Origin of the sequence: Dyadobacter sp. CY343 (genome assembly GCF_021390335.1) — a bacterium.
Lineage (GTDB): Bacteria > Bacteroidota > Bacteroidia > Cytophagales > Spirosomataceae > Dyadobacter.
In genome coordinates this window covers 229,186-286,649 of record NZ_JAJUXK010000006.1, presented here as the reverse complement: position 1 = coordinate 286,649, position 57,464 = coordinate 229,186, and the positions used below count along the sequence as shown (strand labels likewise).

The following is a 57,464-nucleotide window of genomic DNA, read 5'->3' as shown; positions in this document are numbered from 1 at the left end:
GCAGTTTCAGACAGAATTCGTCAGAAGCCATACTTTCTCCGCCCCCTATCAAACTCCCAGGCTCAGCGCCGGTAGTACCTGGTCTTGGGAAAATCACGACCAGGCGGTAGCTGTAAGAAACGCCCGGACGGAGACCGTCGCCGCCATTATTGTCCAGAAAAGTCGTCTGGGTAACCGGCACGCGCCCTACTTCTTCATACCCAGAACCAGCGGGGATACCGGTGATACAAACGTCTTCTGGAATATCGGTACAGCCTTCTTTTCTATAAATAACGACCCTTGCTCCATTCACCAGGCATTTATAAGCATCCCAGTTGAGCCGGTAAGCAGTGCCTGCCGGGTCGGTAGCGGCCACTGCCCGCAGGCCGGTGGGTTTGGGCCCGTACACTTTAATGCTTAAAGTGGTCATATCCACCAGCTTTCGGAACAGTCCCGGGTTGGGCGTTCCGGGGGCAGGTGAGTCTTCTACTTTAAAAAGCACATCATAAGGTTCAAGGCGGATGTGGTCGCAGGAAGTCTGCCAGGTAAACTGGCCGGTGACCGTGTTCTGGGCACCCTGCTGGGCTACATTGAATGCGGCCAATGCAGGTTTGATCAGGCCATTCTGGTACACCCCACCGGTGGAGGTCAATGTAAGCCGGTCGCCATTTTTGTCAGTGGCTTTGATCTGCTGGTTAATAAAAGTGCCAGCCTCGACGCACAGGTCAGGTAGCGGGTCCATTAAAGGCCGGTCGTTGCGGGCATCGTCGACGATGATCTGCATATCTCTTACAATCCGCCCGATCAGAACCCCGTCCCGCCATTCTTCTACGGTAAAAGCTACATTATAATACCCCTTCGTAACAGGCGCATCCCAAATCAGGTCACCGGTTACCTCATTGAGGCTGAATGTAGCAGGCGATGCACCGCCCTCGGTCTGGCCTGGAGCTCCGATCTGATTCGGATTTACATATTGTAAATTAACTCCCGCACCATTTACGCCGCTTTGCTGTGGAACAAAAAGGCGATAGGCGAGGCTGTCACCGTCGGCGTCGAATGCATTTGGATTATGGATATACCGCTGTCCCACAGCCGCCAGATCAATAGGCGCATTGAGAAGAACGGGCGTTTGATTTGCACCGAACTGCGGATTGATTTCAAGAATAGTACTTACATAAAAGTTGAGACTTTGCGTCGGCGGCGGGCCGATATTAAGAATTCCGTTGTTGCGGTTATCTTCTTCAAATGATATCCGGTAGGCCGCCGCAGTGGGGAAAGTGTAATTGAGAATGTAAGTATTTCGAGTGGTATTGTTGCCAATATCCGGTGGCACACGTTCAACACGCGGCGCTTCCAGGATCACAGGTGTGCCGGTAGACCGAACGTTTCCAATCGTAAAAAATATCGAATTCTGAGCATCTGCGGCACCTTCTCCGTTTTGCATATCAAAATATGCAGTGAGTTTGAGCTCGTAGGTCAGCCCGGAAAGCCTTCTAGCTGTAATTTCACCAGCCCGGATGTGCGTCGCCGCGGCATCAAAACTGGCCAATAGCAGACAAACCGAAAAGATATATGGTAGGATTCGTAGAAAAGAGCGCATAGATATCAGAATCAACTAATTGGATAGAGGTTGTTGGTACCGTTAAATAATCCTTCAACTGTTTTATTGAACGAAAATTTAAAACAAAAATGTGTACCCTCCGAAGCGAATATATGTGTTTATGTACACTTATAAAATAGCTTCATCAACCAAACCCGACCTCTTAAACCTGATATCTACGAATTCCTACCTGAGCAGCTGTACCCATCCTTTGATGGTAGTGGGGTCGCTTTGTTTTTTGGAAGATTCAAAATAGACGGTCACTTCGTAGTAGTACTGGCCTGCGGCGAGGTCCTTTCCTGCATTGGTTTTCCCGTTCCAGTTGATATTGACATCGTTTGTCGAGAACACTTTTGCTCCCCATCGGTTGAAAACCCTGAATTCGAGTGACTGCACAAATGCAGGGCATTCGTAAGGCTGGAAGATATCGTTTTTAGAATCGCCATTTGGTGTAAAAACATTGGGCAGCACATACATCGGGCAGTTATCCTTGCAGACAATATTGCTCGGCGCGCTTTCAGCACCAAACCTGTTGACAGCCGTCACATAATAACATCCCGCAAACGAAGTTAATCCCGCGTGGTTATAAGTGGTCGCCAGCGGCGCAGGCGGGATCGTCACCGTAGCGATCAAAGCTGGTGTTTCGTCTTCATACCTGGCATAGTATACTTTGTAAGCCGATACATTCGGGTCGCATTCTTTTCCATCTACCTGCTGTGGATAAGTCCAGGAAAGGTGGTTGGTAAAAGTAGGGGAGTCGCAGAATGCATCCGGGTGCGCATTGAGCGAATCACAGTTGAGCGGGTCCAGGGCCAGTACCGGCGGGCACGGCTTGGTGGTATCCGAAGAAGACACACAAAGTATCTGTGAAAAGTTGTAAAGTACAGCCGGCCTGATTTGGCTGTTGTTGTAAGAACCCACCGTTTCTACTTTGTAGCAATAGGTCGAATCGTTGACGATCGTCACATTGACCGTACCATCGGCAGCATACCTGTCTACGCCGTCATCTGTAAATGTAAAGTTCTGGCTTGGACCAACGGGCACGTCGGCAATGCGGTTGAATGTGCCCGGCCTGGTTTTGTCCTCACGATAAACCCTGTGCACGCGGTTAGCGTTGTCCCAGGGGACCAGCGCCGACCAGTTGATGCGCACGCGGGTAGGCTCGGCAGCGCCTTGTTCAAGCCGGACACTGCTGGCCGTTTCAGTTTCGTCAAATTTGACCAGCTGCCCGCCCTGGGTAGTCCAGTATTCAAGCTTGTAATTGTATGGGTTGACCTGGGTATTCAATCCCCTGTCGACAAAAATCGTATCGGGCACGCCTGCTACCAGGTTGGTATTGATCGTTGCGACCAATGTAAATGCAGTCCCGCTCTGGCCGGTAGCGCGGAAAATGCGGTACTGGGCAGGTAGGCCCGAAGCTGCGGCTGGCTTGGTCCATTTAACCGTAATAACCCCTCTTGTTTCGCTAGTCGTATCCACTGTTACATTGGTGATAACCGGCATTAAAATTGGCAGTTTCAGACAGAATTCGTCAGAAGCCATACTTTCTCCGCCCCCTACCAAACTCCCAGGCTCAGCGCCGGTAGTACCTGGTCTTGGGAAAATCACGACCAGGCGGTAGCTGTAAGAAACGCCCGGACGGAGACCGTCGCCGCCATTATTGTCCAGAAAAGTAGTCTGGGTAACCGGTACGCGCCCCACTTCTTCATAGCCAGAACCAGCAGGGATACCGGTGATACAAACGTCTTCTGGAATATCGGTACAGCCTTCTTTTCTGTAAATAACAACCCTTGCGCCATTCACCTGGCATTTATAAGCATCCCAGTTGAGCCGGTAAGCAGTGCCTGCCGGGTCGGTAGCGGCCACTGCCCGCAGGCCAGTGGGTTTGGGCCCGTACACTTTAATGCTCAAAGTGGTCATATCCACCAGCTTTCGGAACAGGCCGGGGTTGGGCGTTCCGGGGGCAGGTGAGTCTTCTACTTTAAAAAGCACATCATAAGGTTCAAGGCGGATGTGGTCGCAGGAAGTCTGCCAGGTAAACTGGCCGGTGACCGTATTCTGGGAACCTTGCTGGGGCACATTGAATGCGGCCAGTGCAGGTTTGATCAAACCATTTTGGTACACCCCACCCGTGGAGGTCAATGTAAGCCGGTCGCCATTTTTGTCAGTGGCCTTAATCTGCTGGTTAATAAAAGTGCCAGCCTCGACGCACAGGTCAGGTAGCGGGTCCACTAAAGGCCGGTCGTTGCGGGCGTCTTCCACCAAAATCTGCATGTCCCGGACGATCTGGCCGATCAATACACCGTCCCTCCATTCCTCCACGATAAATGCTATATTATATTGCCCCTTCATAGTCGGTGCGTCCCAGACAAGATCGCCGGTTCTTTCATCAAGTGTGAAAGTAGCGGGTGTGGCGCCGTTTTCTGTCTGTCCGGGACCACCAATCAAATTCGGATGTTTATAGTCAATATTTACACCACGTCCACCCCCGCTGCTTTGTTGGGGTGTGAAGAGCTTATAGGCAAGGCTGTCGCCGTCGGCATCGAATGCATTTGGATTATGAATATACCGTTGTCCAACCGCAGCCACATCAATAGGCGGATTCAGGAGGACGGGCGTTTGGTTGCTGCCGAACTGTGCATTGATCTCCAATGTGCTGTGAACGAAGAAGTTAAGTCGATCCGTGGCAACTCCATTATTGAGGTTCAAAGTGCTTGCATTCCGGTTCTCCATTCTTACGGAGATCTGGTAAGGATTGGCAGAAGGGAAAGTGTACGTGGTGACGTACTCGTTGTAAGTAGTATTGTTACCGATGTTACGAATCGTGCCCCGTTCAACCCTCTTGGGGCCGTCCGTACCAAAATAAAATTCCACAAAAGTGGCTGCGTCCGCCGCTGTCTTACCCGGAGGCGAGACGTCGAAATAGGCGGAAAGCGTGATCTGGTAAGTCAGGCCGGATATGCGTTTTGCAGTAATTTCTCCTGCCCGGAAGTGGGTGGCTTTGACCTGTGAAACTGAAAAAAGAAGTACCGTAAAACAGATGAAAGTTAGGAGGGATCGTAAAGTAAGTGACATAGAGATTGGGAATTTTGCCTGATCATAAGTCTCAACGAAATATTTGACTCAAAATGTGTGTAAATAAAGGAAACAAACGCGGTTTTTTATGTGTTTAAACCCATGGTAAATACACTGATCAGCACCGGATTTATACAACTCAAAATTTCTCAATAATGATTATAAATAATAGCCTGCTACGCAAAAATGAACCCGTTTTATTGCCTGGGTACGGTTTGTGATATACCTTTGAAAGGTTCTAAATATACCTCATTTTTTTGCACTAAAACCATTTGTGTTTCATATGTCGTGGTTTTCACAAACGTTAACGAGCTCTATCGGCAAAAAGCTTCTGATGGCTCTTACCGGACTTTTTTTAATTAGCTTTCTGGTCATTCATGCGACCATTAATGCGATGATCTTTTACAATGACGGGGGCGAGACTTTTACTCATTGGGGTCACTTTATGGGAACAAACCCGATCATCCGCACGCTCGAAATCGTGTTGGTAGCCGGCTTCCTGATTCACATTGCCGACGGTCTTATTCTTTGGAAAAATAACAGGGAGGCGCGACCGATCGGTTACGCAGTCAACAACCGTTCTGCGAACAGCACCTGGTATTCGAGAAGTATGGGGTTGCTGGGTACGTTGCTGCTGATCTTTTTGGTCATTCACACGGCACATTTCTGGATTCCTAACCGTTCCAATCAGTTTGCGACCGGGGAGGAGCTCAATTTGTATCAGATGATGCTGGACATTTTCCAGAATATCTGGGTGGTGCTGATCTATGTCGGCGGATGTATCTCATTGTTCTGGCATTTGCTGCACGGTTTCAAAAGCGCATTTCAGTCACTGGGCTGGAACCACGTGAAATACAACGGTATCATTTCGTTTGTAGGAACAGCATTTTCAATCGTTATTCCGCTACTTTTTGCGTTGATGCCAATTTCCATGTATCTCGGGTGGGTTAAATAAAACGAGTGCCGGCTGATGCCGGTGATTCTTTTTTCTTTTTCAAAATTTCGATTAAATAAAAATAATATGGCGACTTCTTCTCGTCTGGATGCCAAAGTACCTCAGGGACCACTGGAAACTAAATGGAGTAAATACCGTTCTTCCGTACCTCTGGTAAATCCTGCGAATAAACGTAATCTTGAAATTATAGTAATAGGAACCGGATTGGCCGGGGCATCTGCCGCTGCCACGCTGGCGGAGCTGGGATATGCGGTAAAAGCCTTTTGTTTTCAGGATTCCCCCCGCCGCGCGCACTCGATTGCTGCGCAAGGAGGGATCAATGCAGCAAAAAACTATCAGAATGACGGTGACTCGATTTACCGTCTTTTTTATGATACGATCAAAGGAGGTGACTATCGCTCCAGAGAAGGTAATGTGCACCGTTTGGCAGAAGTATCAGGTAGCATTATCGACCAATGCGTAGCTGCCGGGGTGCCCTTTGCACGCGAATATGGCGGCTTACTTTCCAACCGTTCTTTCGGTGGAACACAGGTACAGAGAACATTTTATGCCGCCGGTCAAACTGGCCAGCAGTTGCTTTTAGGCGCATATTCAGGTTTGCAGCGTCAGGTTGGTATGGGTACTGTTAAAATGTACAACCGCCACGAAATGCTGGATATCGTGAATATCGACGGTAAATGCCGTGGTATCATCGCCAGAAACCTGATCACCGGGGAGCTGGAAAGACATGCTGCACACGCGGTATTGCTTTGCTCGGGCGGTTATGGTAACGTTTTCTACCTGTCGACGAATGCAATGGGTAGCAATGTGACCGCAGCCTGGAAAGCACATAAACGTGGCGCATTCTTCGGAAATCCATGTTTTACACAAATTCACCCTACTTGTATTCCGGTATCAGGAGAGCATCAATCGAAGCTTACGCTGATGTCCGAATCACTTCGTAATGATGGTAGGATCTGGGTGCCTAAAGCCAAAAACGATACACGTCCCGGTAACGAGATTCCTGAGGAAGAACGTGATTACTACCTGGAAAGACGTTACCCTGCATTCGGTAACCTGGTACCGCGTGATATCGCTTCGCGTGCTGCTAAGGAACGTTGCGATGCAGGTTATGGAGTAGGTAGTTCAAAACTGGCTGTTTTCCTTGACTTTGCTGCTGCGGTAGAACGTTATGGCAGAGCGGAAGCTAATAAAAATAATATTCATAATGCCTCCGATTCGGATATTATTGCATGGGGAAAAGCGGTTGTGAAAGAGAAGTATGGTAACCTGTTCGATATGTACAAACAGATCACAGGTGAAGATCCATACCAGGTTCCAATGCGTATTTACCCGGCTGTTCACTACACAATGGGCGGACTTTGGGTAGATTATAACTTAATGACCACTGTACCCGGACTGTATGCATTGGGTGAAGCGAATTTCTCGGATCACGGTGCAAACCGTCTGGGAGCTTCGGCGCTGATGCAGGGTTTGGCCGACGGTTATTTCGTAATTCCTTATACTATCGGATCTTACCTTTCAAATGAGATCAGGACCGGGAAAATATCTACTGAGCACGAAGTTTTTGTTAAAACAGAACAGGAAGTTCGCGAGCGTATTGAAAAACTACTGAAAATTCAGGGTAAAACATCTCCTGAAATATTCCACCGCCGCCTGGGTAAAATCATGTGGGATAAGTGTGGAATGGCGCGTAATGAGCAGGGTTTGAAAGAGGCGATCATTGAAATACGCCAGCTGAGAGAGGAGTTCTGGAGTGATGTAAAGGTAATGGGAACAGCGACCTACTTCAATCCTGAGCTGGATAAGGCAAACCGCGTGGCCGACTTTATCGAGTTGGGAGAATTAATGTGTATTGATGCCCTGACGAGAAATGAATCGTGTGGCGGTCACTTCCGGGAAGAATACCAGACCGAGGAAGGGGAGGCAATGCGGGACGATGAAAACTTCATGTTTGTGTCGGCCTGGGAGCATAAAGGACCTGAGGAATGGGAATTGCATAAGGAGGAGCTGATCTACGAGAACATTAAGATTGCCCAGAGGAGTTATAAATAATTAATAAGGCCGGATCCTGTCCGGGTGTACAATTTTCACAGCGTAAAGAATACAGAAAGATATGGAAGGAAATATGAGCTTGTCTCTGAAAGTTTGGAGGCAAAGTAATAAAGAGACAGCGGGTGGTTTTGAAAACTACAAGCTGGATAGCGTTTCCCCTGATATGTCATTCCTTGAAATGTTTGATGTGTTGAATGAACAACTCATTGAAGAAGGAAAAGAACCGGTTGCATTTGACCATGACTGCAGGGAAGGGATTTGCGGATCTTGCTCTATGTACATTAACGGCAGGCCTCACGGTCCGCTGAGAGGGGTCACTGTTTGCCAGCTGCACATGCGTTCCTTTAATGATGGGGATACCATCGTTGTGGAGCCATGGAGAGCACAGGCTTTTCCGGTAATTAAGGATCTTGTTGTTGACCGTGACGCATTCGATCGCGTAATTTCCGCGGGAGGTTTTGTATCGGTAAATACGGGTAATGCGCAGGATGCCAATAGCTTGCCGGTTCCAAAAGAGGCAGCTGATGATGCATTTTCTGCGGCGGCCTGTATTGGATGCGGAGCTTGCGTAGCTGCTTGCAAGAATGCTTCTGCGATGTTGTTTGTTTCTGCTAAAATATCACAGCTTGCATTGCTACCGCAAGGCCAGGCTGAACGTAGCATTCGTGCTGAGAAAATGGTGGCACAGATGGATGCAGAAGGATTCGGAGCATGTACGAATACAGGAGCTTGCTCGGCTGAGTGTCCGAAAGAGATCAGTATGGAGAATATAGCGCGTATGAATAGAGAATATATCGGCGCGAAGTTCTCATCTTCCGCAGTCTAGTTTTAGAGTAAATACCAATAAAAAAGCTGGCGGTTCAATTGAACCGCCAGCTTTTTTATTGTCTTAAAAATTACCAGTTATTTCTTCTTGGTAGAGTCAGCTGCTGCTGGCTTACCGTCTGATTTGTATTCCTTATTCAATCCGTCAAGGATCTTTTGCGTTACGTCCAGAGAAGGATTAGCGAAAAGGATACCACCGCCCAAAGAATAGCCAAGCACGAATTCAAATCCATTTTCTTTGTTGTATTTGTCGATATATGCACGGATGTTTTTGTAAAGCTCCTCATTTTTCTTAGCCTCTTCCTGGCCAAGTGCCTGCGCCGACTGATCGCGGTATGCCATCAGATCCTGCTGCTTTTTCATCAACTGCGCTTCTGTGGATCTCGCTTGCTCAGGCGTCATAGTCTGCGCCTTTTGCTGAAAGAAAGCGACTTCATTTTGCAATGAACGTCCTTTGGTATTCAATTCGTTTTCCAGTTGAAAATTCTTGTTCTCAAGTTCTTTTCTGGTATCCTTGAAGAACTCGTAATTTTTCAGAAGTGAGTCTATCTGAACATAAACTGTTTTACGGCCTGCTACTACATTACCATCTGCAACTGAACCTGAATCGGCTGACGGCTTACCTGAGAAGTGAAGGAAAAAAAGTACTGCTACGGCCAACGAAAGCACTATGTTCCAGATTAACGAAGTATTATTGTTCACGTTTTTAAAGTTTATATTTTTTGAACGAGCCGCAAAGATAAGGATTTGTGTTTAAGTACAATGAATAAAACCTGACCTTAAAACCATCGTTTTTTCAGGATCAGCTACCCGGTTCCCGACTGAAAATATCTCTGACCAAAAATCCCGAAAGTCCTGCAAAACCTGCCACCAGCCCCCCGATCAGTGCACTTAACAATAGCAGCAGCAGTCCGTTGGGAAGAAAGAATATCTGCGCAATACGGTCCGAAATAGCGCCATTTGAAACCAGATGCAAATAGTAACCGTAGCCAAGCCAAAGTGCACCGACAGCGAGGAAGCTGATCCAGAAAGAATTGAATGCAGCAGTGGGCCGCCATAAATGGATTGCAAAAGGCACAATCGCGATCACCCACCAGGGAGAAAAAATTTGCAATAACGCAGTGACCAGCAAAATGATAATGAAGTTCATAATCGCCTTATTTCTTTTGTAATGTGATTCGGGAAGTCAAGCGTGGATTTTGCTGATCGGGCGAAGTCAGGAAAAGCAACTCATTCAGTTCTCCTTTTTCCCATTTGCTTAAAAGGTTCAGATAGTACGGACTGCCCGGGTTCCCAGATTGTCCGCCGGGATAGATACCATAAGCGCGCGGCGTAGGACCAAGTTCCACCACCATTCGCCACGACGGCCCGTGCCTTTTGGTAGTCGCATTCACGATCCCGCTGCCACCGCCGGTCGTGATCGGCGGCGCGTTGAATGCTTTTATACTCCGGCTCAAATGCCTGATCTCCGCACCTTTTACTTTCGACCATTGCCACGTGGGGCTCATATTGCCGTGTTGTTCGGTCAATGTTTTCAGGGTGGATTTGAAGCTGCTATAAACGATATCCTTCATCGTTTCCTTTTCCGGCGTGTTGATATTATCAAACCACTTTTCATTCGGTTGTTTCAAAATCAGGTAAAGTGTCCGGTCGCGGGTTGGGAGATCTGTGCCAAATTCATCACTCCATATCATATTCCTTAAAACCGGAACCCATTCTTCAAAAATGGCTGCCGCTACGGAGTTGGGTGTATTTTGATAATCCCAGTTGGTCAGGATAATCTTGGCAGCTTTTTCACCCGGCGATAATGCAGTCGTAGCCAATACATCGAGGAGTTTTGGTAAAATGGTTCTTGCCAAAACACTGAAATTGTCGTTTTGAAGCGACCGCAAACTGTCCGCATTTGCCTGTGACATCGCTGCTAACCTTTCATTGATCCGTATTCCGCGCTCGGAAGGTGCAAAAACCCAGTTGATATAGTAGGGATAATTCGGATCCGTGCTCGATTGGTTGGCACTGCTGACATAGCCGCGTTCAGGATTTTTTACAAATGGATTCTGCGCTGCGGGAATCCAGCCCTTCCAATCTTCTGAACTGGAAGTGCCGTCGAGTACAAATTTTCCCTGCTCTTTATATTTGACCGGAAACTTTCCATTCACGGTCAATGCAATATTTTTACTGTTATCGGCAAATACAAAATTCTGTGCGGGACCAACGTAACGCGCCATTGCAGCGCGGTAATCATCATAATTTTTCGCCCTGTTGAGCTGATAAAAAGCCATGAAACTATTCCCCGGCTCGTGCCCGATCCATTTCAATGCAAGGTTTGGGACTTTTTCAGCAGCGTTATCGAAATCGGTAACCGGCCCGTGGTGGGTGTAGATAACTTCTTCAATCACCGGCTGTTTTTCACCTTTGATATAAATCACCTCTTTCCTGGTCCTGGTCGGTTTCCACTGGTTATCGTGCCAGTAATGAGACCGGGAAGCATCCTTGAATTTTACTTTATAGAGATCAAATACATCTGCATCCACATTGGTCACACCCCAGGCTACATTTTGATTAAAACCAATAATCACACTGGGGACCCCGGGCAGCGATACGCCGTACACATTCATTTCGGGGGAATGCAGCTGTACCTGGTACCAGATCGACGGTAATGTCAGTTCAAGGTGCGGGTCGTTGGCGAGTATCGGGTAGCCGGTGATTGACTTTTCAGCACTCACCGCCCAGTTGTTACTTCCGATTCCCTCTGTTTTTGGTGCTCGCTCAGGCAATGCGCTCAGCGGTCGTCTCCATGTATTGCTAGCCCGAAAAATCATGGAAGTATCCGTTTTTTTGGGGATGGCCAGCGGCTCGAAGTTCCACTTTGTACCCGAAGGAATAACCGGACTTTCCTGTAATAGGGGATAATTTGGATAAATCTGATCAATTACGCCCTTTCCATATTTTTTCAGAAGCTCCGTCATAGCCACTTCGTTCGACCGGCCAGCCAGCGTGAGCGTCATTTGTTCGAGCATATACAAGGTATTGATCGGCTTCCACGGTTCGGGCTTGTAGCCGAGCAGCTTGAATTCAATAGGGTAGTCTTTCGGGGCGAGTTGGTTAATATAGGCATTAACTCCTGCTGTGTAGCCCAGTAATGCGGTCCGGGACTGAGGCTCGCTCATCGCGATTTTGAAATTGGCCTCGGCGCCATAACCCATTCCCAGCCTTCTGCTCTGCTGGTCCATTTCGAGGGTTACCCGCCCAAGTATTTCTGATAATCTTCCAGACGCAGCGCGGGTTTGCAAATCCATCTGCCACAACCGGTCTTTTGCGGTCATGTAACCCTGCGCGTAAAAAAGGTCGAAGTCATTTTTGGCAAAAATATGAGGCACGCCCGAATCGTCGAAACGTATCGTTACCTCACTTTGCAGGCTGTCGAGCTTTAATATCAATTCGCTTTTCGGGTCGGCAAGGCGCTCCCCGTTTTGCCCAAAACCTGAGAATGGACTAAGAAACGGACCAAGCGCAGGAGCCGGGCCGAGCGGCTTTCCCAAAAGGTACACAAGTCCAATGGCGGTGGCCAGAGGAATGAATGCTTTTACAAACTTCATAGAGAGGGAAGCTTTTGAAAAAAAGGCACTAAATCACGAAACTACTTGAACAATAGCCTCTATCAACCCCAGGTCGCTATATAGGACGGAACGCTCGTCAGGCGATTCGCCGGCCATTGAAATGTTTTCCGGAAAATACTTTTGTCGCCCTGGCCGGAACGCTTTGGCTGTAAGGTGCAGGGAATGCACACCGGCGGCTGCGAGTTCGGCTGCGTTACCTGCATTCACACCTCCGCCAGCCATAATTTCGATCGCGCCATTTGCGGCTTTTGACAAGCTGGCGAGTAGTTCAATGCCCTGAGGAGCAGTAGGTTGCTGGCCTGAGGTCAAAATTCGCTCGGCGCCTGTCGCTATTACTGCTTTTAATGCTTTGTGCGGATCTGGGGTAAGGTCGAATGCCCGGTGAAAGGTGACTTTCATTGGCGCGGCATAATCTACCAGGGCTTTTGTGCGGGCTACGTCCACCTGACCGTCGGCAGTGAGTACGCCCAATACCACGCCGTTTGCGCCCAATTTTTTAGCGAGGTCGATATCTTTTCTCATGATTTCTTCTTCAAAAAAATCATAAACAAAATCGCCGCCCCTCGGCCGAATCATTACATATACGGATATATCAATATGTTGCTTCACGATTTCGATGAGGCCGGCGCTGGGTGTAGTCCCGCCTTCCCCCAATCCCCCGCACAGCTCAATCCTGCCGGCTCCGCCAGCCTGCGCATTAATACAGGATTCAAGCGAGTAGGCACAAACTTCAATAGTCATGATATTGTTTTTCTAATGGTGAGGAAAATTACGAAAAGGTTTTGAATGGTTATTGCCGAGCCAGTAGGAATCAGGAATTTGCTAAATCCAGTTTTATTCCCAATTTTGTATATAATTTACCAAGTTGGGAATTAACCGGCACCAGGGTGAGAATAATTACAAAGGGAACATTACATGATTTTTGGCAACAATATCCAGACGCAGAGCATGATCTGAAGTTTTGGTATGAAAGAATGAAAAATGCAGATTATCAGTCCCCGAATGAAGTTATTGCAGATCATCCCAAGGCCGATACAGTCGGAAATAACCGCATTGTATTTAACATATGCAGGAACAAATACAGGCTAATCGCTTTGTTCCGGTATAATCTCCAACGCGTTTATATCAGATTCGTCGGCACGCATAAGGAATATGACAGGATCACTGACATTAAGAACATTTGAACGTCATGAACACAATTGAACAAATTAAGTCTGAATTGAAGCCGGTACATTCGGACCAGGAATACCGCAAATACCTGGCAATTATCGATACGCTGGTCGACTGTGCAGACAATAGCCCGGAGGAAGAGTTACTGGAATTGTTATCGATCCTTGTTGAAGATTATGAATTGAAGCATTATCCGATAGAACCGCCCGACCCGGTCGAGGCAATCAAATCAAGGATAGAAGAGCAGGGACTTAAGAGAAAAGACTTGATCAGCTATTTTGGAAGTGCGAGCCGCGTATCGGAGGTTTTGAACAGAAAAAGACCTTTAACCCTTGAAATGATCAGAAAACTACACAAGGGGCTGGGCATTTCAGCAGAGACATTATTAGCTGGGTAAAGTATCAACTTGTTGAATATTAAGCACTTGAATAAGGGGGTAAAATTATATTTTTAGAATGGCAATTATTTTTGTTTTTTTTCGCTTTAAGCTTTTAAAAGATGTCAAATTTTTTACTTTTGCAAAAAAGTAAAGTAACTATTAATAGGCGAAAATATTATGTACTGGACTCTCGAACTTGCATCGTACCTTGAAGATGCCCCTTGGCCAGCTACCAAAGACGAGCTAATTGACTTTGCAATCAGAACAGGCGCTCCGTTAGAGGTAGTTGAAAACCTACAGGAGCTGGAAGACGATGGTCAACCTTATGAAAGTATTGAGGAGATTTGGCCCGACTACCCCACCAAAGATGATTTCTTTTTTAATGAAGACGAATACTAAGAAAAACGACACTGAAAAGGTGTCGTTTTTTGTTTAAATAAGGTCTGCATTATTTACGAAACTCGTCCCGAATATTTTTTTAATCCGGCAAAACGAATGTAAATTGTTTGCGTTAAGAAAGGGGCGACGAGGATATAACCGAAGGTGAGTTTGTCATAACAGATATCAATCCATTCAACTGATGGAACTTCGATTGTTAAAAGAACTGGTAAAGAGAGGTGAGGGTGAGCATGTGGAATTCAAGCTGAAATCCAGTCATCCCGAGAAGATCGTCCGCGAAGTTGTCGCTTTCGCCAATAGCGGCGGCGGCAAACTGTTTGTCGGAGTTGGTGACGATAAAACCATCAAAGGTCTGAAAGACGCAGATGAAGATGAATTTACGCTCAGCCGCGCAATCGACAAATACATTTTCCCCAAAATAAGCTACAAAAAAGAGCGGGTCGCAGTGACCACCGATCGTGACGTGCTGATCCTTACCATTCCCAGAAGCATCGATAAGCCGCATTATGTGGTAGATGATTCGGGCGCGAAACAGGCTTACATTCGTGTGGAGGATAAATCCCTGCAGGCCAGCCGCGAAATGAAGGAAATTATGCGCCGCGGAAGAGGAGAACGGGATATTCGTTTTCAATATGGAGATAAGGAGCAGAAACTGATGAAGCTGCTCGATGAAAAGCAATCGGTTACCGTGGATCTGTTCGCAACCGTTGCTGGTATCCCCCGAAAAATTGCTTCAAATACCTTGGTCGTAATGGTACTCGCCAGGATCCTGGACGTGCATCCGCAGGAAATGATCGATAAATTCACGATGTCGATGACCTATCAATCCCATTAAAAACGACAAGCCGGCAGGATCTGATTTCCTGTCGGCTTGTTTGCTTTATTCAGTGGCGATTAAAATGGCAGATCGTCCGAATCTTCACTGAAAGTAGTTACAGGAGGAAGCGGGCTGTTTCCTGACGAAGGTGCGCCGCCGCCGCTCTTGTCAACTTTCCACGCCTTCACTTCGGTGTACCAGCGAGAATTATATTCGCGGCTTTCGACGTCGATCGAGGCAGTTACCGAATCATTTATCTGCAAGTCAGCCTGGTCAATTTTGTCGCCCCAGAGGGAGATACAGACTTTCTTAGGATATTGAGAAGGTATTTCAAGGATAAATTCCTGTTTGCGCCACATTCCGTTCTTGCCTTGTCCGGTCACCTCAGGCAGCAAAGCGATCACTGTTCCCGTTAATTCCATTTATATTTTGATTTTTAGTGTTTGAAAATGCGATTTCAAAAGTAAGATTTTTGCTATGGAATGCCAAGCTGATCCTTTTAACCGATCGCCTGTTTCAAGTCTTCGATCAGATCCTCCACATCTTCAATACCTACACTCAAACGGATCAGCGTATCTTTCAAACCTACCTTTTGTCTCTCTTCTTTCGGGATACTGGCGTGCGTCATACTCGCGGGGTGCGTACAAAGTGACTCCACGCCGCCCAGTGATTCACCCAGCGAAAACAGCTTCAAACGTTCCATAGCAGCCACCGCCTCTTCATAGCTATCTCCTTTTAACTCAAAAGAAAGCATTCCCCCGAAATCCTTCATTTGCTTTTTGGCCAATTCGTGTCCGGGATGAGAAAGCAGGCCGGGATAATACACGGTCGCTACTTTGGGATGTGCGGTCAGCCATTTCGCTATGGTCGAGGCGTTTTCGCAATGTCGCTGCATTCGGATATGCAGCGTTTTTATTCCTCTTAAAACCAAAAAACAATCCTGTGGCCCCGGAACTGCGCCTGCGGCATTCTGGATAAATGCCAGTTGTTTAGCAAGCTCCGCGTCACTGGTTATCAACGCGCCCATTACTGTGTCCGAATGCCCGCCCAGGTATTTGGTAACCGAATGCATGACAATATCTGCGCCCAAATCCAGCGGATTTTGCAGATAGGGGGACGCGAAAGTGTTATCTACCGCACAAAGTACGCCGCTGGCTTTGCAGATACCTACAACTTGTTCAATATCAATAATTCTTAGCAGCGGATTAGTCGGCGTTTCAACCCACACCATTTTAGTTTTGTCGGTGATCGCCTGTACTACATTGATAGGGTTGGACATATCTACGAAGTTGAAAACCAGACCATAACCTTCGTAAATGCGCTTCATAATCCGATAGGTACCGCCGTAAATATCGTTGGTGACAATGATCTCGTCGCCAGGACGGAATAATCGGAGCACCGCATCCGTCGCAGCCATGCCGGAAGCGAAACAGATACCATGTTCGCCATTTTCGAGTGCCGCGAGTGCCTGCTGTAATGCTGTTCTGGTAGGATTGTGTGTTCTTGAATATTCATAACCCTTGTGCTTACCCGGACTTTCTTGCACGTAGGTGGAAGTCTGGTAAATCGGCGTCATAATAGCACCAGTAGAAGGATCAGGCGCGACGCCCGCATGTATTGCTTTTGTTCCGAATTTCATTGAGAATTGTATTTTGCCGGAGCTTGTTGATGTCGATAAAAACAGGACAAATCGTGTTGGAGGTAAGATTATAAAAAACCTTTTACCCAAACAAGTGGTTATTCAAATGGCGGGAGAGCATATTTAGCAACATATTACCCTTGGAAGAGTCTGCACCGAAACGGTTTTCATTACCAGTAGTTATCAGTGTGCTGATGACCGTAGTTCCGCTATTGACCACCTCGCTTCTTACTGCCTGGGCTATTAATCACGAGAAAATGCTGCGTGAAATGCCATTTGAATGGTGGCTTGGAATCACATTGGCACTGACAATCGCGTCTTCACTTGCACTCACTCCGCCCACATTTGTAGCGCTGGTTTACGGTTATTTTTTGGGTTGGAGTTCAATACCAATGCTTTTCGGAATGAATCTCGGCGCAATCGCACTGATCTATATTTCGGCGCGCTACCTTCACGCAACCTCCATCAGAGCGCATTTAATCCAGGTTTATCCGCAGGTAGGAACCATGCTCGGCCGATTTTATAAGAATGAATTGCGGCTGATATTCTTCGCAAAACTTTCACCTGTACTACCCTTCGCGATCACCAATCTGTTTTTCGCAATGGCAGGCGCCCGCTTCAAGCAGGTACTTGCGGGCGGCACTTTGGGGATGATCCCGCGAACTGTACTTGCTGTGTGGGCGGGAAAAGAGGCGCAGGATATCCGCTATCTGCTCGAACATCCCAATGAAGGACTGGCAACCAAGATTATATTGATCGTGCTGATCATCGTTTCCACAGTAGGTATCGGCTATTTCTTTAAGGAAAAGAAATAGTAAAGAAGTAACCTGCAACTTCGAAAACAATTGTCTATTTTGATAAGATCGTACAATAATACGATACGAAACCATATAGAACCATTGACTTCATCCTGTTTCTTTGTGGTAAAGTTCTACTTGATCCAAAAATAGAATGAAATCCTTACCCTTCCTTGATCTTTTCATTGTAATAGCTTATCTGGCAGGAATGGTCGGAGTCGGGATATATTTTTCCAGAAAAAACACGACCGCGGACCAATTCACCAAAGCTTCCGGTAAAATTCCGGGCTGGGCGATCGGTATCAGTATTTACGCTACATTTTTAAGCAGCAATACATTTCTGGGCGTTCCTGGAAAAGCTTTTGGCAGCAACTGGAATTCCTTCGTTTTTAGCTTGTCAATGCCACTTGCAGCCTGGGTTGCAACGAAGTTTTTTATTCCATTTTACAGAAGTACGGGCGCAGTTTCCGCCTATACACACCTCGAACACCGGTTTGGGGCTTGGGCGAGGACTTACGCAGTAGCCTGCTTTTTGTTGACGCAGTTAGCCCGAATGGGTTCAATTTTCTTTGGAATCGCACTGAGTCTCCAAGCGTTGACCGGCTACGATATGTCCACAATTATGGTGGTTGTCGGGGTTTGTATTGTTTTGTACACGGTAATGGGCGGAATGGAGGCGGTTATCTGGACGGAAGTTGTGCAGGGCGTGATCAAAACCGTCGGGGCGTTGGTTATCCTGTATCTGGTTGTTGACGGCATGGAGGGAGGCTTGTCTAAAATCATGACCGTCGGAAATGCGGAGGGGAAGTTTAGCCTGGGTAGTTTCGCGCCTGATTTCACACAATCCTCGTTTTGGGTCGTGCTTTTATACGGGTTTTTCATGAACCTGAATAATTTTGGAATGGACCAGAATTACGTGCAGCGCTACCACACTACGACGTCAGTGAAGGAAGCGGCCGGCTCGGTTTGGTTGTGCGTATACCTTTATCTGCCGGTTTCGCTCATATTCTTTTTCCTGGGTTCCTGCCTCTATGCCTATTATCAGAGTGAGCCTGCGCTGCTTGAAACGATCAAAATGCAGGTGGCGACCGAGCGACTACCGGGCGGGACACAAGCTGCGATCAGTAATCTCGCCGCCACACTGACTCCCGGAGATTACGGCGACAAGGTAATGCCGCATTTTATGGTTAATAAAGTGCCTGTCGGGCTGCTGGGGCTAATTATTGCAGCGATTATGTCGGCGGCGATGAGTACGATCAGCTCAGGAATGAATGCTTCTGCTACCGTTTTTTCAATTGATATTTATCAGAAGTATATTAAATCGGATCTTACTCCGAAAGAATCGCTTCGGTTGCTTTACATTGCTACTACTGTTTTTGGTCTGCTTGGGATGATTACCGGCATTGCTATGATCGGTGTGAAAAGTGTGCTGGACGTGTGGTGGATGCTTTCGGGCATTTTCGCAGGCGGAATGCTGGGCTTGTTCCTGCTGGGAATTATTTCCAGACAAACAAAAAACGCGGAAGCTTTGACTGCAACGCTGATCGGGATTGCTGTAATTATCTGGATGACATTCTCGAATCAACTGCCCGACGAATATGCTTTTCTGCGCAATCCGCTCCATCAAAATATGATCATGGTAGTAGGAACACTTACTATTTTCCTGATCGGTCTGCTGCTGACAAAACTGAGAAAGCCGACATCAATCGAAAAGGAAATGGTTTTGGATAATTAATGAATCGTTTTCATCCGGTTAGTCTAGCCGATATTTTTTACTCAACATTATATTCTCAAAAGCCTGTTTTATCATGACGAACATGAAACTCTCCTCTTCGCTTCCAAAAGGATTTATCCCGGTAATGCTCACACCGTTCCTTGAATCAGGAAAGGTTGATTTTGAAGGTTTGAAAATGCTGACCGAAATGTACCTCGACGCAGGCGCAGCAGGTCTTTTCGCAAATTGTTTGTCGAGCGAAATGTTTGAACTAAGTGAATCCGAAAGACTGGAAGTTACTGCTACGGTAGTGAAGCAAGTGGCAGGAAGGGTACCAGTGGTCGCAACGGGCACATTTGGAGGAGCCGTTGAGGAGCAAGCGGAATACGTTAAACGTATATACGATACCGGTGTTGATGCCGTTATCGTGATTACGGGTTTACTGGCAGATGAAAATGAGCCGGACTCTGTTTTTGCCTCGCAAGCCAGAAAGTTGATATCTCTCACTGAAAGCATCCCGCTCGGATTCTATGAATGTCCGGTACCTTATAAGCGGTTGATAGATAGCAGCTTACTTGCAGAACTAGTACAAACAGGGCGTGTGATTTATCATAAGGATACCTGCCTGGATATTCAGGAAGTGATTCGCCGGATCGAGGTTACGCAGGGTTTCAAGTTCGGGTTGTACGATGCTTACATGGTGAATGCAGTCGCCTCGCTCAATGCAGGTGCGGCAGGATTATCCTGCATTCAGGGAAATATTTATCCTGAGCTGGTAGTGTGGATCTGTGAGAATTACGACAATGCGGAGCGAGCAGATGATGTAAGGAAGGTGCAGGGTTTTTTCGTGGATTCGATGGAAATCGTGCATACTGCTTATCCTACGATCGCTAAATATTGCCTGCAAAAAAGGGGTTTTCCAATTTCGACTTATACCAGAAGAGAGGTAGATGAACTGACGGAAGACGTTAAACATCGGGCAGACCAGCTTCTTGACGAAGTAGAAGAGTTGCGGAATCAGCTGGGAATCAGGAATATATTCAAGAGTAATCTGGCGAGCCAGTTGAAATGAAGGATTAGCATACACACAAACAATTTGATTATGGACTTCCCCAATCGACAAATTTTGCATCGGATTACCGAAGGAGACAAAGCCGCATTCACGCAGCTTTGCGGCTATTTCCATCTTCCTGCGTTCAAATTGTGCACTGTTATTTTGAAGGATGACCAGGAAGCGGAGCTCGTTATTCGAAATGTATTTGACAAGATCTGGGAAGAGCGGTCGGATCTGGAAACGAGGGGTAACTTTCAATCTTACCTTTTTACCAACCTCAAAAACCAGATTTTTGTGCAAATGAAAAAGTACCAGGATCCCGCAGCCAGGCAGCAATACGTTGATAAAATGCAGGTGTTATCAGGACGCTAGCTATATTTTGTAGTATTTTTTCAATTTTTATTCTCTTTACCCCGATAGATAACGGGAAGTTTTCCTTTTTAGATTGAGTAAGACAGCGCAACCTAAACCCTGTCTTAGGACAATTTAAATGAAACCTCATTTTCACAAAGTTCCGATACCCTCGCGAACTTCATTCAGTATCCGGCATGACAAGAACGCGGGCTTTGGGACAGTCTGGCACTACCATCCTGAGCTGGAACTGCATTTTCTGGTTAAAGGCAAAGGAGTACGTTTTATAGGAGATAGTATCACAAACTTCACAGACGGTGAATTGATATTGCTGGGAGAAAACCTGCCGCATACCTGGCGGGCGGAAGAAGGTGCAAGTGATGAGGCGGTTGAGGTTATTATTATCCATTTTCTTCCCAGTTGCCTGGGCGCCGATTTTCTGCTTCTGCCGGAAGCGTATCAGATACCAAAATTGTTTGAAAAGGCTAAGCGCGGTTTGTTGATCACAGGTACTGCGAAAGAAAAAATCCTGCCCCTCATGCTGGCGGCGGTTGATGCGGAAAACCTCGACCGACTGATCGCATTACTTTCCATATTGAAAATACTGGCAGAAACTTCGGAATATGAAACGATCGCTTCGGCGCACGCATTCTATAAATCGAATGATTCTGAAACCTTGCGGCTGAACAAGATATACGCTTATACGCTTTCAAATTACCGAAGCGATATCTCTTTGCAGGATGTGGCAGCGATTGCAAACCTTGGTATTACCTCGTTTTGCAGGTATTTTAAATTAATGACAAAAAAAACCTACAATGATTTCCTGGTGGAGATCCGGATCAGTCAGGCTTGCAGGTTATTGATTGAAGACAAGCTGGCGACGGAGGTGATTTGTTTTGAGTGCGGTTTCAATAATGTCTCCAATTTTTACCGGCATTTCAAGAAAGTCACGGACATGACGCCCCTGGAATACAAGCGGAAGTATCTGTACAAAACCGCACCCGAAATGATCTGATCAGTTATTGTGATTTTTCATATACTCGTCCATTGAATATCTCCCGGAACCGATAATCGCGAATGTTACTACGACAATCAGTGTGATCAGAGACAGCCAGAGTTCGGAGTTCACGTAAGAAAATCCCATACGAATGTTGACAAAAAACACGGCTGTCAGAAGAATGGGGATTTGTATAATACAAGCTAACCGGGTAAGGCAGCCCATCGCGATCATAAAACCTCCAAAAATGTGCGCGAATGCAACGTAATGTACGGCGGTTACGGTGTAAAGGTGAAAGTCCAATCCGGTCACAAGACGGGAAAGCTGAGTTGTATCGCTGATAAAGCTGATACCTTTTACAAATAAAAACACTCCCAAAGCAATACGAACAATGTCCATCCAGGCAGGATGATGCGCATCGCCCCAATGTTCGATTCGATCCATCACGTTCATAATAGTAGAAAGTTTTTGGTGTCTTTAAAGATAATGAACCAAATGGATTTTGTCAAGAGGTAGTTTATCTATTCCAAGATTAGTCGCGCTCGATCAGGGAAGTGTGCTTCGTATCTCTCATACGCACATAAATAATCAGAGAAGCGAAAATGCAAATGGTCACATACCAGTAATAGTAGCTTTCGTGACCCAGATTTTTGGCCCAAAGTGCCAGGTACTCAGCGGTCCCGCCGAATATAGCGACAGTAATCGAGTAGGGAAGGCCCACGCCCAATGCGCGAACTTCGACGGGGAAAAGTTCGGCTTTAACAACTGCATTAATAGAAGTATATCCGCTCACAATGATCAATGCGACCATTAACAAGCCAAAAGCTGACCACATATTGGTAGTGTGACTGAGCGTGGTAAGAAGCGGGTAAGTGAATATGGTACCCAAAACACCAAACGAAATCAGCAAAGGCTTCCTGCCGATCCGGTCACTGAGAGCTCCGAAAACGGGTTGCAGCATTGCAAAAATGAACAGCGAGCAGAAGGTCAGCATGGTCGATTGATACTTGGAAAGCCCAACGGTATTGACCAGAAATTTCTGCATGTAGGTGGTGTAGGTGTAAAACGCCAGCGTGCCGCCCATCGTGAGCCCGATCACAACGAGGATCGCTTTCGGATGTTTAAGTAATTCTCTGAGCGAACCTCTCTTCTTCGCTTGCTGCTCTGTTGACTTAAATGCCTGTGTTTCATTCATATGCGCACGCAGGTATAGTGCGACGAGCGACAATAATGCACCCAGAACAAACGGAATACGCCAGCCCCAGTCGTGCATTTGCTGGTCTGTCAGGAAGATATTCTGTAAAATCAATTGCAGGCCGAGCGCGATCAGCTGGCCGCCGATCAAAGTCACATATTGGAAGCTGGAAAAAAAGCCGCGTCGTTTTTCAGTCGCAACTTCGCTCAGGTAAGTGGCCGACGTGCCGTATTCTCCGCCCACACTCAGTCCCTGCAACAGTCTCGCGATCAGTAACATAACAGGTGCAGCAATGCCAATACTATTGTAACCCGGAAGAAATGCGATCAAAAGTGAGCCGAACGACATTAATAGAACGGATAATGTCATCGCTACTTTGCGACCTTTGGTATCAGCCAGTTTACCAAAAATATAGCCGCCTATTGGCCGCATCAGAAACCCTACCGCAAAAATCCCGGCTGTATTGATGAGCTGTACGGTTGGATTCGAATCGGGGAAAAAGGTGCTTGCAAAGTAGAGGGAAAACGCCGAGTAAGCGTACCAGTCGTACCATTCCACTAAATTTCCGGCGGAGCCGCCGATGATCGCTTTTAGTCGCCAGTTCGTGTCATTCTTGGGTAAAACCTGCTCCATACATGTAAAATGGTATTCGACAAGTTACTCAAATAAAGTACAAATCCACACGCCGGCTTTGGCGACTAACTGCGAGTGACCGCTTTTCAAGTGCACGTTCTGATTTTTAGGAAGAAGTTTTGCAAGTGGGTTGACTGCTTTCAGTGTCAATAATTTATCAAACTGGCCGGTGAAGAGAAAAATCCGGATATCGTTCTGGTTTGCGATCCCTATGATTTGAGGTATAACAAAACGCAGGGCGCGAAATGCAGTCCATGATTTGAAGATATTCTGCCTTTTTGAGGGTGTATTGAGCACATTTTTGGTAAAACGTACCAGACTATTATTGACAATCCCCATTTTTTTCAACAGCAGAATGGTTTTGAAAAATAATGCAGGCTTCTGCATTGTCCAGCGAAACAATGCCCGACCGGCCGAATTCCTAGTCGCGAGTGTATAAAGTGGATTTTCAGAAATCCCGTCAGGTGCGACCAGGTAAGTGTTTTTAATTTTGTCGGGAAATGCTTCAAGCGTAGCCAATGCAAATCTCCCGCCCATACTGAAACCCATTACATCGAAATTTGGGATATTATTTTGGGCTAAAAAGTCTACCAGAACCGATTTCCAGTAATCTTTGGTAACAATTTCCAGATCTGCATCTGCGCTTTTACCGTGAAAGAAAAGATCGAAAGCAAAAATAGTGTAGTGATCGCCCAGCGTGTTTTCCAGAGTCTGAAAACAGCTCATTCCATCCTGCCCAATGCCGTGAAAAGCAAGAAGAATCCGCGGGCCGCGGCCGAGTTTAGTGAAATGCAAGTCGTTCTGGCCTAGTTCCAAACCATCTTTACATTGTATGGTATAAATTGAGGATCCCGGCCCAGGATGATATAAGCTTCTTCTTGGGCTTGGGCGATAATGATACGATCAAATGGATCTCTATGAATATGCTCCATCTCACTGATCCGTATAATATGACTGAACCCTAGTGGCAGTATTGCAATATTGGTTCGGGATAGATCAGAGAGAAACTCCTTAAATGATTTATTCAAATTCAGTTTTTGGAGACTGATTTTTATTCCAATTTCCCAAATAGAAGCGATACTAACATACTTCAACTTTGTGGTATCCTCCATGATTGTTAATACAGGGTTGGAAAGCTGCTTATCTCCTTCCATAAACCAAATCAATGTGTGTGTATCAAGAATATAGTTCATTACATATAGTCTTTGAAGTCACCTAAAGGCTCGTCGAAATCGTCCGACATCTGAAATGTGCCCTTCATCATCCCAAATTTCAAGGGAATTTTAGCCTTTCTAGGATATCTAGTTAAAATACGATCCAGAAATTCTGATACTTCCTCTTGAGCTGCATCCGGCAAGTCTAAGACTTTCGTCACAAGATCCATGTTGCTCATATCTGATTTTTTTATTTGAATATAACAAAAACCTCCTGCCAACACAATTCTGTTTAGCAGGAGGCAGATATTATTAATCACTAGGATTCCATCAAATAAGCCTTGATGAAATCATTGATCTCACCATTTAAAACTGCTTCTGTATTGGAAGTCTGGTGATCTGTTCTGTGGTCCTTTACGCGACGATCGTCCAAAACATAGCTTCTGATCTGCGAACCCCATTCGATTTTTCGTTTGGAAGCTTCCACTTCTGCGCGGGCAGAGTTACGCTTTTCCAATTCAATCTGATAAAGCCGCGATTTTAAAAGCCTGATCGCTACCTCCTTATTCATCAGCTGAGAGCGTTCCTGCTGACAGGCGATGATAATGCCGGAAGGTTTATGATGCAAACGAACCGCAGTCTCAACTTTGTTCACGTTCTGTCCACCAGCGCCGCCGGAACGGTAGGTATCCCAGGTAATATCGGCCAGGTTCACGTCGATTTCGATATTATCGTCGGCGAGCGGATACACGTAAACCGATGTAAATGAGGTATGTCGCCTCGCATTCGAGTCGAAGGGCGAAATGCGGACGAGCCGGTGTACGCCGTTTTCGGATTTCAGGTTTCCGTAAGCATATTCGCCGTCGATTTCCAATGTGACCGACTTTATTCCAGCCACATCACCATCCTGCAAATCCACCTCACGGACCTTGTATCCGTTTTTCTCCGCCCACATAATGTACATCCGCATGAGCATGGAAGCCCAATCCTGTGACTCTGTTCCGCCTGCACCCGAGTTGATCTCGATCACAGCAGGCAGCTCGTCACCTTCTTCTCCCATCATTTTCCGGAATTCGATTTCTTCCAGTTTGTCAGAGAGCTTTTTGCCTTCTTCGTCCACCTCTTCTTCGGTAGCTTCGCCGGCATCATAAAATTCCCAGATGGTATCCAGATCGTCCCTTAGCCGGGCCAGCTCCTCGTACCCATTTGTCCAGAATTTCAGTCCGCGGATTTCCCGCATTGTTTTTTCGGCGCGATCTGAATCATTCCAGAACTCCGGTTGAACAGTTTGCTGTTCAAGATCTTCTAGCTGTTTTTTTCGGTTATCGTAGTCAAAGATACCTCCCCAAAGCCTCTACACGGGCCTTCAAGTCTTTCAATTGCTCTGCTGTCATTTGAAGTTTGAGTTTTAAGTTTGAAAAAATGTTGCTTTTCAGCATTGTCAGTCTGAGCGGAGCCGAAGACGAGTTACTTGCGAGTGGCGTGCCTTCGGCTCCGCTCAGGCCGACAATGGCAAACCACAAAGGTATAACAATTCGCAATAAGGCTCAGTTTCATGGCAAATACGGGGCAATGTACATGTAGGCATTCCGGCAAATCGTCTTAACTTTGCAGGAAATTTAGTCAACCCATTTCTTATCAAAAAAATACCAGAAAATGGCTCAAACATATGATGTGATTGTAATTGGTAGCGGCCCCGGGGGATATCCCGCAGCTATTCGTGCTTCCCAATTAGGACTTAAAGTGGCAATTGTTGAAAAAGAAAGTTTAGGGGGAATTTGCCTTAACTGGGGTTGCATCCCGACCAAAGCACTCCTTAAAAGTGCGCAGGTGTATGAATATATCAAGCATGCCAAAGATTACGGTATCAATGTGAGCGACGCTTCGGCCGACTTCTCTGGCGTGATCAAACGCAGCCGCGGCGTGGCCGATTCCATGAGCAAAGGCGTTTCTTTTCTGATGAAGAAAAACAAGATCGACGTCATCATGGGCGCAGGTAAAGTGAAAGGTCAGAAAACGGTTGAGGTAACTGATAAAGAAGGTAAAAAAGTAGATTACACTGCTAATAAGGGTGTGATCATCGCAACCGGCGCTCGTGCACGTGAGCTGCCGAATATCAAGATCGACGGACAGAAAGTAATCGAATACCGCAAGGCGATGAGCCTGGAAAAACAACCTGCTTCTATGCTGGTAGTTGGTTCCGGCGCAATCGGAATGGAGTTCGCTTATGTGTATGCATCGATGGGCACCAAGGTGACTGTTGTTGAATTCCTGCCAAATCTGGTGCCGGTTGAAGATGAAGATATTTCGAAGGAAATCGCGAAGCAATACAAAAAACTGGGCATCGATACCTACGTGAATTCTACGGTTGAAAAAGTAGATACCAGCGGAAATGGTTGTGTGGTTTCAGTAAAAACACCGGAGGGACAAAAGTCTTTCGAAGTGGATGTAGTGCTTTCCGCAGCCGGAATTGTTGCTAATCTTGAAAATATCGGTCTGGAAGAAACTGGTATTAAGACAGATAAAGGAAAGATCATGGTAAACGAATGGTATGAAACCAGCGTTCCAGGATTTTACGCGATAGGCGACTGTACTCCTGGCCCTGCATTGGCCCACGTTGCGACTGTCGAGGGTATTATTTGCGCAGAGAAACTCGCAGGCCACAAAACTGAAGCATTGGATTACGGTAACATCCCAGGATGTACTTACTGCCAGCCTGAAATCGCTTCTGTTGGTTTCACCGAAAAGAAAGCACGCGAAGCAGGTTACGATATCAAGGTTGGTAAATTTCCATTCAAAGCTTCCGGAAAAGCGACAGCTGCCGGAGCCACAGATGGTTTTGTGAAAGTGATCTTTGACGCTAAATATGGCGAGTTCCTTGGCGCTCACATGATCGGGACCAATGTAACTGAAATGATCGCCGAAGTAGTGGTTGCGCGTCAGCTGGAAACTACTTCTCACGAGATATTAAGATCAATCCACCCGCACCCAACCATGTCAGAAGCGATTAAAGGCGCAACTGAGGCTGCTTACGGAGAAGCGATCGACTTATAGTCAAGAGGTAACTTGATAAAAATCATAGGGTATTCATTCATTTGGATACCCTATTTTTTTGACTAATTATGTAAATTTGGGAAGTGGTCGGGCAGTAAATGGCCCGCCGGATATACCCAGCGTTTAAAAAAATTGATTCTTGAATAGTGCTAACTACACGGGTAACTTCAACGAATTGTGGAAAAGCGAAAGCGAGGTTAAGTCACGTTGGAGCAATCTGACCTTCTGTTTTGCTTACCTGATCGGCTATCCTGCAACCGCATTCCTCTATTATTTAAGAAATGATCCTGCCTTCCCGCTTATTTTGCGGGCTGAACTTATTTTCAGCGCTATCGGGCTGATTTTTTTGTTTCTGCACTTTCACGGAAAAATTACGGCGCAAAGGGCATCTCTGTTCGTATACCTGACCCTATTGCCGGTTCACGCATATATTCTGGCCAGCGTTCCGCATGCTACCTACGATCGCGCTACTTTCAATATGACGCTTGGTCTTATTTTCTCTTTTATCGTACTCAGGTGGCCGGGGAAAGATGCTTTTATCGCGACAATTCTGGTATTCCTGCTGTTTCCATCTGCGCTCTATATCGGGCATCCTTCCTATTTATATCAGTTCATGGGCCAGGGAGGGCTGTTTTTCTTTTTGGGTCAAATGCTTTTTCCTTTTGTCATGTATTTTACTGACAAGCGAAATAAGCGCGACTTCTATTACAGATATTCGCTTGCCGAGCAGAATGAGAAACTGGAAAAACAGAAGCAGATAGCAGAAAACGCAACCCTGGCCAAGTCTGAATTTCTGTCGACGATGAGCCATGAAATCCGTACGCCGTTGAATGGTATTGTCGGGATCGTGCATCTGTTGCAGGAAAATGAGTCAATAAGCAAAGACGAAAAAGAGCTGATCGATACATTGAAATTTTCTTCGACCCATTTAATGGCTGTCGTAAATGATATTCTCGATTTCAATAAGATCAATTCCAATCACGTAAAGCTTCATCCGGTTATTTTTGATCTGGAAGAGTTGCTCAGAAACCTGTATAACAGCTTTTTGCCGCGGGCGAGAGAGAAGAATCTGGAACTGCACTTTGAGCATCCCGAGCAGCTCCCGCTCATTCACGCCGATCAGGTAAGGTTAAGTCAGGTGATCACCAATGTTGTCCACAATGCAGTCAAATTCACAGATGAGGGATTTGTGAAAGTTTTGGTAGCCGAATCGGGCAGGACGGAACGTGAGATCCGGCTTGAATTTTCAGTTGCAGATAGTGGAATAGGTATTTCAGAGGAGCTGCAATCTCATGTATTTGAGATATTTACGCAAGTCAGAAGTCTTGTGAAGCGGCAGGACGGCGGTACGGGATTAGGGCTGGCTATTTCCAGGGAGTTAGTGCGGTTATTTGGAGGCGAGCTGAAATTGAAAAGTGAGATAGGAAAAGGTTCTGTCTTTTCATTCCAGCTCGAACTACCCTATTCGATGCCAAAGATCTTAACCAAAAAACACGCTGAGAAAGGCAGTATACCAACTATTTCTTCCAGCGCGAGAATACTTTTGGTTGACGACAATGCGACGAACTTGATGCTTGCGACCAGGCTGCTCGAAAGGAAAAGCATTCCATTCGACATTGCGTCGGATGGAAAACAAGCTTTTGACTTATACCTTTCAACACGTTATAACCTGATTTTCATGGACCTGAGAATGCCGGTTATGGACGGTTTTGAGGCGACCAGGTTAATTAGGGAAAAGGATGCGAATATCCCGATCGTAGCGCTCACCGCCTCTGCATTTGAAGACGAGCGCGAACGTGCGCTCGCTAGCGGTTTTAGTAATTATTTGATAAAACCATTTCTTCCTGACGATTTTTATAAAATTGTTTACGCAGAAATAGAGATCGATAATTAAGCCGAAAGTACCCGCTACTTCACTTTCTGCCGACGCTGCATAGCCTCCCGCCACGTGGTCAGCACGATATCTTCTTTCTCAATATACTTCTTCAACTCCGGATCGATCATCGCCAGAAAATCACCCTCTCTCGTTGGCCACGAATCTGATATTTTTGGAAAAACTTCCGTATGAATGGTACAATGCATGATCACCATTGTAAGTCCGGGCTTCAACTTTCCAAAAGCTTCTATGTACTTGCCAGTCTTGTATTGCTGCATTGCTTTATCTGATTTATCTCCATTTTCAGGTCCTTTCCAGCCGTAGCTGCTATTTTCCAGATCGTCAAGTACCGGCAGGCCCGCATTCCAGAGTTGCTTTCCGATTTTTTGCGTCATTTCGAATTGATCGCTGATCATTTTTTCCACCTCTTTTATAGCAGTATTGTGCCCGCCCGGAAACATTACCGGGATCTTTTCCTGCATTCCTACCTTCAAATATCTTTCCATGAATTCCGGCGTCGCGAACAATGTGCCCATGTGGGAATCTAGGTGCGTGGGTTCGAAACCCATCGTGCGTGCCCGGTCAAGCTGCGCACGGATTTCCTGCTCTACCTCGTCGGGAGAGGCGTTTTTCACTACCTCTGCCACGCTGCGCCACAATGCGCCTTCTGGATCTGTCAGCCCTTTTACCTGCTGTTTTCCGGCCAAAGGTCCCCAGCGATAGTCTTTCCATTCGGAGGTTAAAGTCAAATGCAGCCCGGCGTCGAGGTCTTTATTTTCTTTCCAATAATTAACAAAACCAGGTACCCAGCCGCACGGCATCATCACGCTCAAAGAATTGGCAACTCCCTCGCGGATTGCCCGGATCGCGCCCTCGTTGGATTCGTACGACATCCCCACATCATCGACGTGAATGATCAATACCTTTTTACCTTTCGGATAACCCAGCTTCTCCGCATACGTTTGCCCGCTATCCTGTGAATAGGCAACTGTTGAAATGCAGATCATTATCAAAAGCAGTGTTATGTTCATCCTACATTTGTTTAAGTTTATGACTAACAACCTTACCTGCCATGAAGAATTATGTACTAGTGATTCTACTGTTTTTATTACCGGCCCTGGCAAATGCGCAGAAAACTAATGCGCGCGAAATAGCAAAAGCCGCGCTGCAAAAAATGACGGGTGGGAAGCGCCTGAGCAGTTTCGAGCTGGAAATAACCTATGATAAACCGCGGGAAAATCCGGTCGAACTTACCCAGCCAAATGCATTTTTAATGTTGCTGGATTCTATCATGCCGACACTCCCAGATTCGGTTCAAAAAAGTTTGAAGGCGCAAGGAGACAGTATGAAAATCAGTACATATCTCGACCGCATTGAAATGTACAGAGGGCAGCAGGAGAGGATCTTATGTGATATTGCGAATCAAAAAATAGCGTTCATCAGAATAATGCAGAACTCTTTACGCGGCTCCCCTGATACTTCGAGAAGCGTTATCGGTATTACCAGGGAGTTTCCTTTTCAAAAACCTTACACTGAAAATCCGGTATACCTGCTGCAATTAATGGCTGCCGATTCTACGGAGCTGCATTATTCGGGTAGCTCGCTTGTGGATCAGGAAGAAAGTCACATGATCCAGGTCAAAGTAGATGGGAAATGGGTAGATACTTATATCACTAAAAAAGGTCTTTTATTAACCCGGCTTGTTTTACAGCGGGTTGATACCGACCCGCTTATCGGACAAGGGCCGGAATATTACAAGGATTATTATTTGTATTCGGACTATCAGCGCATTAGCGGGATACTGTTGCCGAAGTCGCTCGAAAAAATCACTTCAAGAGGCGATCTGACGATCAGAAAGCGGCTTGAATGGAAAAGCATAAACAAATCTTTCCCAGACGAAACATTCAAGCCCGAGCCTACTTATGAAGAGAGAGCAAGATTCAAAATTGTTCCGCTGCGAGACAGTTTGTACGTCGTGATCCAATCCGGCAACAATTTTAGCCACCGTTCGCTGGTGCGGTTAAATGCTGAGAAAACGCTCGACGTTTTTATGGAACCCATTAATCATGAGGTGATTGCAGAAAAGTTTTTCTCTACCATATCAGCGCATTTTACACAAACAAAAATTCGTAATTTATTTTGTTCAGATAATATTTCCTCAATAGCCCCGCTCCCCGCACTGATTAATCAAAGCACGCAGTTTATCGCACCAAAAGGCAATGGATTTCTGTCTGAAGAGCGCCAATTTGCATTTAATCCTGAACTGGATTCGATCTGGAAAGTGCAAAAGGCAAAGGGATCGCTGATCATATTTGACCAAAATATGGTGCAAAATGATGTAAATGCTTACGTAATCAATTCCGAAAAGAAAGAAGAATGGGACCAGCTGCATGTATTTTACTACCTGCCCCGCCAGAAACTTGTTTTCCATAAAGGAAGTCCATATTGGGCGATAAAGAATTCAAAACAACTGTCACCTGTCGAAAAGCGCTTTTACGAGTATTTGGTTAAAGAAAAGATACAAGTAGAAAAAATCATTTATTCTGAATCCTTTATTGACGAGGCTCCGCTTGAAATGAGTTTTCAGGATCTGGTCAGGAGAGCGAACAGCGAGTGAAGTGCGAGAACTATTTAAACACCAGGACCATGAAGAACTATGTAATAGTGATTTTACTGGCTTTATTGCCCGCGTGGACAAATGCACAGAAAAATAAGGCACGCGAAATCGCGAAGGCCGCGCTGCAAAAAATGACTGACGGAAAGCGTATCACCAGTTTCGAACTGGAAATTACGTACGATTTGCCCGGAAGAAATCCGGTTGAATTCACCCAGCCAAATGGCTTTATAATGTTGATCGATTCTTTAATGCCGACGTTCCCGGATTCAATCCAAAAGGTTCTTCGGGCAAAAACAAACAGTTTGAAAGCAAGTAGTTACCAAACTCGCATTGACATGTTCAAAGGACAGAGAAATATCATTTTGTGCGATGTCAGCAATGAGAAAAGTGCTTCGATCACACTTAAACCTGATTCGCTCCAATCGTCAACAGATACTTCCAGGAGCATTTCAGGTGTCAACAAGGATATGCCTTTTGTAAAACCGTATATTCAAAATCCTGCTTATCTGTTACAGCTGATGGTTAGCGATTCCACAGAGCTGCATTATTCTGGTATGACCGTGGTTGATCGCGAAGAAAATCATATTATACAGGTCAAAATCGATGGAAAATGGGTGGATACTTACATTGGTTCAACGAGCTTGTTACCCTCGCGAATCGCCTTGCAACAGGTTGACGAAGAAGTGCTTGTTAGTCATAGTCCCAAACGCTATAAGGAGTTCCATGTTTATTCACAATATCAGCGCTTTGGAGGAATACTGCTACCAAAGTCGCTGGAAGAGATTAGTTCCAGAACATATTTTACAATTAGGCAGCGGCTCAACTGGGTCAGTGTAAATGCTCCTTTGCGTGACGATGCATTCAAAACCGGGTCGGGTTCTAAATAGATTGGTAGCTTGCCTTGAGTTCAAACACAATACCCCTTTTCACTTTCACGTTATCTGCCAGATTACCCCACCCGCTGACCTTACCCTATGCTAAATCCACGGTACCTTTTGACCTGTGTTTTGTTCCTTACGATAAATGCTGCCAATGCGCAACATTTTGCATTAAGCCGGCTTTTTTACCCCAATCTTACTTTAAAAGCTGACTATAACGTTCCTTCCAGTCTGGACGGGACGCGGGATTACGGCTATTCGCGTACGGGCTTTTTGGGTATTATTCCCCTTCAAAGCGAAGTTCAGCTTGGATACAGTTTGCGCAAAAAGTTCGATTTAAGGGCGGTTCATACTGTTGCGATTGCGCAATACACGCAGATCCAGCCAAAAATTGATGGTGTAAGTATTCCCTCAAATGGCTATAAAACGCTGTCGCTGGGCATAATACGTTTGCAGGCCAGCATTAAAGACCGGCTTTGGGCTTATGGTGGTGGATTGGGAATGACGGAGACAAACGAGACGTTTTTTAGTCCGCAACCTTTTTTCTGGGGAGGCGCAGCGCGCATGCATATTTTAGGATTAAGAACACAAATCGCCTACGGGTCAGTGATCGCTTATAACCAAAAGTTGCGTTTTGTGCCCGTTTTTGGGGTAAATAAAGGTTTAGGCAGACATTGGCGGGCATCGGCGCTATTGCCTTTTGTAGCGAATGTGAATTACAAGGCGACCAAGTGGTTCAATGTGGATATGTTCGCCGGATTGAATGGATATAGCGGCGGTTTCCAGTTTCAGACGCCCGAAGAGAAGACTTTAAGAAGAGAAAATTACAGGCATATCAAGATCGGAATGTCGGCGAATGCGCATCTTTTTACAGCAATAAATATCTCACTTGAAGCCGGAGTAACCACATTTCGCCAGCTGCGGACTTTCAATAGTGCCAGAGAAAACCTAACTTCCTACACGCCGGCAACCACTCCTTATATTGGCGCAAGTGTACGTTACATTACCAGCCGGTCAAGCCTGTCGTCCAGGTTTATCAAGAAAATGGGATTGGGGCAGGCGGGTATTAACTGGTAATGAATTAGTTAGAAAGCTAATTCAGAATAACCGGGCCGCCTCTGTTTTTAGGAGTTGTTTATCTATCGGGACTACCCCTACCATTTCACAAACGAGTCCGCCACCCAGATTGGAAATCGCAGCTATCGTTTTTGGAGGTAAATTCAATGCAACGCAGCAGGCCGCAATGCTGATCACCGTATCGCCGGCACCAGAAACATCGGCTATTTGACGGATATGAGCCGGTAAGTGGTGGATTTCTTCATTCAGATCAATAAATACCCCACGCTCGGATAGCGTGATCAGCGCGCCTTTTACTTGCAGCGTTTCCTTAAGCTGTTCCACGGTCGCGCGCAGTTCTTCTGGTTTATCTACATTAAATTCCACTTTCAAACCTTCCCTCAATTCTTTCAGATTAGGTTTAAAAAGCGTGGTATGCTGGTAAGAAAGGAAATTGCGCTTTTTTGGATCAACTACCGTAGGTATATTCAGGGAATTGGCAAAAGCTGTTATTTCTGAAATAGATTCCGCGGTCAAAACGCCTTTGTCGTAATCTTCAAAAATAACTACCTGACAAGAAGGAATCAGTTCTTTCGCTTTTTCAACAAGCTTGTCGGTTTCCGCTTTGGAAATGGGCTTATCTGTCTCAGTATCAATGCGTACAACTTGCTGGGAGCCGGCGATGATCCTTTCTTTAATTGTAGTGATCCGTGCCTCGCTGCGGATCAATCCTTCGCAGTTCAGCCCTTTTTCTTTTAAACTATTTTCAAGCAGATCTCCCGAGCTGTCAGAGCCGATCACGGAGCAGATAATAGCTTCTGCACCTAGTGATTGAACATTTAATAGCACATTACCCGCGCCGCCAAGGCGATATTCTCTTTTTTGAACTGTCACTACCGGAACTGGGGCCTCCGGAGAGATCCGGTCTACTTTGCCCCAAACGTAAGAATCCAGCATTACATCACCGATCACCAATACACGCAGGGAATCGAATGCTTCAAATATCTGATTAATGTTCATTTGTAAAAATTGTGCGCGGTTATTATCGGGTTTTCTGAACTCAAAAATCAGACCTTGGCTACAAAATGAAGACTTGCAACTTGAAATCTTTTGTTTAAATAAAGTCGGTGTGCGTCTGTCCGGGCTTCGTTAACGCCCGAATCGAGGTGTATCTCGTCAAAATTTTCCTTTTTTGCTAAGTCAAAGATCCAGTCCAGCAAAACGCCGGCGTAACCTTTTCCGCGGTGCGCAGGTAAAGTTGAAAGATCATCGATATAAATGTATTTGCCTCTGAACAGGTTGTAACCGGTTTCAAAAACGGCCACAGCCGCAGCTTCTCCTTCACTTTCTACGAAGATCAATTGCCGGTTATCTTCCAAGGTCAATCTCACGGCCTCATTGTACAGCTCGTCGGTCAATGAAGGCCGCAGCGCCTGAATAGCACTGCGGCACATTAATATATCCTGTTCAGTTTCAGCAACTCTGACTATCATGCTTCGTCGACGGGCATTGTGAGGTTACTTAAATTATGCCCCATTTTATCTCTTTTGGTCAAAAGATATTTCTCGTTGTAGGGATTGGAAGGGATTTCCACCGCTACGGAATCTACAATTTCAAGACCGTAACCGATCAAACCAGCACGTTTTTTGGGATTATTAGTGATCAGGCGAATCTTCGAAACGTCCAGATCCCGCAATACCTGCGCGCCAACGCCGTAATCGCGATCGTCCATCGGAAAGCCGAGTTCAAGATTAGCTTCCACCGTGTCGCGGCCCATTTCCTGCAATTTATACGCCCGCAGCTTGTTCAGTAAACCAATGCCGCGGCCTTCCTGATTCATATAAACAATCACACCTTTTCCGGCTTTATCGACCATTTCCATCGCAGCTTGCAGTTGCGGACCGCAATCGCAGCGGCACGAGCCGAAAATGTCACCGGTTACACAGGAAGAATGCACGCGCACCAAAACCGGCTCGTCTTTTTCCCAGGTACCTTTTACCAGTGCTAAATGCAAATCTCCGGTATTGATCTGTCTGAATGCGATCAGGTCAAAATGGCCCCATTTAGTCGGCATATCCACACCTATCTCGCGCTTGATCAACGATTCTTCGCGGAGGCGATATTCAATCAAGTCTTTAATACTTACCAGTTTAAGATTAAACCGGTTTGCGATTTCCCTGAGTTGCGGCAACCGCGCCATGGAACCGTCTTCGTTCAATATCTCCACCAAAACACCAGCCGGCGATAAGCCCGCCATGCGCGGAAAGTCGATCGCAGCTTCGGTGTGACCCGTTCTGCGCAAAACGCCGCCTTTTTTTGCTTTCAACGGGAAAATATGCCCTGGCCTGCCCAGATCTTCGGGCTTGGTTTCGGGATTTACAAGCGCCTGGATCGTTTTTGAACGGTCACTGGCGGAAATTCCGGTGGTGCAACCATTACCTAACAGGTCGACTGAAACGGTGAATGCAGTTTCGTGCAAGGCAGTATTCGTGCCCACCATCATTTCAAGTTGAAGCTCTTCGCACCTTTCCTCTGTAATCGGAACGCAGATCAAACCGCGGCCTTCACGGGCCATGAAATTGACGATTTCGGGGGTTACGAGTTCAGCGGCGCATATAAAATCACCTTCGTTTTCGCGGTCTTCATCATCAACAACGATGATCAGTTCGCCCCTTTTTATAGCCGCAATGGCTTCTTCTATGGAATCCAATTGAATCGGATTATTATTGCTATTCATTAATCGCGTCGCTGAAAAATAGTTTTAAACCAAAACTCGTTTTTACCTTGCAAAGGTATATTGTTAATATCGAAAGTTCTATTTTTGAACTTATCCGAATGTTTAACAACGGATTTACCTTTACCGTTTCAATGTATTTAAATTGAAAATCGGCTTATTCCGGGACATTTATACTCACTTATGAATTTCAGGCAGTTGATCATACTAATTCTGGGCGTGGCTTTTCTGGCGCCTCTGTATGTAACTGGTCAAAGCTTTTGCGGGAATACCGGCGGGTTTTCTCTCACCCCGTCAACCGGTTGCGCGCCACTCTCGGTGACGGTTAAAAACCTGGTTCCCAAGTCTGAAAACGTTACTTATGCCTTCGATTTCGATCGCTCGCGCACAACTGTCCCGACACAATCGGAGACCACGCAGGATTCCAGCCACACTTACGCGCTTCCCGGTACTTACACGATTTTGCAGTTCGGCAGTGCGAATGGAACCGGTTTCAGTCAGTGTACGGATATTGTTGTAAAGGAAACCCGCGCGCCCAATGCGGAACTGATTGTGTGCCCGAGTGGAAAAGTGAGGTTAATGATGGTAAATGATAGTATTTCAAAAGCTTACGATGCCATTGTGATCAATTGGGGCGACGGATCTAATCAAAGTATTGACCCAAATAGCAATACCTCTTTTGTCGACCATACTTACTCTGCCGGTACCAAACCTGCTGTGACCATACGCGGAAGCTACCGAAATGCAGATTGTCAGCAGAAAATAGTGACTAAGACACTCACAGGTTCCGGCCCGCAATCGCTTGCAAGTATTGTGATTAAAAGCGTTGCATTGCAGGAAAACGGAGAAGCAAAAGTCCTCTACGAGGGAATTGAAGGTATTCCCAGCGAATTATTGATAGAGAACGGCGATGGAAATTTTGTGTCGACAGGGAAGTCGGGGCAAACGGGCGGTACGCAATCTGTTACCGTTCCGGGTCTTGATCCAAAACAGAAATATCGGTTCAAGTTATCTTCGAAAAATATCTGCGACAACCTGATCGAAAGCCCGGCAGTGGCGAGCATGAATGTAATGGAGGGCAGCTTATCGCTGGACGAGATCATTTCCGTTTCGTGGGCGCATTTGGCAAATACTGAAAATCTGATTCAATATCAGTTAAAACGGGACGGATCGGTCGTTTTTACATCGGCAGACGCGCTTTCCTACCTTGACACGGATGTGAAATGCGGCAATACCTATAAATATGAGATCGTCGCGATCATTGAAAACGATGTTCGTTCCTATTCCGCACCAATCAGTATTAAACCAAAAACTGCGCCGCCAGGTCTGGTCACGCAGGCCAGCGTGACAGTGCAAGCCGAAAATGTCATTAATACGCAGGTTCAGTTGTCGGGAGAAGGATTAACAAGCAGTTACGACCTGATCATCGAGCGTGCTTTGGCCGGAAGTTCGGACTATCAAAAGGTATCCCCGACAGATAATCAGAGCTTGCAGTTTGTTGACAATGCGGTTAGTACGAATGAGAATTCTTACTGTTATCGTTTTCAATATGAAAATGCGTGCAATCTGAGGTCGCCCGGATTTAGTCAGCCTATTTGCTCGATCCTTTTATCCAGCCGCACGCCGGAAATCGTCTGGACTTCTGATTCACCTTTTACGGAGCCAGTCGGGAGTTACGACCTGCATCAGCTTGATGATCAGGGAAATATCGAGCAGACAATCCCTAAACAATTGCAGATTGCTCATTCGCTGGATCTTGCGGCGCAGTCTTCCAATTCTTTTCAGATTGAAGCGAAGTCTGCCGACGGCGCGCTGGTAAGTTCTTCCAATGTGCTCAATTTCAGAAGCCAGCCTATTGTTTTAGTCCCAGATGCATTTACGCCAAACGGGGATACGCATAATGAGCGGTTTGAGGTGAAAGCATATTTTATTTCAGAATTTCAAATGTCGGTATTTGATCGCTGGGGTGAAGTGGTGTACCATTCGCAAAATCTCGCAGAAACTTGGGACGGGAAAGTGGCCAGCGGGAATGCTGCGGGCGGCTACTATATCTATCAGATCGAGGCGGTCGATACCTTTGGCCGCAAATTCTCCAAGAAAGGGAGTTTTTTATTGATTAGATAGGATTTTTCTAATCCATTTATTGTACGGATAATAGTTTCCAGACTCTTCCGTTAATTATTTGCGTAAATTGTGACGCTTACATTAGAATCTCCCCGACACGATTTCATTCCATACCACTCAGTGTTAATTGATTGTCTTTAATAGCCGAAGCTAAATATTACACACTTATGAGATTACTGTTACCTCTTCAATTTTTCGTATTCATTTTTCTTTGTCTCTTCAATACTTCCGTCAATGCGCAAGGTCTTTGTGACCGTGGCGGGGGTGGGTTTGATATCAATGTGACCGAGGGCTGCGCACCTTTGTCAGTTCGGGTAGTCAATACCGTGCCGAATGCAATTGCAATAGGGTACACTCAATTTTACGACGGAGCTTCGTTTACACCATCACTTCAGGACATTTCAAATTTTCGCTACGCTACTCCCGGTACCTTCACGCTTTTACAACAGGTTGCCATATCGACTGGGAGAGTTTACGAGTGTAAGAAAATTACTGTGTATGAAACGGCCGCGATTACGGCTCAATATACTTCTTGCGGCGGTGGTAAAGTCACAATAAGTCTTGTAAACAACGCTGTTCTGCCGAGGTATGACCAAGTTGAAATTCAGTGGGGGGACGGGCAGACCTTTATGTGGCAAAAGGGATCAGCTTTGACAATCGATCATACTTATACAAACACTTCTGCAAGTCCGGTAGTAAAATTTACCGGTCAATATGCCGCAGGGAAAGCGTGTTCACAAGGCAACACATTTTCACTACCCATTTCTTTTCAGCAGGCACAGCTTAATGAGATTGAAGTAAAAGCCTTGGAAATGCGAGGGGACGGTACGCTTCGGGTTAATTACCAAGGAGTTGTTGCCATCCCAACCGAGATCAAGTATAGCGCAAATGGGAACACTTACACGACTGCTGGAACAAGATCGTCTGGCGGGGTACAGCCGTTTGATATTCAAAATCTGAATGCAAAGCAAACCTATCAGGTTAAGCTTTCATCAGCCGATCTCTGCCAGGGAGCCCGCGACAGTAAAATCTATGCAAGCATGGCGCTTTCAGGGGAATCCAGCGAAGGCAAAAACATATTGAAATGGAATCAATATCCGATTGCCGAAGGTTTTACCGGATATGATCTGGTGAAAGACGGGACGATTCTGAAAAGCTTTACATCTATCGCTGATGTTACTTACACAGATGAAGAAGTAGAGTGCGGCAGCTACTCGGATTACCATATTGTTGCTAAAATAGGAGATGTTACTTCTACTTCGGCGCCGGTTGGAGTCAGGACAGAAATTTCAAATCCGAGACCTATTGAAAAAGCATCTGTTTCTGTGCTCGGAGATAATATAGTTACAATCAAGGCAAGTGTACCCGGTTCCGGCCCGAATAGCAGCTATGATATGACGATCGAAAGAGCAGAAGCGGGCACTTCGACTTTTAAAAAAATTATCACACTTTATAATGACAGCGAGTATTCCGACATAACCGTTAAAACCAACGAAATGTCGTATTGCTATCGGATGAGCTACCAGAATTCCTGCGGTCAAAAACTGCCTCCTTCACAGCCCGTGTGCACGATGCTGTTAAAAAAGGATTTTGTTTCACTCGGCTGGACACCAGAGTTGCCCGTTCTCGGAGGAATAACTGGATATGAAGTTGTGCAGCGCGGCACTAGCAGCGGCGAGACGATTATTCCGACTCAAATGAATACCCAATACACGATTCAGCTCAGTGCACAAAGCGACCTCGAATATAACTTCCAAATCCGCGCCACTTCGCCGGACGGAGATTTTGAGAGCCTTTCCAATATTATCAACTATCGCAGAAGTGCGGGAGTATTTGTTCCTGATGCTTTCAGCCCGAATGGAGACGGTTACAACGATGTGTTGGAAGCCAAGTCCACACAACTTCAAGCTTTTACATTTTCGGTAATGAACAGGTGGGGGCAGGTTGTTTTTCATTCGGAAGATATAAATACTGGCTGGGATGGTACCATTAAAGGTGAAAACGCCCCGGTCGGATCTTACGTTTACAAAATGACTTTCGTAGATGACATCAACCAAACAGTTGAAAAAAGTGGTACTTTTATGCTTTTAAGGTAGAAGTCTTTTAAGAAATTTTTAGACGCTGGCACTTAACAGTTTAGATATGTTTGGAAATATGGCAGACATGATGGGTATGATGGGGAAAATGAAAGATCTCCAAGCCCGCATGAAAGAAGCGCAGGATCAGCTGAGTACTATCACAGAAACTGCGGAATCGGGCGGTGGCCTGGTCAAAGCGACTGTAAACGGTCAAAAAGCACTTATCAGTCTGGATATTGATCAGGATCTTATTAAGCCGGATGATAAGGAAATGCTGCAAGATCTGATTGTAGCCGCTGTGAACAGGGCATTTGATAATATTGAACCTAAAATCAAAGCGCATTTACAAAAAGCGACAGAGGGTGTATTACCCAATATCCCAGGGCTGGATTTGAGCGGATTTATGAAATAATTGCTCTCAATGGCCTCTTCGGTTGCGATCGTAATCCTGAATTACAACGGAAAACACTATCTCGAAAAATTTCTTCCCAATATTCAACAGTATTCCGGAGGCTATGATATCTGGATAGCGGACAATGCTTCAACCGATCATTCGCTTGATTGGGTAGAAATGCATTTTCCGACCATTAAAACATTGTCAATCAATGAGAATAGGGGTTATGCCGGTGGTTACAATGAAGCGCTGAGGTATATTGAAGCGGATTATTATATTTTGCTTAATTCGGACATTGAGGTCACTCCGAACTGGATCGACCCCGTGATCGCTTTTATGAATTCCGATGAAAGCATCGCCGCGTGTCAGCCCAAAATCCGCGCTTACGATCTCCCCACCCACTTCGAATACGCCGGTGCAGCCGGCGGCTTTATGGATTATCTTGGATATCCATTTTGCAGGGGAAGGATTTTTGATACCCGTGACGAGGATCTTGGCCAGTTTGACGACGAAGGCGATGTATTCTGGGCAACAGGAGCCTGTATGTTCGTGCGCGCTTCCGCGTTTCACAAAGCCGGCGGATTTGACGAGACCTTTTTTGCGCACATGGAAGAAATCGATCTGTGCTGGCGGCTGCTGAATATGCAATACCGAATCACATATTGCGGGAAATCAACGGTTTATCACGTTGGTGGCGGCACATTGCACAAGTCAAACCCCCGTAAAACGTTCCTGAATTACCGTAACAACCTGATCATGCTGTTCAAAAACCTCCCAAAGGGAAGGCGCTGGAAAACGGTATTGATCCGCCTGGTACTCGACGGCCTGTCGAGTGTAAGGTTTATGGCAACTGGCGCGTGGCCCGACGTATTCGCGATTCTGCGCGCGCATCTGGCGTTTTACAGAATGATACCGTCGCTCATGAAGCGTACTCCCCGGAATAATTACCGGGCGCCATTGTACTATAAGAGTATTGTGTGGGAATATTTCGTCCGTGGCAAGCACCGGTTTGACCAGCTTTCGGGCGTGAATCCCAAAGAAGTAACGGTTAAAACTCCCAGATCGTAGGGCTATTGTGCTTTCTCCAATGCTGGCGGATCTCCATCCAGAATGCAAGCACCAGATATAGAATAATCGGCGAGCCGAAGGTCATGAATGTGGCGTAAATAAAATACTTCCTGATACTGCTGGCAGGAAAGTTGAGCCGTTCCCCGAGTTTCGCACAAACCCCAAATATCTGATCTTCAACGTAGTAGCGAAGCTTGTTCATGCCTTTTTTAGATTATTAGATCATAGTTAACAATTTTGAAGGGCATTAACAACCAAACAGATTGTTTTTTATCGAATGAGCCGGTGAAGCAAAATACCGCTAACTCGTAAATTTGCAAATTCTTTAAGCAAATAAATTGTTTTACAAACAATTTTTGTTTCTTTGTGATTAAAGATTTTGTAAGTTGTTCATTATAATCAAGATGTCTTAACAAGAATTGCCAAAATTTCTTTTGCTAATGGGTTGAGCCTCCCTCAATTATTTGGTAAAGCCACTTCTAGTTTCTATTGAAACGCTTACAATTCTCTTGTGTTTTCACCTTATTTTAATTTTTTTATTTCAACATTATGCCAACAGGTACTGTAAAATTTTTCAATGAAGCTAAGGGATACGGCTTCATCGTTGAAGACGACACAAACAGAGACATTTTTGTCCATGTGACAGGATTGGGAGGACTTACAATCCGTGAAAATGACCAAGTAGAATACGAAGTCGTTGAAGGAAAAAAAGGACTAAACGCTGTACAGGTAAAAAAGATATAACTGTATTTTTTTTGCATGAAACCAAAAATGCCGTTCGAGAGAGCGGCATTTCTAGTTTCTAACCTGTTCACTTTATTCAACCCAGGACTTTACGTCGTCGAGCTGCGGCATTTTTTCGTCTATTTTCAGCTTCTTCCGCATTCCGCCCAGATCATTGAAGATCTTGTTTGCATTGGCGCCTTTCAACTGCTCGATCGTGAGGATATTCATTTTCTGCAAAGCAGGAATCCACACAGCCGGCACGCCAGCATCGACATAGTCTGACTCTTTCGCAACCTCAGCCTTTTTCTCCGGGCGCATTTGAGGGAAGAATATCACTTCCTGAATGCTCGAATTGTTGGTCAGCAGCATTGTGAGCCGGTCAATTCCAATACCGATACCCGAACTTGGCGGCATTCCATATTCCAGCGAGCGCAGGAAATCTTCATCCATTTCCATCGCCTCGTCATCGCCGCGTTCTTTCAGTTTAAGCTGATCTTCAAACCTTTCGCGCTGTTCGAGCGGGTCATTTAGCTCCGAGTAGGCATTTGCGATTTCTCTTCCGTTGATAAAAAGTTCGAAACGTTCAACCATTCCCGCCTTGGTGCGGTGTTTTTTGGTAAGCGGCGACATTTCGACGGGGTGATCTGTAATGAAAGTAGGCTGAATAATATGCTCCTCCACTTTTTCACCAAAAATCTCATCGATCAGCTTGCCTTTGCCCATACTTTCACTCACTTCCATTCCCCACTGCCGGCATTGTTCGCGTATCGCGTTTTCGTCAAGTTCGTCCACATTCAGTCCTGTATATTGCAGGATCGCGTCGGTAATGCTCAATCTTGGGTAAGGTCCGGCAAAATCCAGCTCTACTTCTCCGAATGTAGCTTTGGTAGTTCCATTGACAGCGAGCGCTACTTTTTCCAGCAGCTCCTCGGTCATTTTCATCATCCAGATGTAATCCTTGTAGGCAACGTACAGCTCGACAGTAGTGAATTCCGGGTTGTGGGTCCGGTCCATACCTTCGTTTCTGAATAGCTTTCCGAATTCATAAACACCTTCGAAACCGCCTACGATCAGTCTTTTTAAATGCAGTTCAGTCGCAATGCGCAGGTACAGGCCCAGATCCAATGCATTGTGGTGCGTTGTAAATGGGCGCGCCGCTGCACCTCCGTGGATCGACTGCAATACGGGCGTTTCCACTTCGAGCCAGTTATTGGAATCAAAATGAGCGCGCATGGTCGTAATAATCCGGGCGCGTTTGATAAAAATATCGCGGATGTCCGGATTCACGATCAGGTCTACGTAGCGTTGGCGGTACCTCAGCTCGGGATCTGTAAATCCATCATACACATTTCCATCTTCGTCGCGCTTCACCACAGGCAGCGGGCGGAGCGATTTGTTCAAAATCTTAAACTCCTGAACATGAATGGATATTTCGCCGGTTTGTGTGGTGAAAACAAAGCCGACAATACCGATAATGTCGCCGATATCCAGCAACTTTTTAAATACAGTATTATAAAGCGTTTTGTCCTCTCCCGGGCAAAGATCATCTCTGCGAAAATACAATTGAATGCGCCCTGAGCTATCCTGGAATTCAGCAAATGCGGCACTTCCCATAATCCGGAAGCCCATCAGCCTGCCTGCCATCGACACACGTTTGTAATCGATCTTATTATTCTCGTAATTTTTGAGAATGTCCGATACATAAGTATCAACCACGAATTCCTCAACCGGGTAGGGCTCAATGCCCATCTTAATTAAATCCTCCCGCTTTTGGCGGCGCAATATTTCCTGTTCGCTCAGTAGCATTTTGCAGCAATATGATTTATGTGTATTCTGATCTCCTAAGAGTCCGCAAAACTACGATTTTTTGCCTTGAATAGCGAAGATGAACCTTTAAGTAACCAGACTTGGTTGATGCATAGAAGCTGGCACACTATTAATAAACGTATATGGTAGCAGGGTCGGCTCAATCCATGCCTGCTGTCAAGTATTGCGTTAAACCCCTCGGTTCATGTTTGCAAGAGTTCTAAAAATCTTCGGGATCGTTGCCCTTTGCGCTATTTTTATTTTCGCTGCTGTCGAAATCTGGGTGTATCGTAACCGAGAAAAAATATTCCGGAGTGTACAGGAAATAGTGAATGAAAACCTGAATGGAAATCTCGAAATAGGAGATTTCAAATTCCGGCCTTTTTACGGCGGACTGGGGCTGAACTTTACATTGTCGAAAGTACGGCTGACCGATAGTCTCTATCAAAAGCATAATAAACCCTTTCTGGAAGCTGAGCTGCTGCATGTTGCCCTTGATCTGAAAGGATTTTATAAAGGAAATATCCGGGTAAAAAACCTAGTGTTGCAGGATGGTTCGCTGAATATGTTCACGATGCGCGACGGTTATTCCAACCTCACTATTTTTCAATCCGGAAATAAAAAGAAGAAGGATAAAAAGGAAGGGAACGGGGATATTCTGGATAAACTTGGAAACCTGAGATTTATCAATTTCAGTGTCGCTTTTGCTGATTCGGTCAAAAAGAAATACTACGGCGCGCTTTTCCATGATGCTACCAATATCATCACGCTGACAGATACAACTACTAATGCCAGCTTTGCGGGTTCTGTTTTGTTTAAAGGGCTTACATTCAAACCCGAAAAGGGTGGATTTCTGGTCAATCAGGAGACTAATATCGCGTTGGCACTCGCATACGATTCCGATGAAAAGAAATTAAATATCCACCCCTCGATCCTTGAAAGTGCTACCCGCGATAAGATAGGGATCACGGGAGATTTTGATTTTTCAGATACGATCAGAAATTTCAGTATGAATTTTACGGCTAATAAAATTGCAGTAAAAGATGCTGTGCCGCTGTTAACCAAGCGGTTGAGAAACCAAATTGATTCGCTTGGAATTCAGGCGAAGGTGGACACGAAGGTGAAGGTAATAGGCCAGCTGGCGTCACAGAATAAGGCGAGGGTAGATGTTGAATTTGAAACAGATACATTCAATTACGAGTTGCCGGTGGGTGTGCTGCGAAACCTGAAAGCTGCCGGAAAGTTTACTAATCAGGCGGATACTACGCGCGTTCCTGAAATTTGGAACTCGACCCTCATTGCTCCCAAGGTTACGGGGCTTTTTGAAAAAATCCCTTTCACATTCAAATTTTCGGTTAAAAATTTCGAGAACCCAAGAGCAGTTTTGGATGGTAGAGTCGATGCAGATTCCACTAACCTCGGCGCATTACTCGACGAGACGCGCTATAAGTTCAAATCCGGCACAGCGAAGATCGACTTCCATTTTAACGGAAGCCTGAAAAATTTCTATAATTCGGCAAAGGACAGGTTTGACGGGAAGATAATTGGAAAAGCTTCTCTCAACAATATCGCGATGGACTATGTACCCAGAAAGGTGAAGCTGTCCAGGATCAATGGAGATTTTACATTTAATGAAAAAGCGGTGGTTTTTAAGGATCTGCATTTTCATGATGGGCACAATATGCTCTATCTGCGCGGCCAGCTGCTGGATCTGATCCCTTATCTGTTCGGTTCTCCGAAGCCACTGCGCGCCAATGTGGATATTAACATTCCCAAGTGGAAGGTGACCTGGCTGGAAAGCCTTTTTGCCGCCAGGACGAATGTGAGTACGAAAAAAAGACAGAAACTCAAACTTGCTGATTTGCTCGACAATGCGATCGACAAAATGGAGGTAGTCGCTAAATTAGATGCAAAGGAACTGCAATACCGGCTTTTTACGGCGCGCGATGTGAAGGGTCAGTTTACTATTAAAGAAAACGCGGTTTCGATCGAATACTTTGTCATGAAGGCATTTGGACGTGGAAATTTCCGGGTGTCAGGCGTGATGGATAATTCAGGAAAAGGGCAGCCTCGGCTGGCAGTGAGCGGCAGGGTTTCAAATGCGGATGTGCATTCGGTATTTAGTTCGTTCGATAATTTCGGGCAAAAAACGATTACAAGCGACAATCTTAAAGGTATCCTCAATACTGATTTCAAATTTGAAGCCAATTTGAATAACAATGTGAGACTGATTCCTTCGTCAATGAAAGGCGATCTGCATTTTGACCTTACCAATGGTTATATCATTGATTTTGAGCCTTTCATGAAAATGAAAAAGCTGATTTTCAAAAAGCGGAATTTCGAGCGCGTCAAGTTTGCGCCTATTCGAAATGATATTAGGCTGCGAGGTCAGGAGATAGAAATTGCTCCTATGGAGATCGAATCCAATGTACTCACGTTGTACCTCGACGGTATTTACAGCTTCGGGAATAAAACGGATATTAATATTCAAATCCCGCTCAGTAATCTGAAAAAGCGGGATTCTACCTACGTTCTTGACCCTAATAATGAAGAGAAAAAAGGCGGCTCCAAGATTTTTCTAAGGGCTATTGATGAAAATGGAGAAGTGAATATCAAGCTGGCTTTTCGTCGGAAACGTGACAAAAACAAGCAAAAAGACGAGGAGCCCGAAATTGACCCCGCTACTATTGAAAAATGATCAGGCGGGCTCGTTACTGAACATGTAACCAACTCCTTTGAGCGTTTTAATATAGTTATCGCCCAGTTTTTCGCGCAGCTTTCTGATATGTACGTCCACTGTTCTTTCCAGGACATAAATATCCGCGCCCCAGATCTTTTGCAATAATTCGTCCCGGCTGAATACTTTATTAGGCGTCTGTGCCAGGAAGAATAGCAGTTCAAATTCCTTTTTAGGAAGTACCGTCGCTTTTTCGCCAGCCTGCGTAACCGTGTAATTTTTGCGGTTAATGGACAAGTCCAGGATTTCGATCGTATCTCCGGATTCAGCTTTTTGAGCTTCCCGGCGGAACAATGCATTAATGCGGCTCATCAAAGCTCTTGGCTTGATCGGCTTGGTAATATAATCGTCCGCGCCCACGTCAAATGCAGCTACCTCAGAATACTCTTCCGAGCGTGCAGTCAGAAACAGGATATAAGTATTTTTAATATCAGGATTTTGGCGCAGGATCCGGCCGGTTTCAATACCGTCGAGCTGCGGCATCATAATATCAAGAAGGATCAGATCGGGTAAAAATGTCTTGGCTGTCTCGATAGCTTTCCTGCCATTTGAGGCTGTTTGAACAGAGTAGCCTTCCTTAGTTAAATTATATTCGAGGAGTTCAACGATATCTGAATCATCATCCACTACTAGTACTTTCGGTGCTGAAACAGCGGATTTCGTGGTGCTCATTGTTTTTATGATTAAAACGCGGTTCGAAATTAGAATATGTGATGTTCAGATTACATGCATCCCGCCAATATTAACACAAACTTAATATCAACGATAAGTAATACGGTACATATCCCCCTGCTCATTTGTAACCAGCATATCGGTATTGTTCAAAAAAAGGATCGCTTCGTTCTGCTTTTTTACCAAACGAAAACAACCCAGCGGCTTCTTAAAATTAATACCCTCACCGGAGACTTCAAACAAGAGCACTTTACCGTAAGTCAACAATGCAAATCGTTTACCGTCGGGGCTGATATCCGCCGAAGTAACCTGGCTGTCAATCGGAATGCTGTCTGACGCATTTACCGTATAGTCGCCGGCTTTGTCAGAAAGCTGATACATTTTCCCAATCTCACCTTTCTCCCAGTTTTTGGAAAAAAGATATAGGTTGTCTTTATAATGAAAAAATGCTTCTGAGTCAAAAATGCGGCTCTTATTCCGTTGCTGCTCTGCATATTTAAATTTGATCACCTGGGTAGTGGAGTCAAGCGTACTGAACTTGTAGATCTCCAAAGTGGAGCGGGTATTTGAATTGTTTCCGAAATCACCAATATAGATATTCCCGACCTTATCTTCTGCCAGATCTTCCCAGTCGACGTTTTTTGCCTGCGGTATGGTTTTTATTGAAACAAGTTTGCCATTAAGATCAAATCCGTAAAGCGCTGCCTTTCCGCCGCTATCGTTATGTGACCAGAAAATGTGCTCGTTACTGGACCTGGCCAAGCCTGAACTTTCAGATATCAGGCTGGGAAGCTTGCCTATTTTGCTAATTTTGTATTGAGATCGTACTTTCTCGAAATTGTTGACTTTGTGATCCGACTGGCAAGTACAAAACAGTGTCTTGACAGCAAACCATACATACATTAATTTATTCATGAGTTCAACATTACGCCCTCTTCCTGACAAAGATAGAGAAACCCCGATTTACATAAAGTTAGCAAGTACACTCGTTGCGCTCATCGCGACGGTATACATTCTTTTTGTGCTTCGCGAAACAATCATTCCGCTTGCATTCTCCATTCTTCTCGCCATTCTGCTCTATCCCGTTTGTGCATGGCTGGAAAGGCGCAGGGTACCACGAATAGGCGCAATTCTGATTAGTATCCTGATCCTGTTTGTCGTCATCGTGATCCTGCTATACGTCGTTTCGATCCAGATCGGAAGCTTCGCCGAGGAGCTGCCGCGCATTACCGAAAAAGCGGAGATTATCATGGACCAGACGCTGGCAATGGGGGAGAGGTACCTCAATATCAGCCGTACCCAGCAGGTAAGTGAAGGAAAGAAATATCTGGTGAATGCTTTGACCGAAGGCCGCGCATTCTTGTTAAACACGCTTGTAACGACAACCGGCGCTATTTCCACATTCGTTTTAATCCCGCTGTACATTTTCTTTTTCATGCTCTACCGCGACTTTTTCAGGATGTTCGTACATAAAGCAGTGAAGAATGTTCCTAATGAGGATCTGAATCTTTTATTGAGAAAAATCTATGAAGTGATCCAAAGTTACCTGTCCGGTCTGTTTCTGGTAATATTAATAGTTGGGGTTTTAAATAGCATTGGCTTGCTGCTACTCGGGATTCCTCACGCTATTTTCTTTGGCTTTCTGGCTGGTTTCCTTATTTTAATACCTTATATCGGAATTCTGATTGGCTCGGTACTGCCTGCATTACTGAGTATTGTCACGATGGATTCTCCTTGGTATGCAGTCGGCGTTATCGGTATTATGAGCTTTGTGCAGTTTCTGGAAGGCAATTTTATTACACCTAATATAGTCGGGTCGAAAGTAAGTGTGAATCCGCTGGCTGCTATTGTCGCCTTATTCCTGGGCGGGCAGCTATGGGGACTTTCCGGATTAATCTTAGCCTTGCCGGTAACAGCGATTCTGAAAGTAATCATGGACACGATTCCAAGCCTGGAACCTTACGGTTTTCTGCTCGGCGAGCCGGTACACGAGGTGTCAGAGGAAAGAGAAGAAATTCAGCGGCAGCAACCGGTTCAGGAGTTTAAGAAAAAGCCTTACCGGCGGTACCGTAACAAGCCAAGAAAGAAACCGGAAAGCACTTCTCCAATTCATCCCGGCAATGCGCCCGCGGTTTAGTAATTACTCTTTGGCTTTGACTTTCTCAACACTAATACCTACACTCATTACAAAAGGCAGCGGATTTTGCCGCATCGATTGTGATAGGGTGATCGTGTAAATGCCAGCTTTCGAAAAGCGGTAATTTTTCAGGAAAGGTATTTTATGGTCAAAAAGATCACCTAGTCCGTGGCCATAAGGCTTGCCCGTAACTTCATTCGACAAATACACTTCTTCCAGCGTATTAGAAATCAGTTTTTGACCAGGGCCGGTGAAATTCCGGGTGAGATATAAATTGTAATAGGGGTATTGAAGTGTGTTTCTCAGCAAATAATACAGATTATAGACCTGCGTGGTGTCCGTTATCTCTACTTTAAATGAAGGTTTGTTCTTGATATACCAAAGTCCGTCATCAATATCTTCATGTGCTTTATAAACAATACTATCATCACAGGAAACCAGAGACAGGCAAAGCAATAAAACGGCAAAAATTCCGGAAAACTTCATTTGAGATCGGCTATTGAACTTTCAAAACTATCCATTTTTACTAAAAATTGGTCTGCTCTTTGAAATAACGGTTCAGCCAGGAATTGGAAGCGGGAATTTTCCAGCGGTTCATCCATTGCGCCTTTGTGGCTACCTGATTATCGAAAACAGTTGTGGAAGGCTGAATGATTTCATCCTGCACCGATGCTTTTATTTTGGCAACAGGTATGGTTTGTACTTCTCCATGATTGTCAAAATAGGCAAGTGACCTGTCGAAGAAATCAATTTGCATGCGATTTCCTATTTCCTGTAACCAATGCACAGATTTGTCGATCGAGCAGCCGCTCGGTAGCTCATTCCTTTCGTCTACCGCAATTACTACAAAACGGTGCTCAAATATCTTTCCCGAGGCTGTCAGCGCCTTTCCGTGCGCTTCCCACGAATCCAGCGATGCTTTTAAAGTTTCTGTGATAATGCCGGTTTCAGAGTCGGTCAGTTTTCGGTTTGCCTGATAAACCCAAACTCTGGATTGAAGATCGATATCGCTAAATGGAATGTACATACTAAAAATGTTAAGCAAATTAAAAGAGCCTTAGGCTCGTATTTTTCAACAACAGCCGGAGCGACTAAGTTCTCAAGAATACCCTCTAACTCAGAGCCCGTTCGCCTGCGCGACCAGTTCGGCAATATCAAATATCTTCACTGAATCCTCTTTTTCTTTATTTTTAAGCCCGTCGGTCATCATAATCATACAAAACGGACAGGCTACTGCAATAGTATCGGCGCCGGTAGCCAGCGCTTCTTCGATCCGCTCGATATTAATATCTTTCCTTCCTTTTTCGGGTTCCTTGAACATCTGTCCGCCACCCGCTCCGCAGCAAAGTCCTTTTACTTTTGACCTTTTCATTTCGGTCAAATCGGCGTCCAGCGCTTCCAAAACCTGTCTCGGCGCTTCATAAATGTCATTCGCGCGACCCAGGTAGCACGAATCGTGAAAAGTGACTTTTTTGCCTTTGAAAGTTTCCCCATTCTCAGGCCTCACTCTTCCTTCGTTAATAAGTTGCTGTAAATATTCAGAGTGGTGCAGCACTTCATAATTGCCGCCCAGCTCGGGATATTCGTTTTTCAAAGTATTAAAACAATGCGGGCAGGCAGTTACGATCTTTTTAACCCCATACATATCAAGCACCTGAATGTTTGACATTGCGAGCATTTGAAATGTAAACTCATTTCCAGCCCGCCGCGCAGGGTCGCCTGTGCAGCTTTCCTCCGTGCCGAGTACAGCGAATTTCACTTTTGCCTTGTTTAGTATCTTGACAAAAGCCACAGTCACTCTTTTATAGCGATCGTCAAAAGATCCGGCGCAGCCTACCCAGAACAAAACTTCGGGTGTTTCATTGCTGGCAGCCATTTCGGCCATTGTAGGCACTTTATATACTTCTTGATCCATAAAATCCAGGACGTTTAGTCCAGTTAAAAGCCTTACTTAACTCCCTCGGCCCAGTTAAAACGATCTGCTGGAGAGAATTTCCACGGTGCCTGATTAGTATCCAGATTCTGGAACATCATATTCCAGGAGCCGGGCGCCTGCGCCTCGTCCATTACCTTATACCGCCGCAGCTGCAAAATAATATCCAGCGGATTGATCAGCACCGGGCATTCCTGCACGCACGCATTGCAGGTCGTGCAGGCCAGTATCTCTTCTTCCAGAATATAATCGCCAATCAGGGCTTTGTTATCCGGCACAAATTCTCCGCCATTTGCCTGCATATTCCGGCCCACATCTTCGAGGCGATCGCGGGTATCCATCATAATCTTGCGCGGCGATAGCTTTTTGCCGGTGATATTGGCAGGGCACGCTTCGGTACACCGGCCGCATTCTGTGCATGAATACGCGTCCATCAGGTTTTTCCAACTCAGATCCATCACATCCTTCGCCCCAAAACGCTCCGGCACTACCGATTCTGCATTCTGATTTTCCAGCCCCAGCATTACTTTCACCTCGCTCGTAATTTCAGGCATATTGATCATTTTCCCTTTCGGCGACAGCCTCGAAAAATAGGTATTCGGGAAAGCGAGGACAATATGCAAATGCTTTGAGTAGGTGAGGTAAACCGCGAAAGCGAAAATCCCGGCAATGTGCAACCACCACGCAAAACGCTCGTAGATCACAAGGGTATTCTCGTTCCAGCCGGTGAATAAAGGTTTAAAAAACTGACTGATCACAAAACTGCCCGTCTGCGCATAATGCGGATTTCCCATTTCCTGCAACACACTGTCCGCCGCATTCATGGTCAGGATTGCCAGCATTAGTACGATCTCAAAAACGAGGATTATTTTACCGTCGAGCTGTGGCCAGCCGCTCATTTCCCGGTGTCTTTCAGGCTGGAATCTTTCAACTTTTACGCCGCTTCTTCGTATTAGAAATATGACACACGCAGCCAGAACGCCGAATGCAAGTATTTCGAAAAAGCCGATCAGATAACTATAAAAACCGCCGAGAATAGGGGCGAAGACCCTGTGTTTCCCGAGGATACCATCGAGGATAATTTCAAGAACTTCGATATTGATGAGGATAAAACCAATGTAGACGGCAAAATGTAGGAAACCAATCAGTGGCCGGTCGAACATTTTCTTTTGCCCGAATGCCACTCGTAGCATCGTAGCCAGCCGTTTGCCTGGTTCGTCGGTGCGGTCTTCATCTTTGCCAATCAGTATAGTTCGCCGGATCAGATTAGCCCGCCTGTAAACCAGCAACGAAACGCCTGCCAGGAGAACGATAAAGATAACTTGCTGTAATACTGCCATATATAAATGGTGAATTTGCGCGTAAATTAGTATGCAAGCATACCATAGCAAATATGGCAAAAATGTGTTTTGAAGCAAATGGTTTTAAAATAAATATGCCGTCGATTTTATAACAGAAAGATTTTCAGCTTAATACTTACGGACACAATAATATCGCAGAAATATTTTCACAAATAATTTGTAAAGCAAAACCAAACTTCTAGTTTTGCAGTCCCAAAGGGAACCAATTGAGCCTGGTGATGTAGCTCAGTCGGTAGAGCAAAGGACTGAAAATCCTTGTGTCGGCGGTTCGATTCCGTCCATCACCACAGAATGCAAAGCTAACCGCTTGATAATCTTAAAATTATCAAGCGGTTTTTTGTTTGGTTTACACTCTGGTTTACAGTTTCGCCAACATCCCGTATCTTCTGCAGTAAAGTATTCTATTTCCTTGGATCCATATAGCGTCCAGGAATGCCAAGAAAGACAACTACCACCACTGTTTCAATCGCCATTTTCCGGCAAATTCTTCCTGCCAACTTTACCCTTTCTTATCTCATATCGGAAATTTTGCTTTTTCTCGCTTTTCCATGAGATTAATCAAAATACGCCTAAACAGCGTCTGGATGCATTTAATACCAGTTAAAGCAAAGTTCATACTTTTTCATACTTGCTTTTTCGACTCCTCTGCCCCAACATTTGCCATTATCAATCAAAAACAAATGTGCCATGACCAAGCTAGTAGTAATTGAATTTGACGAGCTAAAAAACTTTACCAGACAGGTGATTCAAGAAGAATTTAAGAATGCTTTTAGCCCGAAGGCTGATCAGATGTCCGGTGGCGATGAAAGACTCTTATCCCGAGCCCAAATGGCAAAGGAGCTGGACATCTCACTGGTGACGCTTAATCAGTGGCAGAAGGATGGGTTACCATATCGCAGGCTTCACCGAAGACTTTATTTCGTAAAATCCGAGGTGTTGAATTACATGTACTCAAATAACAAATCAAAGAAAAAGGGATAATGCCTCGAACGCATTACCCCTTAAATAAAATCTTAAAAAAATTGTATGACAAAAATAGCAGCCCTGAATGGTTTTCACAACCATTTGGAAGGAAAGATTTTACATAAATCTTCCTTAAATAAAATGGAGAATCTTGCGGTCAAAGGAAGGACACTTGCTCCCCTCAGACGTTTGTTGGGAAACTATGTCTTGGAAAATTCCTCGGTAATCTTCGCAGCCGAACGCGGAACAGGGAAAACACTCTTAGGGCTTCAAGCCTGCATTGCCATTTCCTCAGAATGGTCTTCACTCTGGAATGAACCAATAGAATATCATGGAAACACATTGTTCATCAATTGTGAATTAAGTGAAGATACGATTAGTCGTAGGTTGGCCAGGCTATTTGATGCACCACCAGAGGAGATTAGGTTCTCTAACTATCAAAGTTACGTTTACACAACTAAAAAGGGTCTGGAAGAAGAAGCTCAGGCAATAATTGAGATGTCAAAAGTCCACAAGCCGGTTCTGATTGTCCTCGACAATTTTAGGGTCGCTTTCCTGAATTCCGATACCAATAACGGAAAGGAAGTTGCAAAGGCGATGCACTTGATTTTAATGCTGCGGGATTTACTTGACACGACGATCATCATCACGGATCATACACGCAAGCATACCAGGAATTTGTTAACTGATAGTGATCTGCAAAGCGGGTCGGGAGTGAAGTCGGATTTGACAGATAGCGATATGTTCTTGCGGAAAAGCAAACAAGATATCCAATATCGGATCTTCAAGCGCTCCAAATCCAGGCATTGCGAAGAGACAGACGGCGCTAAGCTCATCCGGTTGAATCCTGAAACGCTTTGGTTTGAATTTGTCCAGGACAACATTGATGAAGCACAACATATAGGCACGGAGGTAATGCCTGTGAAAGAGGAGCAGAAAGACCTAGCACGAGAGCTTCGGGATCAAGGAAAGACCATTGAGCAGATTGCGAAAATATTGAATAGGGGTAAAGGGACGATCCATCGCTGGCTAAACGAATAAATGGCCTGTAACAAGTCCACATTTTTCTCACAACCCCTCCTTGTTTATGAGAGGGGATTGTGAAAAAATGTTCGATGAAATGGCAATACCAGGCAATTGAACTCGGCTAGTTCGGTTTTGTTCCACTTGTTTCAAAAATTCCATTTGTTCCAAAGTTCCGTTCGTTCCACCCGTTCCATTAATTCCATTTGATCTCAGATGTTCCATCTCGTTCCGTTTGTTCCATTCGTTCCAAAAGTTCCAAAATTCCATTTGTTCCACATTTTTCGCTCAAAAATTTGCTCAAAAATGGAACAAGTTGATAGTCAAATAGATAACAATATTTTTTAGCAAAATGGAACAAGTGGAACGTGTGGAACATGGAACGGAACGGAACAAGTGCGGGTGAAAAAAGAAAAAGATATGAATGCAAAAGAATTAAATCAGCAATACAGCATAGTAGGTTTTTTGAATCAAAATGGATTCCAGCCTACTATTAAAAAGGGTCATAACTATTGGTATGTCAGTATGATAAGAGATTTGGAAGTGCATCCCTCACTTAAAGTTGACACCACTAAAAATCTGTGGTATGACCACGGCAGCGGTGTTGGCGGCACGTTGATAGACTTGGCTTGCAAAATTTTCAAAACAGAGGATGTGAAAGAGGTGATCAGGCTAATAACTGGTGGTTTTTCTTCTTTTCACCCGCAAAAAACGGCGCAGGCTCCAACATCGGGAGGTAAAACTAAGCTGCGTATAGTGAATGCAGGTTACATGCAGGATGATGGCTTGATTACTTATCTCAACCTGCGTGGAGTTTCTATTGACGTTGCCCGAACGTATTGTAAAGAGCTAACCTACTCGAATAACGGTCAGGTTTTCAAAGGAATTGCTTTTAAAAATCAATCAGGTGGTTATGAAATCCGGAGCAACGGTTTCAAATCCTGTATTGCGCCGAAGGACAATTCCTTCATAGAAAATAACGGCATCAATCTGTTGATTTTTGAGGGTTTCATGGATTTTCTGTCCTATGTGATGCTGCCGGTTTTTCATGTGGCCGATGCGAATTTTTTAGTTCTTAATTCCTTGTCTCTGTTAGGAAAGGCATCAGCGCATTTGGCTGAACACGACTCTAAATTCTTATTTCTTGATAATGATCAATCTGGATTCAAAGTGGCTAATCAGCTCAAACTGGGATATTCCAGAGTAGTGGATATGAGCCTGTTCTATGCTGAATACAAGGATCTCAATGATTTTTTAATTCAAAAGAAAGAAGCTTATGAATAGAGAAATTCTGCTGCGCCTGTATGCCAGGAAAGATCCTAAACGAAAACGGATGCTTTACGATCTTTTCAAGCACACTATATCCATGAGCGCATCTTTGTCCATGATTGCAGAATTGATCAATCAGGAATTGGGTGAGAAGGATCTCATTAAAGCTACTGACGTCAAATATTGCCGCCACTATTTTTTAGGTAAAACAAGTGGAGCGACGGCAATTAAAGAAAGCGTTCAGACTTTTAGCAAGGCATCCAATATAAAATCAGAACATCCGGTCCCAGGGGTAACACCTGAAAGTGAAAGTATAACCTGGACAAATCCGGATGATCTACCTACAAGTTCAACTAAAGAAGTTAAATCTAAATTTTCTAAAAAATGAAAGAAATCAATTTCATCCTTCAAGCCAAAGGCGGTGTTGGCAAAAGCTTGCTTACCTATTTGTTGGGAACGGCGGAGCAGAACAACGAGCAGTCACTATTTGTGGATTTGGATAGTTCGACAGGCACATCCAGTCGACAGCTTAAATTTCTCGGAGAGTTGC

Annotated in this window: 56 protein-coding genes and 1 tRNA gene (2 of these 57 only partly in view); 31 read left to right on the top strand and 26 right to left on the bottom strand. The window is 45.3% G+C overall.

Annotation, left to right across the window (positions count from 1 at the left end; all coding sequences use genetic code 11):
- Positions 1-1,579, bottom strand: the 5' portion of a protein-coding gene (locus LZG94_RS21115) for a gliding motility-associated C-terminal domain-containing protein (protein WP_233793749.1). 1,325 nt of this gene lie to the left of the window's left edge; 1,579 of the gene's 2,904 nt are visible here — the first part of the coding sequence; its start codon is at positions 1,577-1,579; its stop codon lies beyond the left edge, outside the window.
- A gap of 186 nt (positions 1,580-1,765) precedes the next feature.
- The gene (locus LZG94_RS21110) at positions 1,766-4,654 is read right to left on the bottom strand and encodes a gliding motility-associated C-terminal domain-containing protein (protein WP_233793748.1); all 2,889 of its coding nucleotides are present in this window, start codon (positions 4,652-4,654) and stop codon (positions 1,766-1,768) included.
- A 283-nt stretch (positions 4,655-4,937) separates the two neighbouring features.
- Between LZG94_RS21110 and LZG94_RS21105 the strand changes: the two genes are divergently transcribed.
- The 3 genes from LZG94_RS21105 (at position 4,938) to LZG94_RS21095 (ending at position 8,490) form a co-directional block, all read left to right on the top strand.
- On the top strand, positions 4,938-5,609 hold the full coding sequence (locus LZG94_RS21105; protein ID WP_215235058.1) for a succinate dehydrogenase cytochrome b subunit: 672 nt from the start codon (positions 4,938-4,940) through the stop codon (positions 5,607-5,609).
- 66 nt (positions 5,610-5,675) lie between these two features.
- Positions 5,676-7,664 carry a fumarate reductase/succinate dehydrogenase flavoprotein subunit gene (locus LZG94_RS21100; RefSeq protein WP_233793747.1) on the top strand — a complete coding sequence of 663 codons (1,989 nt, stop codon included), beginning with the start codon at positions 5,676-5,678 and terminating at the stop codon, positions 7,662-7,664.
- A 73-nt stretch (positions 7,665-7,737) separates the two neighbouring features.
- The gene (locus tag LZG94_RS21095) at positions 7,738-8,490 is read left to right on the top strand and encodes a succinate dehydrogenase/fumarate reductase iron-sulfur subunit (protein WP_233793859.1); all 753 of its coding nucleotides are present in this window, start codon (positions 7,738-7,740) and stop codon (positions 8,488-8,490) included.
- A 77-nt stretch (positions 8,491-8,567) separates the two neighbouring features.
- Here the strand turns inward: LZG94_RS21095 and LZG94_RS21090 are convergent, their stop codons facing one another.
- From LZG94_RS21090 to LZG94_RS21075, 4 genes are all read right to left on the bottom strand, one after another.
- Positions 8,568-9,191, bottom strand: coding sequence for an OmpH family outer membrane protein (locus tag LZG94_RS21090; protein WP_233793746.1), 624 nt, complete (start codon positions 9,189-9,191; stop codon positions 8,568-8,570).
- Between the two features lie 100 nt (positions 9,192-9,291).
- A complete protein-coding gene (locus LZG94_RS21085) occupies positions 9,292-9,639 on the bottom strand; it encodes a hypothetical protein (RefSeq protein WP_233793745.1) in 348 nt (115 codons plus the stop codon).
- Positions 9,640-9,646: 7 nt separating this feature from the next.
- Entirely contained in the window at positions 9,647-12,088 is a 2,442-nt protein-coding gene (locus LZG94_RS21080; RefSeq protein WP_233793744.1) for a penicillin acylase family protein, read from the bottom strand.
- A gap of 33 nt (positions 12,089-12,121) precedes the next feature.
- A complete protein-coding gene (locus tag LZG94_RS21075) occupies positions 12,122-12,850 on the bottom strand; it encodes a copper homeostasis protein CutC (RefSeq protein WP_233793743.1) in 729 nt (242 codons plus the stop codon).
- 146 nt (positions 12,851-12,996) lie between these two features.
- Between LZG94_RS21075 and LZG94_RS26405 the strand changes: the two genes are divergently transcribed.
- The 4 genes from LZG94_RS26405 to LZG94_RS21055 all read left to right on the top strand — a co-directional run bounded on the left by LZG94_RS26405 (position 12,997) and on the right by LZG94_RS21055 (position 14,892).
- Positions 12,997-13,293 carry a type II toxin-antitoxin system HigB family toxin gene (locus LZG94_RS26405; protein ID WP_310589882.1) on the top strand — a complete coding sequence of 99 codons (297 nt, stop codon included), beginning with the start codon at positions 12,997-12,999 and terminating at the stop codon, positions 13,291-13,293.
- Positions 13,294-13,298: 5 nt separating this feature from the next.
- The gene (locus LZG94_RS21065; protein WP_233793741.1) at positions 13,299-13,676 is read left to right on the top strand and encodes a type II toxin-antitoxin system HigA family antitoxin; all 378 of its coding nucleotides are present in this window, start codon (positions 13,299-13,301) and stop codon (positions 13,674-13,676) included.
- A 159-nt stretch (positions 13,677-13,835) separates the two neighbouring features.
- Positions 13,836-14,057 carry a DUF2795 domain-containing protein gene (locus LZG94_RS21060; RefSeq protein ID WP_013927448.1) on the top strand — a complete coding sequence of 74 codons (222 nt, stop codon included), beginning with the start codon at positions 13,836-13,838 and terminating at the stop codon, positions 14,055-14,057.
- A gap of 181 nt (positions 14,058-14,238) precedes the next feature.
- Positions 14,239-14,892: a helix-turn-helix domain-containing protein gene (locus tag LZG94_RS21055; protein ID WP_233793740.1), complete on the top strand. Its 654-nt coding sequence runs from the start codon at positions 14,239-14,241 to the stop codon at positions 14,890-14,892.
- A gap of 59 nt (positions 14,893-14,951) precedes the next feature.
- Here LZG94_RS21055 and LZG94_RS21050 read toward each other — a convergent pair whose 3' ends face one another.
- Complete coding sequence (locus tag LZG94_RS21050) at positions 14,952-15,296, bottom strand: DUF3127 domain-containing protein (RefSeq protein ID WP_215235051.1); 345 nt, start codon at positions 15,294-15,296, stop codon at positions 14,952-14,954.
- 77 nt (positions 15,297-15,373) lie between these two features.
- Positions 15,374-16,513 (bottom strand): cystathionine gamma-synthase, encoded by a 1,140-nt coding sequence (locus tag LZG94_RS21045; protein ID WP_233793739.1) that lies wholly within the window; start codon positions 16,511-16,513, stop codon positions 15,374-15,376.
- Positions 16,514-16,653: 140 nt separating this feature from the next.
- On the opposite strand from LZG94_RS21045, the gene LZG94_RS21040 reads away from it, so the two are divergent.
- The 5 genes from LZG94_RS21040 (at position 16,654) to LZG94_RS21020 (ending at position 21,444) form a co-directional block, all read left to right on the top strand.
- Positions 16,654-17,328 carry a TVP38/TMEM64 family protein gene (locus LZG94_RS21040; protein WP_233793738.1) on the top strand — a complete coding sequence of 225 codons (675 nt, stop codon included), beginning with the start codon at positions 16,654-16,656 and terminating at the stop codon, positions 17,326-17,328.
- A gap of 136 nt (positions 17,329-17,464) precedes the next feature.
- Complete coding sequence (locus LZG94_RS21035) at positions 17,465-19,045, top strand: sodium:solute symporter (protein WP_233793737.1); 1,581 nt, start codon at positions 17,465-17,467, stop codon at positions 19,043-19,045.
- Between the two features lie 73 nt (positions 19,046-19,118).
- Complete coding sequence (locus LZG94_RS21030; RefSeq protein ID WP_233793736.1) at positions 19,119-20,096, top strand: dihydrodipicolinate synthase family protein; 978 nt, start codon at positions 19,119-19,121, stop codon at positions 20,094-20,096.
- A 30-nt stretch (positions 20,097-20,126) separates the two neighbouring features.
- Positions 20,127-20,450, top strand: a complete 324-nt coding sequence (locus tag LZG94_RS21025) for an RNA polymerase sigma factor (RefSeq protein ID WP_233793735.1) — start codon at positions 20,127-20,129, stop codon at positions 20,448-20,450.
- A gap of 118 nt (positions 20,451-20,568) precedes the next feature.
- Positions 20,569-21,444: an AraC family transcriptional regulator gene (locus LZG94_RS21020; RefSeq protein ID WP_233793734.1), complete on the top strand. Its 876-nt coding sequence runs from the start codon at positions 20,569-20,571 to the stop codon at positions 21,442-21,444.
- Here LZG94_RS21020 and LZG94_RS21015 read toward each other — a convergent pair whose 3' ends face one another.
- From LZG94_RS21015 to prfB, 6 genes are all read right to left on the bottom strand, one after another.
- Positions 21,445-21,879: a DoxX family protein gene (locus tag LZG94_RS21015; protein ID WP_233793733.1), complete on the bottom strand. Its 435-nt coding sequence runs from the start codon at positions 21,877-21,879 to the stop codon at positions 21,445-21,447.
- A gap of 79 nt (positions 21,880-21,958) precedes the next feature.
- Positions 21,959-23,254, bottom strand: a complete 1,296-nt coding sequence (locus LZG94_RS21010) for an MFS transporter (protein WP_233793732.1) — start codon at positions 23,252-23,254, stop codon at positions 21,959-21,961.
- A gap of 24 nt (positions 23,255-23,278) precedes the next feature.
- Positions 23,279-24,049: an alpha/beta fold hydrolase gene (locus LZG94_RS21005; RefSeq protein ID WP_233793731.1), complete on the bottom strand. Its 771-nt coding sequence runs from the start codon at positions 24,047-24,049 to the stop codon at positions 23,279-23,281.
- 11 nt (positions 24,050-24,060) lie between these two features.
- Positions 24,061-24,447: a type II toxin-antitoxin system VapC family toxin gene (locus LZG94_RS21000; protein ID WP_233793730.1), complete on the bottom strand. Its 387-nt coding sequence runs from the start codon at positions 24,445-24,447 to the stop codon at positions 24,061-24,063.
- A complete protein-coding gene (locus tag LZG94_RS20995; RefSeq protein WP_233793729.1) occupies positions 24,447-24,647 on the bottom strand; it encodes a DUF2281 domain-containing protein in 201 nt (66 codons plus the stop codon). Before LZG94_RS20995 ends, LZG94_RS21000 begins: the two co-directional genes overlap by 1 nt.
- 80 nt (positions 24,648-24,727) lie before the next feature.
- Positions 24,728-25,802 (bottom strand): peptide chain release factor 2 gene (prfB, locus tag LZG94_RS20990; RefSeq protein ID WP_233793858.1). Its coding sequence is split into 2 segments (ribosomal slippage): positions 24,728-25,741 and positions 25,743-25,802, totalling 1,074 coding nucleotides; the frame shifts between segments, so codons are not numbered across the junction.
- A 28-nt stretch (positions 25,803-25,830) separates the two neighbouring features.
- On the opposite strand from prfB, the gene LZG94_RS20985 reads away from it, so the two are divergent.
- From LZG94_RS20985 to LZG94_RS20975, 3 genes are all read left to right on the top strand, one after another.
- A complete protein-coding gene (locus LZG94_RS20985) occupies positions 25,831-25,992 on the top strand; it encodes a hypothetical protein (RefSeq protein WP_233793868.1) in 162 nt (53 codons plus the stop codon).
- 72 nt (positions 25,993-26,064) lie between these two features.
- Positions 26,065-27,462 carry a dihydrolipoyl dehydrogenase gene (lpdA, locus tag LZG94_RS20980; protein WP_233793728.1) on the top strand — a complete coding sequence of 466 codons (1,398 nt, stop codon included), beginning with the start codon at positions 26,065-26,067 and terminating at the stop codon, positions 27,460-27,462.
- Between the two features lie 139 nt (positions 27,463-27,601).
- Positions 27,602-29,356: an ATP-binding protein gene (locus LZG94_RS20975; RefSeq protein WP_233793727.1), complete on the top strand. Its 1,755-nt coding sequence runs from the start codon at positions 27,602-27,604 to the stop codon at positions 29,354-29,356.
- 14 nt (positions 29,357-29,370) lie between these two features.
- Here LZG94_RS20975 and LZG94_RS20970 read toward each other — a convergent pair whose 3' ends face one another.
- On the bottom strand, positions 29,371-30,369 hold the full coding sequence (locus tag LZG94_RS20970; RefSeq protein ID WP_233793726.1) for a polysaccharide deacetylase family protein: 999 nt from the start codon (positions 30,367-30,369) through the stop codon (positions 29,371-29,373).
- A 41-nt stretch (positions 30,370-30,410) separates the two neighbouring features.
- On the opposite strand from LZG94_RS20970, the gene LZG94_RS20965 reads away from it, so the two are divergent.
- The 3 genes from LZG94_RS20965 to LZG94_RS20955 all read left to right on the top strand — a co-directional run bounded on the left by LZG94_RS20965 (position 30,411) and on the right by LZG94_RS20955 (position 33,910).
- Positions 30,411-31,955 (top strand): hypothetical protein, encoded by a 1,545-nt coding sequence (locus tag LZG94_RS20965; RefSeq protein WP_233793725.1) that lies wholly within the window; start codon positions 30,411-30,413, stop codon positions 31,953-31,955.
- A gap of 29 nt (positions 31,956-31,984) precedes the next feature.
- On the top strand, positions 31,985-32,842 hold the full coding sequence (locus LZG94_RS20960; RefSeq protein WP_233793724.1) for a hypothetical protein: 858 nt from the start codon (positions 31,985-31,987) through the stop codon (positions 32,840-32,842).
- Positions 32,843-32,929: 87 nt separating this feature from the next.
- Positions 32,930-33,910 (top strand): hypothetical protein, encoded by a 981-nt coding sequence (locus tag LZG94_RS20955; protein WP_233793723.1) that lies wholly within the window; start codon positions 32,930-32,932, stop codon positions 33,908-33,910.
- Positions 33,911-33,931: 21 nt separating this feature from the next.
- On the opposite strand, the gene LZG94_RS20950 is transcribed toward LZG94_RS20955, so the two are convergent.
- From LZG94_RS20950 to LZG94_RS20940, 3 genes are read right to left on the bottom strand one after another with little or no spacing between them, the layout of a single operon-like run.
- Complete coding sequence (locus tag LZG94_RS20950) at positions 33,932-34,909, bottom strand: bifunctional heptose 7-phosphate kinase/heptose 1-phosphate adenyltransferase (protein WP_233793722.1); 978 nt, start codon at positions 34,907-34,909, stop codon at positions 33,932-33,934.
- Between the two features lie 47 nt (positions 34,910-34,956).
- Positions 34,957-35,382, bottom strand: a complete 426-nt coding sequence (locus LZG94_RS20945) for an N-acetyltransferase (protein ID WP_233793721.1) — start codon at positions 35,380-35,382, stop codon at positions 34,957-34,959.
- Positions 35,379-36,626 carry a bifunctional 3,4-dihydroxy-2-butanone-4-phosphate synthase/GTP cyclohydrolase II gene (locus tag LZG94_RS20940; protein WP_215235031.1) on the bottom strand — a complete coding sequence of 416 codons (1,248 nt, stop codon included), beginning with the start codon at positions 36,624-36,626 and terminating at the stop codon, positions 35,379-35,381. Before LZG94_RS20940 ends, LZG94_RS20945 begins: the two co-directional genes overlap by 4 nt.
- A gap of 180 nt (positions 36,627-36,806) precedes the next feature.
- Between LZG94_RS20940 and LZG94_RS20935 the strand changes: the two genes are divergently transcribed.
- From LZG94_RS20935 to LZG94_RS20920, 4 genes are all read left to right on the top strand, one after another.
- Positions 36,807-38,747, top strand: a complete 1,941-nt coding sequence (locus LZG94_RS20935) for a gliding motility-associated C-terminal domain-containing protein (protein ID WP_233793720.1) — start codon at positions 36,807-36,809, stop codon at positions 38,745-38,747.
- Positions 38,748-38,914: 167 nt separating this feature from the next.
- Entirely contained in the window at positions 38,915-40,843 is a 1,929-nt protein-coding gene (locus LZG94_RS20930) for a gliding motility-associated C-terminal domain-containing protein (protein WP_233793719.1), read from the top strand.
- Between the two features lie 46 nt (positions 40,844-40,889).
- The gene (locus LZG94_RS20925) at positions 40,890-41,237 is read left to right on the top strand and encodes a YbaB/EbfC family nucleoid-associated protein (RefSeq protein ID WP_215235028.1); all 348 of its coding nucleotides are present in this window, start codon (positions 40,890-40,892) and stop codon (positions 41,235-41,237) included.
- Between the two features lie 9 nt (positions 41,238-41,246).
- Complete coding sequence (locus LZG94_RS20920) at positions 41,247-42,287, top strand: glycosyltransferase family 2 protein (protein WP_233793718.1); 1,041 nt, start codon at positions 41,247-41,249, stop codon at positions 42,285-42,287.
- Here LZG94_RS20920 and LZG94_RS20915 read toward each other — a convergent pair.
- Positions 42,268-42,489 carry a PspC domain-containing protein gene (locus tag LZG94_RS20915; protein ID WP_215235026.1) on the bottom strand — a complete coding sequence of 74 codons (222 nt, stop codon included), beginning with the start codon at positions 42,487-42,489 and terminating at the stop codon, positions 42,268-42,270. The two genes, LZG94_RS20920 and LZG94_RS20915, sit on opposite strands and share 20 nt — an antisense overlap.
- A 347-nt stretch (positions 42,490-42,836) precedes the next feature.
- Here LZG94_RS20915 and LZG94_RS20910 point away from each other — a divergent pair, with 347 nt between their 5' ends.
- On the top strand, positions 42,837-43,031 hold the full coding sequence (locus tag LZG94_RS20910) for a cold-shock protein (protein WP_026629450.1): 195 nt from the start codon (positions 42,837-42,839) through the stop codon (positions 43,029-43,031).
- A 72-nt stretch (positions 43,032-43,103) separates the two neighbouring features.
- Here the strand turns inward: LZG94_RS20910 and lysS are convergent, their stop codons facing one another.
- Positions 43,104-44,819 carry a lysine--tRNA ligase gene (gene lysS, locus LZG94_RS20905; protein ID WP_233793717.1) on the bottom strand — a complete coding sequence of 572 codons (1,716 nt, stop codon included), beginning with the start codon at positions 44,817-44,819 and terminating at the stop codon, positions 43,104-43,106.
- Between the two features lie 205 nt (positions 44,820-45,024).
- Between lysS and LZG94_RS20900 the strand changes: the two genes are divergently transcribed.
- Positions 45,025-47,517 carry an AsmA-like C-terminal region-containing protein gene (locus LZG94_RS20900; protein ID WP_233793716.1) on the top strand — a complete coding sequence of 831 codons (2,493 nt, stop codon included), beginning with the start codon at positions 45,025-45,027 and terminating at the stop codon, positions 47,515-47,517.
- On the opposite strand, the gene LZG94_RS20895 is transcribed toward LZG94_RS20900, so the two are convergent.
- Together LZG94_RS20895 and LZG94_RS20890 are read right to left on the bottom strand one after the other, a co-directional pair.
- On the bottom strand, positions 47,518-48,228 hold the full coding sequence (locus LZG94_RS20895; protein ID WP_215235023.1) for a response regulator transcription factor: 711 nt from the start codon (positions 48,226-48,228) through the stop codon (positions 47,518-47,520). It lies immediately after the preceding gene.
- An 87-nt stretch (positions 48,229-48,315) separates the two neighbouring features.
- The gene (locus tag LZG94_RS20890) at positions 48,316-49,143 is read right to left on the bottom strand and encodes a hypothetical protein (protein WP_233793715.1); all 828 of its coding nucleotides are present in this window, start codon (positions 49,141-49,143) and stop codon (positions 48,316-48,318) included.
- Between LZG94_RS20890 and LZG94_RS20885 the strand changes: the two genes are divergently transcribed.
- A complete protein-coding gene (locus tag LZG94_RS20885; protein ID WP_233793714.1) occupies positions 49,142-50,365 on the top strand; it encodes an AI-2E family transporter in 1,224 nt (407 codons plus the stop codon). The two genes, LZG94_RS20890 and LZG94_RS20885, sit on opposite strands and share 2 nt — an antisense overlap.
- Before the next feature lie 3 nt (positions 50,366-50,368).
- On the opposite strand, the gene LZG94_RS20880 is transcribed toward LZG94_RS20885, so the two are convergent.
- The 4 genes from LZG94_RS20880 to LZG94_RS20865 form a co-directional block, all read right to left on the bottom strand.
- A complete protein-coding gene (locus LZG94_RS20880; protein ID WP_233793713.1) occupies positions 50,369-50,851 on the bottom strand; it encodes a gliding motility lipoprotein GldH in 483 nt (160 codons plus the stop codon).
- 40 nt (positions 50,852-50,891) lie between these two features.
- Complete coding sequence (locus tag LZG94_RS20875) at positions 50,892-51,392, bottom strand: hypothetical protein (protein WP_233793712.1); 501 nt, start codon at positions 51,390-51,392, stop codon at positions 50,892-50,894.
- 90 nt (positions 51,393-51,482) lie between these two features.
- Positions 51,483-52,280, bottom strand: coding sequence for a (Fe-S)-binding protein (locus LZG94_RS20870; protein ID WP_233793711.1), 798 nt, complete (start codon positions 52,278-52,280; stop codon positions 51,483-51,485).
- A 32-nt stretch (positions 52,281-52,312) separates the two neighbouring features.
- Positions 52,313-53,638, bottom strand: coding sequence for a (Fe-S)-binding protein (locus tag LZG94_RS20865; protein WP_233793710.1), 1,326 nt, complete (start codon positions 53,636-53,638; stop codon positions 52,313-52,315).
- Between the two features lie 235 nt (positions 53,639-53,873).
- Between LZG94_RS20865 and LZG94_RS20860 the strand changes: the two genes are divergently transcribed.
- The 6 genes from LZG94_RS20860 to LZG94_RS20835 all read left to right on the top strand — a co-directional run.
- A tRNA-Phe gene (locus LZG94_RS20860) sits at positions 53,874-53,946 on the top strand.
- Positions 53,947-54,346: 400 nt separating this feature from the next.
- A complete protein-coding gene (locus LZG94_RS20855; protein ID WP_233793708.1) occupies positions 54,347-54,640 on the top strand; it encodes a hypothetical protein in 294 nt (97 codons plus the stop codon).
- Between the two features lie 45 nt (positions 54,641-54,685).
- A complete protein-coding gene (locus LZG94_RS20850; RefSeq protein WP_233793707.1) occupies positions 54,686-55,663 on the top strand; it encodes an AAA family ATPase in 978 nt (325 codons plus the stop codon).
- Positions 55,664-56,065: 402 nt separating this feature from the next.
- Entirely contained in the window at positions 56,066-56,929 is an 864-nt protein-coding gene (locus LZG94_RS20845) for a toprim domain-containing protein (RefSeq protein ID WP_233793706.1), read from the top strand.
- Positions 56,922-57,302, top strand: a complete 381-nt coding sequence (locus LZG94_RS20840; protein WP_233793704.1) for a hypothetical protein — start codon at positions 56,922-56,924, stop codon at positions 57,300-57,302. Before LZG94_RS20845 ends, LZG94_RS20840 begins: the two co-directional genes overlap by 8 nt.
- Positions 57,299-57,464: the beginning of a hypothetical protein gene (locus tag LZG94_RS20835; protein WP_233793703.1), read on the top strand. 545 nt of this gene lie beyond the right edge of the window; only the first 166 of its 711 coding nucleotides appear in the window; its start codon is at positions 57,299-57,301; its stop codon lies off the right edge, out of view. Before LZG94_RS20840 ends, LZG94_RS20835 begins: the two co-directional genes overlap by 4 nt.

Excerpts from the sequence above, each read along its gene's own strand:
- LZG94_RS20865 (WP_233793710.1), bottom strand. The coding sequence starts at position 53,638 with ATGGCAGTATTACAGCAAGTTATCTTTATCGTTCTCCTGGCAGGCGTT.
- LZG94_RS21105 (WP_215235058.1), top strand. The coding sequence starts at position 4,938 with ATGTCGTGGTTTTCACAAACGTTAACGAGCTCTATCGGCAAAAAGCTT.
- LZG94_RS21030 (WP_233793736.1), top strand. The coding sequence starts at position 19,119 with ATGACGAACATGAAACTCTCCTCTTCGCTTCCAAAAGGATTTATCCCG.
- LZG94_RS21010 (WP_233793732.1), bottom strand. The coding sequence starts at position 23,254 with ATGGAGCAGGTTTTACCCAAGAATGACACGAACTGGCGACTAAAAGCG.
- LZG94_RS21055 (WP_233793740.1), top strand. The coding sequence starts at position 14,239 with ATGGAACTTCGATTGTTAAAAGAACTGGTAAAGAGAGGTGAGGGTGAG.
- lysS (WP_233793717.1), bottom strand. The coding sequence starts at position 44,819 with ATGCTACTGAGCGAACAGGAAATATTGCGCCGCCAAAAGCGGGAGGAT.
- LZG94_RS21080 (WP_233793744.1), bottom strand. The coding sequence starts at position 12,088 with ATGAAGTTTGTAAAAGCATTCATTCCTCTGGCCACCGCCATTGGACTT.
- LZG94_RS20895 (WP_215235023.1), bottom strand. The coding sequence starts at position 48,228 with ATGAGCACCACGAAATCCGCTGTTTCAGCACCGAAAGTACTAGTAGTG.
- LZG94_RS20885 (WP_233793714.1), top strand. The coding sequence starts at position 49,142 with ATGAGTTCAACATTACGCCCTCTTCCTGACAAAGATAGAGAAACCCCG.
- LZG94_RS20875 (WP_233793712.1), bottom strand. The coding sequence starts at position 51,392 with ATGTACATTCCATTTAGCGATATCGATCTTCAATCCAGAGTTTGGGTT.
- lpdA (WP_233793728.1), top strand. The coding sequence starts at position 26,065 with ATGGCTCAAACATATGATGTGATTGTAATTGGTAGCGGCCCCGGGGGA.
- LZG94_RS20880 (WP_233793713.1), bottom strand. The coding sequence starts at position 50,851 with ATGAAGTTTTCCGGAATTTTTGCCGTTTTATTGCTTTGCCTGTCTCTG.
- LZG94_RS20840 (WP_233793704.1), top strand. The coding sequence starts at position 56,922 with ATGAATAGAGAAATTCTGCTGCGCCTGTATGCCAGGAAAGATCCTAAA.
- LZG94_RS21050 (WP_215235051.1), bottom strand. The coding sequence starts at position 15,296 with ATGGAATTAACGGGAACAGTGATCGCTTTGCTGCCTGAGGTGACCGGA.
- LZG94_RS21085 (WP_233793745.1), bottom strand. The coding sequence starts at position 9,639 with ATGAACTTCATTATCATTTTGCTGGTCACTGCGTTATTGCAAATTTTT.
- LZG94_RS20995 (WP_233793729.1), bottom strand. The coding sequence starts at position 24,647 with ATGAGCAACATGGATCTTGTGACGAAAGTCTTAGACTTGCCGGATGCA.
- LZG94_RS21100 (WP_233793747.1), top strand. The coding sequence starts at position 5,676 with ATGGCGACTTCTTCTCGTCTGGATGCCAAAGTACCTCAGGGACCACTG.
- LZG94_RS21110 (WP_233793748.1), bottom strand. The coding sequence starts at position 4,654 with ATGTCACTTACTTTACGATCCCTCCTAACTTTCATCTGTTTTACGGTA.
- LZG94_RS21045 (WP_233793739.1), bottom strand. The coding sequence starts at position 16,513 with ATGAAATTCGGAACAAAAGCAATACATGCGGGCGTCGCGCCTGATCCT.
- LZG94_RS21065 (WP_233793741.1), top strand. The coding sequence starts at position 13,299 with ATGAACACAATTGAACAAATTAAGTCTGAATTGAAGCCGGTACATTCG.
- LZG94_RS20920 (WP_233793718.1), top strand. The coding sequence starts at position 41,247 with ATGGCCTCTTCGGTTGCGATCGTAATCCTGAATTACAACGGAAAACAC.
- LZG94_RS20850 (WP_233793707.1), top strand. The coding sequence starts at position 54,686 with ATGACAAAAATAGCAGCCCTGAATGGTTTTCACAACCATTTGGAAGGA.
- LZG94_RS20955 (WP_233793723.1), top strand. The coding sequence starts at position 32,930 with ATGCTAAATCCACGGTACCTTTTGACCTGTGTTTTGTTCCTTACGATA.
- LZG94_RS21020 (WP_233793734.1), top strand. The coding sequence starts at position 20,569 with ATGAAACCTCATTTTCACAAAGTTCCGATACCCTCGCGAACTTCATTC.
- LZG94_RS20900 (WP_233793716.1), top strand. The coding sequence starts at position 45,025 with ATGTTTGCAAGAGTTCTAAAAATCTTCGGGATCGTTGCCCTTTGCGCT.
- LZG94_RS20950 (WP_233793722.1), bottom strand. The coding sequence starts at position 34,909 with ATGAACATTAATCAGATATTTGAAGCATTCGATTCCCTGCGTGTATTG.
- LZG94_RS20890 (WP_233793715.1), bottom strand. The coding sequence starts at position 49,143 with ATGAATAAATTAATGTATGTATGGTTTGCTGTCAAGACACTGTTTTGT.
- LZG94_RS20970 (WP_233793726.1), bottom strand. The coding sequence starts at position 30,369 with ATGAACATAACACTGCTTTTGATAATGATCTGCATTTCAACAGTTGCC.
- LZG94_RS21000 (WP_233793730.1), bottom strand. The coding sequence starts at position 24,447 with ATGAACTATATTCTTGATACACACACATTGATTTGGTTTATGGAAGGA.
- LZG94_RS20985 (WP_233793868.1), top strand. The coding sequence starts at position 25,831 with ATGTTGCTTTTCAGCATTGTCAGTCTGAGCGGAGCCGAAGACGAGTTA.
- LZG94_RS20935 (WP_233793720.1), top strand. The coding sequence starts at position 36,807 with ATGAATTTCAGGCAGTTGATCATACTAATTCTGGGCGTGGCTTTTCTG.
- LZG94_RS21035 (WP_233793737.1), top strand. The coding sequence starts at position 17,465 with ATGAAATCCTTACCCTTCCTTGATCTTTTCATTGTAATAGCTTATCTG.
- LZG94_RS20845 (WP_233793706.1), top strand. The coding sequence starts at position 56,066 with ATGAATGCAAAAGAATTAAATCAGCAATACAGCATAGTAGGTTTTTTG.
- LZG94_RS21060 (WP_013927448.1), top strand. The coding sequence starts at position 13,836 with ATGTACTGGACTCTCGAACTTGCATCGTACCTTGAAGATGCCCCTTGG.
- LZG94_RS20915 (WP_215235026.1), bottom strand. The coding sequence starts at position 42,489 with ATGAACAAGCTTCGCTACTACGTTGAAGATCAGATATTTGGGGTTTGT.
- LZG94_RS20945 (WP_233793721.1), bottom strand. The coding sequence starts at position 35,382 with ATGATAGTCAGAGTTGCTGAAACTGAACAGGATATATTAATGTGCCGC.
- LZG94_RS20855 (WP_233793708.1), top strand. The coding sequence starts at position 54,347 with ATGACCAAGCTAGTAGTAATTGAATTTGACGAGCTAAAAAACTTTACC.
- LZG94_RS21015 (WP_233793733.1), bottom strand. The coding sequence starts at position 21,879 with ATGAACGTGATGGATCGAATCGAACATTGGGGCGATGCGCATCATCCT.
- LZG94_RS21075 (WP_233793743.1), bottom strand. The coding sequence starts at position 12,850 with ATGACTATTGAAGTTTGTGCCTACTCGCTTGAATCCTGTATTAATGCG.
- LZG94_RS20870 (WP_233793711.1), bottom strand. The coding sequence starts at position 52,280 with ATGGATCAAGAAGTATATAAAGTGCCTACAATGGCCGAAATGGCTGCC.
- LZG94_RS21025 (WP_233793735.1), top strand. The coding sequence starts at position 20,127 with ATGGACTTCCCCAATCGACAAATTTTGCATCGGATTACCGAAGGAGAC.
- LZG94_RS20930 (WP_233793719.1), top strand. The coding sequence starts at position 38,915 with ATGAGATTACTGTTACCTCTTCAATTTTTCGTATTCATTTTTCTTTGT.
- LZG94_RS20960 (WP_233793724.1), top strand. The coding sequence starts at position 31,985 with ATGAAGAACTATGTAATAGTGATTTTACTGGCTTTATTGCCCGCGTGG.
- LZG94_RS21095 (WP_233793859.1), top strand. The coding sequence starts at position 7,738 with ATGAGCTTGTCTCTGAAAGTTTGGAGGCAAAGTAATAAAGAGACAGCG.
- LZG94_RS20940 (WP_215235031.1), bottom strand. The coding sequence starts at position 36,626 with ATGAATAGCAATAATAATCCGATTCAATTGGATTCCATAGAAGAAGCC.
- LZG94_RS20910 (WP_026629450.1), top strand. The coding sequence starts at position 42,837 with ATGCCAACAGGTACTGTAAAATTTTTCAATGAAGCTAAGGGATACGGC.
- LZG94_RS20925 (WP_215235028.1), top strand. The coding sequence starts at position 40,890 with ATGTTTGGAAATATGGCAGACATGATGGGTATGATGGGGAAAATGAAA.
- LZG94_RS20965 (WP_233793725.1), top strand. The coding sequence starts at position 30,411 with ATGAAGAATTATGTACTAGTGATTCTACTGTTTTTATTACCGGCCCTG.